We start from the raw sequence: 55152 nt of genomic DNA on the forward strand, positions 1-55152 counted from the left end.
GAGGACATGATTGCCGAGCACCGCAAGGAACTGGGCATCACGCCGCGCAAGATCAGCGACGAGGAGATCGTGCAGCGCCTGGTGTATTCGCTGGTGAACGAGGGCGCGCACATCCTCGAAGACGGCATCGCCAGCAAGGCCAGCGACATCGACATGGTCTACATCACGGGCTATGGCTTCCCGATCTTCCGGGGCGGCCCGATGCACTACGCCAGCCAGCAGGGTCTGTTCAACGTGGTGCAGGCGATGCAGCGCTTCGGGCGCAACCCGAACGACGATGCCAAGTTCTGGGAGCCGGCGGGCCTGATCCGCAAGCTGGCAGCCGAAGGCAAGGGCTTCGACCAGGCCTGAGGCCGCAACGCCGCTGAACCGACCGCCGATGATCCGCCGCCTTCTGCTGATCGTTCTCGCCGCGCTGGTGCTTCTTGCCGCGGCGCTGGGCATCAACACCTGGCGCCAGGGCTCGCGGCAGATCGCCGTGGCGCCCGCGCCGAAGGCGGACGTCGACCTCGCTTCGGCGGCGCAGCGGCTGGCCGGCGCAGTCCGCTTTCGCACCATCTCGGCGATGGACGGCTCCGGCGAGTCCAGCGCCGAGTTCGACAAGTTCCAGGCCTACCTGGCCCAGCAGTTCCCGCGCGTGCACGGTGCGCTGCGCAAGGAGGTGGTGGGCCGGCATGCGCTGCTCTTCACCTGGGAAGGGCGGGACCCCAAGGCCATGCCCGCGGCGCTGATGGCGCACCAGGATGTGGTGCCCATCGCGCCTGGCACCGAGCGGGCCTGGAGCGTGGACCCCTTCGCCGGAGAGGTGAAGGACGGCTTCATCTGGGGTCGCGGCACCATGGACGACAAGGGCAACCTGCTCGCCCAGTTGGAGGCCGTCGAGTCGCTGCTTGCTGCCGGCTTCCAGCCGCGCCAGACGATGTATTTCGTGATGGGCGACGACGAGGAAGTCAGCGGTCTGCGCGGCGCCAAGCCCATCGCCGAGCTGCTGCAGTCGCGCGGCGTCGAACTGGAGTGGGTGCTCGACGAGGGTCTGCTGGTGCTCGATGGCGTGCTGCCCGGCCTGTCGAAGCCTGCAGCGCTGGTGGGCCTGGCCGAGAAGGGCTATGGCACTTTCTTCCTCACGCTCGATACCTCGCCCGGCCACTCTTCCATGCCGCCCGCGCACAGTGCCATCGGCCGCATGAGCGCGGCGTTGGCCCGGCTCGAGGCCGCGCCAATGCCCGGCGGCATCCGCGGCGTGGCCGGCCAGATGTTCGGCACGCTGGCACCGGAGATGAGCCCGCTCAACCGCGTGATGCTCTCCAACCTGTGGCTGACCGAACCGCTGGTGCGTGGCCAGCTCGAAAAGAGCCCCAGCAGCAATGCCATGCTGCGCACCACCACGGCGCTCACCATCGTGCGCGCCGGCAACAAGGACAACGTCCTGCCCGGTCGCGCCGAGGCGGCCGTCAACTTCCGCGTGCTGCCCGGCGACACGCTGGACAGCGTGCAGGCCCACCTCAAGAAGGCGCTGGCCGACGACGACATCCAGATCAAGGCCTATCCCGGCAACGCCGAGCCGTCACCGGTGTCGCCCACCGACAGCACGGGCTATGCGCTCATCGAGCGCAGCATCCGCGAACGCTTTCCCGATGCGGTGGTGGCCCCCGGCCTGATGACCGCCGCCACCGACTCGCGCCATTTCACGGGCATCTCGAAGGCGGTCTTCCGCTTCTCGCCCATCCGTGTGAACAACGAGGACCTGCCTCGCTTCCACGGCACCAACGAACGCCTGAGCATCGCCGCCTACGGCGACATGATCGGCTTCTACCAGCAGCTGCTGCGCAACGCGTCGCAGCCCGCTTCCGTTTCCGCCTCCATTCAAAGGAAGACACCATGACCCGCGCCGTGATCGTTTCCACCGCCCGTACGCCGCTCGCCAAGAGCTGGAAGGGTGCCTTCAACATGACCCACGGCGCCACGCTGGGCGGCCATGCCGTGCAGCATGCGGTGCAGCGCGCCGGCATCGACGGCGCCGAGGTCGACGACGTCATCATGGGCTGCGCCACGCCCGAAGGCGCCACCGGCAGCAACATCGCGCGCCAGATCGCGCTGCGCGCCGGCCTGCCCATCACCACCTCGGGCATGACCATCAACCGCTTCTGTTCCTCGGGCCTGCAGACCATCGCCACCGCCGCCCAGCGCATCATCGCGGGCGAAGGCGAGGTGTACGTGGCCGGCGGCGTCGAGAGCATCTCCTGCGTGCAGAACGAGGCCAACAAGCACATGCTGGCCGACCCGTGGCTGGTCAAGAACAAGCCCGAGATCTACTGGAACATGCTGCAGACCGCCGAGCAGGTGGCCAAGCGCTACAACATCGGTCGCGAGGCCATGGACGAGTACGGCGCCCGCAGCCAGCAACGCGCCACCGCCGCGCTGGAAGCCGGCAAGTTCAAGGACGAGATCGCCCCCATCACCGTACTGGCCGGCGTGGCCGACGGCCAGCTGGGTCTGATCACCAAGGAAGTCACCGTCGAGAACGATGAAGGCATCCGCCCCGGCACCACCAAGGAAGGCATCAGCGGCATCCGCCCGGCCATTCCTGGCGGCCTGATCTCGGCCGGCAATGCCAGCCAGTTCTCCGATGGCGGCGGCGCCTGCGTGGTGGTGGACGAGGCCTATGCCGAGCGCAAGGGCCTCAAGCCCCTGGGCCGCTTCCTGGGCTTCTCGGTGGCCGGCTGCGAGCCCGACGAGATGGGCATCGGCCCCGTCTTCGCCATTCCCAAGGTGCTCAAGAAGCTGGGCCTGACCGTCGGCGACATCGACCTGTGGGAACTGAACGAAGCCTTCGCCGTGCAGGTGCTGTACTGCCGTGACAAGCTGGGCCTGCCGGACGACCGCCTGAACGTCAACGGCGGCGCCATCGCGGTCGGCCACCCCTACGGCGTGAGCGGCCAGCGTCTCACCGGCCATGCGCTGATCGAAGGCAAGCGCCGCGGCGCCAAGAAGGTGGTGGTGACCATGTGCATCGGCGGCGGCATGGGTGCCGCCGGCGTGTTCGAGGTTCTCTGATCCTCGGTTGACGCACACGCAAGGCACGGCGATGAAGGTCGATCTGCCCACACTGCAGGGCTTCTTCGCCAGCGCCCCCTTCATGGCCGACCTGGGCGTGCAGGCCACGGGCGGCGAGGCCGGTCGGGTGCGCACGGCGCTCACGCTCGCGCCGCGCCACCTGCAGCACACGGGTGTAGTGCATGCGCGGGTGATGGCCGCCATCGCCGACCACACCATGGGCGCGGCCGCGCAGACGATGGCGCCCGAGGGCTTCTGGATCGTCACGGCCGAGTTCAAGACCACGCTGCTGCGCGGTGCCCGCGGCGTGCGCCTGGAGTGCGAGGCCTGGGTGCTGCGCGCGGGGCGTCAGCTGAGCTTTGCCGAGGCTGAGGTCTACGCGGTTGCGGCGGACGGGCAGCGCACACTGGCCGTCAAGGCGGCGGGCACCATGGCGCTGATTGCCGCGCAGGGCTGAGCACACAAGGCCTCCGGGCCGCCGCTGCGCCAAACCCGCGCCCACCTCCGGCGCGGTCTTCTTCACGACGAGACAACCATGAGCTACCGCGACACCCTCGACTTCCTTCTCTACGACTGGCTCCATGCCGAGCGCCTGAATGAGCGCCAGCGCTTTGCCGACCATTCGCGCGAGACCTTCGATGCCGTGCTGGACACCTGCGAGCGCATCGCCCGGGAGAAGTACGCGCCGGCCAATCGCACGGTGGATGTGGAGGAGCCGCATTTCGACGGCGAGAAGGTGATCCTGCCGCGTGCCACACACGAGGCCCACGCCGCCTTCGTGGAGAGCGGCATGATGGCCGCCGCGCAGGACTACGACATCGGCGGCATGCAGCTGCCCTACACGGTGCAGGCGGCGGCCAACTCCTTCTTCGCCATGGCCTCGGTGAGCATCGGCTCCAACATGCTGACCAGCGGCAATGCCAACCTGCTGATGGTGCACGGCACCGAGATGCAGAAGCAGGTCTTCGCACTCAACGAGTTCTCGGGCCGCTGGGCCGGCACCATGTGCCTGTCTGAGCCACAGGCCGGTTCTTCGCTGTCGGATGTGGCGACGCGTGCGGTGCCGGACGGTGAAGATTTCGAGAACGACCCACTCGGCCCGCGCTACCGGCTCAAGGGCAACAAGATGTGGATCTCGGCCGGCGACCATGAGCTGACCGAGAACATTGTCCACATCGTGCTCGCCAAGATTCCCGACGCCGAGGGCAAGCTGATCCCGGGCGTCAAGGGCATCTCGCTGTTCATCGTCCCCAAGAAGATGGTGGACACCGAAGGGAATCTGACCGGCGTGCGCAACGACGTGGCATTGGCCGGCCTCAACCACAAGCTGGGCTGGCGCGGCACCACCAACACGCTGCTCAACTTCGGCGAGGGCAAGTACCCGGTCGACGGCAAGGCCGGCGCTGTGGGCTACCTGGTCGGCAAGCCGGGACAGGGCCTGGCCTGCATGTTCCACATGATGAACGAGGCCCGCATCGGCGTCGGCACCGCCGCCGTCATGCTGGGCATGGCGGGCTACCACGCCTCGCTGGACTATGCGAAGAACCGGCCGCAGGGCCGGCCCGTCGGCCCCGCCGGCAAGGACGCCACCCGCCCGCAGGTGCGCATCATCGAGCACGCCGACGTGCGTCGCATGCTGCTGGCGCAGAAGGCGTACTGCGAAGGGGCGCTGGCGCTGCAGCTGTACTGCGCCCGCCTGGTCGACGAGCAGAAGACCGGCACGCCCGAGGCCGCGGACGATGCGCGTCTGCTGCTGGAGGTGCTGACGCCCATCGCCAAGAGCTGGCCCAGCGAATGGTGCCTGGAGGCCAATTCGCTGGCCATCCAGATCCACGGCGGCTACGGCTACACGCGCGACTTCCCGGTGGAGCAGTATTGGCGCGACAACCGCCTGAACATGATCCACGAGGGCACGCACGGCATCCAGGCCGCCGACCTGCTGGGTCGCAAGGTGCTGATGGAAGGCGGCAAGGGCCTGCAACTGCTGGGCGCCCGCGTGCAGGAGACCATCGGCCGCGCCGCCGCACGGCCCGAGCTCGCCGGCTTTGCCGACGCACTGGGCCGGGCCTTCGGCCGTGTCACGTCGGCCATCCAGGCGGCATGGTCCACCGGCAACCCGGCCGAGGCGCTGGTCAATGCGGTGCCCTACATGCAGGCCTTCGGCCACATGGTCCTGGCGTGGATGTGGCTGGATGTCGCCGACAAGGCCATCGAGAAGGACAATGGCGCGACCTCGGTGTCGACCACCGGCCGCCTCGGCGCCGCCACCTATTTCTATCGCTACGAACTGCCCAAGATCGGCGCCTGGCTCAATGTGGTCGAGAGCCGCGAGCCGGTCTGCGCAGACCTTCCCGAAGACGCCTTCTGATGACCTCCCAAGCACCCGTCCGCCCGCCCAAGCAACGCCACTGGACCGAGAAGCTGAGCTGGATCCTGATCTATGCCGGCCTGTTCACCGTGGTGCTGGGCATCGCCACCGCGCGCCAGGACGAGCCGCTCGGCTGGTCCATCGGCGCGCCGGGTGGCGTAGCCGTGCTGGCCGGCGTGGTGCTGATCTACATCCGTTCCCGCATCAAACCCTGAAGGCCTTCATGGCCCCACATCTGGAGACCTTTCACCCATGAGCGCACGCACCGTCCAGCAACTGTTCGACCTGAAGGGCAAGGTCGCCCTGATCACCGGCGGCTCCCGCGGCCTGGGGCTGCAGATGGCCCATGCCCTGGGCGAAGCGGGCGCCAGGGTCATGCTCAGCTCGCGCAAGGCCGACGATCTGGAGCAGGCCGCGGCCGAGCTGCAGGCCGCGGGCATCGATGCGCGCTGGATCGCTGCCGACTGCAGCAAGGAAGAGGACACCCGCCGCCTGGCCGACGAGACGCTGGAGCGCATGGGCGCCGTGGACATCCTGGTCAACAACGCGGGCGCCAGCTGGGGCGCGGCGGCCGAGGAGCATCCGGTCTCGGCCTGGGACAAGGTGATGAACCTCAACGTGCGGGGCTACTTCATCCTGAGCCAGCAGATCGCCAACGGCTACATGATCCCCAAGAAGAGCGGGCGCATCATCAACATCGCCTCCATCGCCGGCCTCAACGGCAACCCGATCGGCATGAAGACACTGGCCTACAACACCTCCAAGACGGCGGTGATCGGCTTCACCCGCACGCTGGCCGCCGAATGGGGCCGCCATGGCATCACCGTCAACGCCATCTGCCCGGGCTTCTTCCGCACCAAGATGGCCTCGGGCCTCATCGACCAACTGGGCGAGGACAACATGAAGGCCGCCGCGCCGCTCAACCGCCTGGGCGATGATGAAGACCTCAAGGGCATCACGCTGCTGTACGCCAGCGACGCAGGCAAGCACATCACCGGCCAGTGGATGGCGGTGGATGGTGGCACCAGCGTCGTGCTGGGCGCGGCCTGAGTCCGCCCTTTCGTCGAACCTGTGCCGCCTCGCGCGGCTGCCTTCCAGACCATGAACATTTCCTTCGGCGTCGACATTCCCTTTGTCCACCACCTGGGCTTCACGATGCACCGCTTCGAGGGCGGCGAGTCGGAGCTGCACTACACGCCGGCCGATGAGCACCTCAACAGCTTCCAGGTGGCCCATGGCGGCGCCTGCATGACGCTGCTGGACGTGACCATGGCCACTGCTGCACGCAGCGTGCAGCCGGAGATCGGCGTGGTCACCATCGAGATGAAGACCAGCTTCATGCAGCCTGCCCGCGGCCCGCTGGTGGCCTATGGCCGCCTGATGCATCGCACGGCCACGATGGCCTTCACCGAGGCGCGCATCGTCGATGCGGCGGGCCGGTTGTGCACGCACGCCACCGGCACTTTCAAGTACGTCAAGCGCCTGCCGGTCGATGGCCGGGGCGTCCATGACCTCAAACCCCTTTCCACCGACTGACACAAAGAGCCAACCATGCCGCAGAACAAGCAGATCCATCTGGACAACCGCCCGACCGGCGAGGCCGAGCTGTCGAATTTCAAGCTCGTCGTGGGCGAGACGCCGGCCCTGGCCGACGACCAGGTGCTGGTGCGCCACCACTACCTCAGCCTGGACCCGTACATGCGCGGCCGCATGAACGACTCCAAGAGCTATGCCGCCTCGCAGCCTCTGGGCCAGACCTTCCAGGGCGGCACGGTGGGCGAGGTGGTCGAGAGCCGCCATCCCAAATTCGCCGTCGGCGACAAGGTGGTCGGCTTCGGCGGCTGGCAGGAATACGGCGTGGTCGACGCCAACCAGCCCGGCGTGCTGCGCAAGGTCGACACCACGCATGTGCCGCTGTCGCACTACCTGGGCGCGGTGGGCATGCCCGGTGTGACGGCCTGGTACGGCCTGGTCAAGATCATCGCGCCCAAGGCGGGCGAGACGCTGGTCGTCACGGCAGCGAGCGGCGCCGTCGGCAGCGCCTTCGGCGCGCTGGCCAAGGCCCGCGGCTGCCGCGTGGTCGGCATCGCTGGCGGTCCGGACAAGTGCAAGTACGTGACGGACGAGCTGGGCTTCGACGCCTGCATCGACTACCGCCAGCACCCCGACGTCAAGAGCATGAGCGCCGCGCTCAAGGAAGCCTGCCCCGACGGCATTGATGGCTATTTCGAGAACGTGGGCGGCTACATCCTCGACGCGGTGCTGCTGCGCCTGAACGCCTTCGCCCGCATCGCCCTGTGCGGCATGATCGCCGGCTACGACGGCCAGCCGCTGCCCATCCAGAACCCCACGCTGCTGTTGATCAACCGCGTGAAGCTCGAAGGCTTCATCGTCAGTGAGCACATGGAGGTCTGGCCCGAGGCGCTCAAGGAGCTGGGCACGCTGGTCGCCACCGGAAAGCTGCGCCCGCGCGAGTCCATCGCCGAAGGCATCGAAAAGGCCCCGGAGGCCTTCCTGGGCCTGCTCAAGGGCAAGAACTTCGGCAAGCAGCTGGTCAAGCTGGTCTGATGCACTGATCCCGACCCGGCCGGAGCGCCGGGCCCCGCAACCGGCACCGAGGCCAGGAGGCAGGCATGAACCCCTTTGTCACGCACGAAGTCTTCAACCAGCCCGAGCCGCTGGTCGACTACGACCTGTTCGCCACGAATCGCGCGCTGCAGGACGCCCTGCGCTTCAACGCGCCTGGGCTGGAGCTCGCGCCACTGCAGGCGCTGGGCCGCGAAGTGGGCACGGCGGCGATGCAGCGGCATGCGCGCCTGGCCAATGTGCACACGCCGGTGCTGCACACGCACGACCGCTTCGGGCGGCGCATCGACGAGGTGGAGTTCCATCCCAGCTACCACGCGCTGATGACGGCCGCCGTGGGCGCAGGCCTGCACGGCACGCCGTGGGCCGAGGCCGGCGATCCGGTTGCAGCCGGAGCGGGCCGCTCCCCGCATGTTCAGCGGGCCGCGGGCTTCATGCTCTTCACCGAGCTGGAGCCCTCGATGCTGTGCCCCATCTCCATGACCTACGCGGCCACACCCGGCCTGCGCGGCAACGCGGCCATCTACGCCGACTGGGCGGCCAAGCTTCAGAGCCGCTGGTACGACCCGCAGCTGGCCGTCTGGCGCGACAAGCCGGGCGTGACCATGGGCATGGGCATGACCGAGAAGCAGGGCGGCTCGGACGTGCGGGCCAACACCACGCAGGCGGTGCGCGACGGCGCCGATGCCTGGGGCGAGCGCTATGTGCTGACCGGCCACAAGTGGTTCTTCTCGGCGCCCATGTGCGATGCCTTCCTGGTGCTGGCGCAGGCGCCGGCCGGGCTGACCTGCTTCTTCCTGCCGCGGGTGCTGCCGGATGGCACGCGCAACGCACTGCGCATCCAGCGCCTGAAGGACAAGCTGGGCAACAAGGCCAATGCCAGTTCCGAGGTCGAGTTCCACGGCGCCACGGCCTGGCTGGTGGGCGAGGAGGGCCGCGGCGTGCCGCAGATCCTCGAGATGGGCACCATGACCCGGCTCGACTGCTCGCTGGGCACCAGTGGTCTGATGCGCCAGGCACTGGCCCAGGCCCTCAATCACACGGCGCAGCGCAGCGCCTTCGGCAAGCCGCTGATCGAGCAGCCGCTGATGAAGAACGTGCTGGCCGACATGGCGCTCGAAAGCGAGGCAGCGGTGGCCCTGTCGATCCGCCTCGCGCGCGCCTTCGACCGTGCGCAGGACCCGCGCGAGCGCCTGCTGGCCCGCGTGCTCACGCCCATCGCCAAGTTCTGGATCTGCAAGCGCGGCGCCGCGCTGGCGCAGGAGGCCATGGAATGCCTGGGCGGCAATGGCTATGTGGAGGAGGGCGGCGAGGGCGTACTGGCCCGCATCTACCGCGAGATGCCGGTCAACTCCATCTGGGAGGGCGCCAGCAACATCATGGCCATCGACCTGCTGCGCGCCTTGCGCAAGGGCGACATCGCCGCCGCGCTGGCCGAAGAGTTGAAGCCGGCCCGCGGCGCGCATCCCGCGCTCGACCGACTGATGGACGCCCTGCCCACGCGCGTGGAAGCCATGGCCACCGAGACGCAGGCCCGTCGCCTGGCGCAGGACGTGGCGCTGGCCGTGCAGGCGGCCTTGCTGGTGCAGACGGCGCCGGCGGCGGTGCACGAGGCCTTCTGCGCCTCTCGTATCGGTGGCGACTGGGGCCAGACTTTCGGCACACTGGGCGAAGGCGCCGATTTCGACGCCATCCTGGCCCGGGCCATGCCGCGCTGAGCGGACCCTTTGCCGGGCCGCATCGTCGGTCCGGCGCACCGTTCTTCGCATCCGACCCACGCAGCGGCCTGCGCCGCTGAATCCGGCGTCACGCCGCCGTCCTTTTCCGGAGTCCCCATGGCAGACATCATCCTGCACCACTACGCCGCCTCGCCCTTCTCGGAGAAGGTGCGCCTGCTGCTCGGCCACAAGAAGCTGGCCTGGAAGTCGGTCATCATTCCCTCGGTCATGCCAAAGCCCGACCTGGTGGCGCTGACCGGTGGCTACCGCCGCACGCCGGTGCTGCAGGTGGGGGCCGACGTGTATTGCGACACGGCGCTGATCGCCGATGTGCTGGAGCACCTGCAGCCCGAGCCTACGCTCTACCCGGAGCCCGAGAAGGGCCTGGCCCGCATCGTGGCCCAGTGGGCCGACAGCACGCTGTTCTGGGCCGCCATGGCCTGGAACCTGCAGCCCAAAGGCGCGGCCGAACTCTTCGCCAGCCTGCCGGCCGAGGCGGCCAAGGCCTTCGGGGAAGACCGTGGCAAGATGACCGCCGGCAACATGGCGCGCATCAAGCCGGCCGATGCCGCTGCGGCGTACAAGAACTACCTGCGGCGCCTGTCCGACATGCTGGACGACCGCAGCCACCTGCTCGGCGAGGTGCCCTGCATCGCCGACTTCGCGGCTTACCACCCGCTCTGGTACACCAGCCGCGTCAATGCCGTGAAGTCCATCCTGCAGCTCACGCCGGCCGTGGTCGACTGGATGGACCGCATCAAGGCCATCGGCCATGGCAGCTTCGAGAAGATCGCCTCGGCCGATGCGCTGGCGATCGCCAAGGCCGCCGCACCCAAGACCCTGCTGACCGACAGCACCTTCCAGGACGACCACGGCATCCCGCTGGGCAGCGCGGTGACCATCCGTGCCGAAAGCTTCGGCCTCGAAGAGACCGCCGGCACGCTGGTGGCCGCCACGCGTACGCACTTCACGCTGGCCCGCGAGGATGAGCGCGCGGGTTCGCTGCACGTGCACTTTCCGCGCACCGGCTACGTGCTGAAGGCGGCGGACGCGGGCTGACCGCAACCAGGGCGGTTGGCGGCCAGTCCGTCAACGTCGCCTGCAGGACAGCCATGGAGCACCGCGGGCGCTCCAATCGCTCGCACAGCGGCTTTCATCCGCATTCCAGAGACAACGGCAAAAGGACCGACTTCCATGATTCAGGACTTCCACGGCAAGACCGCGGTGCTGACCGGCGCCGCATCCGGCTTCGGCCTCGAGTGCGCGCGCATCGGCGCGGCGCGCGGCATGAACCTCGTGCTGGTCGACGTGCAGCAGGATGCGCTCGACAAGGCCGAGGCCGAGATGAAGGCCGCCGGCGTGCAGGTGATGGCGCGCAAGGTGGATGTCTCCAGCGCCGCCGAAATGGAGGCGCTGGCCGCCGCAGTGAAGGAGCGCTTCGGCGCGCCGCATTTCGTCTTCAACAACGCGGGCGTGGGCGCCGGCGGCCTGGTGTGGGAGAACACCGTGGCCGACTGGGAATGGGTGCTGGGCGTGGACCTGTGGGGCGTGGTGCACGGCGTGCGCCTGTTCGTGCCCATGATGCTGGAGGCCGCCGAGAAGGATCCGGCCTACCGCGGCCACATCACCAACACGGCCAGCATGGCCGGGCTGCTGACGCCGCCCAACATGGGCATCTACAACGCCGCCAAGGCCGCGGTGGTGAGCCTGACCGAGACCATGTACCAGGACCTGCGCCTGGTGACCGACCAGGTGGGCGCCAGCCTGCTGTGCCCCTACTTTGTGCCCACCGGCATCACCCACAGCGAGCGCAACCGTCCCGGTGGTTCGCTCGCGCAGGGCCAGCTGACCAAGAGCCAGCTCATCGGCCAGGCCATGACCGAGAAGGCCGTCACCAGCGGCAAGGTCACGGCGGCCGAGGTGGCACACAAGGTCTTCCAGGCCATCAGCGACAACCAGTTCTACGTCTTCAGCCACACGGGCGCCAAGGCCCTGGGCAACGTGAAGAGCCGCATGGAGAACATCGTGGCCATCCAGAACCCGGCCGATCCCTTCCTGGAGCGGCCGGAGGTGGGGGCGCAGTTGAAAGCGCAACTGCGCGGGGGGTGAGCGGGACAGCCTTCGGAGGAGGGCACGCTTGCAGGCGAGAAAGGCCGAGGTCGCCGCGCGCGCCTGGCCTCAACCCAGCGGCACGGCCGGCGGCGCCAGCTCGGTGAACTGGCCGTTCCAGTACGGGTAGTAGGGATAGGGCGGCGTCACCGCGCTGGCCGCGTCCAGGCGGGCCATCTGCGCGGCGCTCAGCTGCCAGCCGATGGCGCCGAGGTTCTGGCGCAGTTGCGTCGCGTCGCGCGCGCCGATGAGCACGCTGCTTACCGTGGGCCGCTGCAGCAGCCAGTTGATGGCGATCTGGGGCAGGTTGCGACCCGTTTCCTGCGCCACGGTGTCCATGGCCTCGACGACGCGGAACAGGCGCTCGTCCTCCACCGGCGGTGCGAAGCCGGCCGTCTGGTGAAGGCGGCTGCCTTCGGGCAGCGGCTGGCCGCGACGGATGCGGCCCGTCAGCCGGCCCCAGCCCAGCGGGCTCCAGACGATGGCGCCGAGGCCCTGGTCGATGCCCAGTGGCATCAGCTCCCATTCGTAGTCGCGGCCCACGAGCGAGTAGTAGGTCTGGTTGGCGACGAAGCGCTCCGTGCCGAGCCGATCGGCCGCGGCCAGTGCCTTCATCAGCTGCCAGCCCGCGAAGTTGGAGGCGCCGATGCTGCGCACCTTGCCGCTGCGCACCAGGTCGTCCAGCGTGCGCAGCATCAGCTCCACCGGCGTGGCGGCGTCGAAGGCATGCAGTTGCAGCAGGTCGATGTGCTCGGTGCGCAGCCGGCGCAGCGCGGCCTCCACGCCGCCGATCAGGTGGTGGCGCGACCAGCCGCGGTCGTTGGGCGCGGGCCCGGCGGGCAGCGTGAGCTTGGTCGACAGAATGGCCTCGTGCCGCCGGCCTTGCAGCGCCTCGCCCAGCACGCGTTCGGAGGCCCCGTCGGAGTAGACGTCGGCCGTGTCGAAGAGCGAGACGCCGGCCTCCAGGCAGATGGCGATCATTTCGCGAGCCTCGTCCACGTCGGTGCGGCCCCAGGCGCTGAAGAGCGGCCCTTGCCCGCCGAAGGTGCCGGCGCCAAAGCCAAGCACGGGGACGCGGAAGCCGGAGCGGCCAAGCAGTCGGTGTTCCATGGTTGTTTCTCCTGGGGTGTGAAGGTCAGGCGTTGCAGCGGCGCGGCGCGGAAGGCGTGTCGGCGGACAGGCGACGACGCTGCATCGCCCGGCTGACCAGCGCCAGCGCCAGCCCGGCCAGCGTGAGCCCGGCGGCTGCGGGACCGAGGCCCTGCAGCCCGGGCCCGTGGTCGATGACTGCGCCGCCCACCCACGCGCCCAGGGCGTTGCCCAGATTGAAGGCGGCGATGTTCAGGCTGGACGCGAGGTTCTGACCCGCGCCGGCCGCCTGCTCCAGCATGCGGGCCTGCAGCGGCGCGGCGGTGGCGAAGGCAGCCACGCCGAGGGCGGCCAGGAAGACCGCCGCCGTCACCCGATGCGGCATGGTGAGCGGGGCCAGCGCCAGCACCACGGCCAGCGCGAGCAGGGTGCCGATCACGGCCGGCATCGGCGCCCGGTCGGCCAGCCGGCCGCCCAGGATGTTGCCCACCGCCAGCCCACCGCCGAAGACCAGCAACAGCGGCGACACGGCCGCGACGGACAGGCCGGTCACCTGCGTCAGCACCGGCTGCACGTAGGTGTAGAAGGCGAACACGCCGCCGAAGCCCAGGATGGTGATGGCCAGGCTCAGCCACACCTGCGGCCGGGCCAGCACCGACAGTTCCTCGGCCAGCGTGGCGGGCACCTCGGCCTGCACCTGCCGCGGCACGAAGCGCATCAGCACCGCGAGCGCGACCACGCCGACCACGGTCACGGCCCAGAAGGCGGCGCGCCAGCCCCATTGCAGCCCGATCCAGGCGCCGGCCGGCACGCCCAGCAGCGTGGCGGCCGTGAGGCCGGTGAACATCAGCGCGATGGCCGAGGCCCGGCGCTCGGGCGGGACCAGGCCGGCGGCCACCACGGCGCCGACGCCGAAGAAGGTGCCGTGCGCCAGCGAGGTCAGCACCCGGGCGGCCATCAGCGTGGCGTAGTCGGGCGCCAGGGCGCAGGCGATGTTGCCGGCGGTGAACACGCCCATCAGCGCGATCAGCACCGTGCGCCGCGGCAGGCGCCGCGTGGCCAGCGTGAGCACCGGCGCGCCGACGGCGACGCCCAGCGCATAGCCGGAAATGAGCAGGCCGGCCGCCGTGATGGACACGCGCAGGTCGGCCGCGACCTGCTGCAGCAGGCCCATGATGACGAATTCGGTGGTGCCGATGCCAAAGGCGCCGGCGGTGAGGGCAAGAAGTGCGAGAGGCATGATGGCCGAGACTGTGATCTGATCGCGCCACGATGACTAGGACGCTCTCTGGACAAGCAGCTGTGAAGCCAATTCACAAATCGGCCCCCGCGCGGGTCGAGGTCAACCGCGCTGGCGAACTGGAGGCCTTTGTGCAGGTGGTGGACCGGGGCGGCTTCTCGGCCGCAGCCCGGCACCTGGGCCTGACGCCCTCGGCCATCAGCAAGCTGGTGGCGCGGCTGGAAGCGCGCCTCTCGGTGCAACTGGTGCACCGCTCCACCCGCAAGCTGCAGCTCACGGCCGAAGGGCAGCTCTTCTACGAGCGCGGCCTGCGTGTGCTGGCCGACCTGGACGAGGCCGAACGCTGCGTCGGGGCCGGCTCTGCACCGCGCGGACGGGTCAGCATCAACGCCAGCATTCCCTTCGGACATCGGCTGCTTCTGCCGCTGGTGCCGCGGCTCCTGGAGGCCTACCCGGAGCTGCAGGTGGACATGGTGCTGACCGACCGCGTGGTCGACCTGATGGAGGAGCGCTGCGACATCGCGATCCGCTGGGGCAAGCTGCCGCCTTCCGATCTGGTGGGCCGGCTGCTGGGCCACACGGCGCAGGCCATCGTCGGTTCACCCGACTACCTGGCGCGGCACGGAACGCCCACCACGGTGGAGGCGCTCGCGCGCCACAACCGTCTGGGCTCGACCTATCGCCGCAACGTGCCCGACTGGCCTCTGGTCGTCGATGGCCGTGCGGTCGCCATGCCGGTGGTGGGCAGCGCCCGCGCCAGCGATGGTGCGGCCCTTCGCCTGCTGGCGCTGGAAGGCGTGGGGCTGGCGCGCCTGTCCGTCTATCACGTGCTGCCCGACCTGCGCGCGGGGCGTCTGGTGCCGGTGATGGAGGCGTTCAATCCGCACGAGCTTGAGCCGCTGCATGCCGTCTATCTGGGGCGACCGGGGCGGCTGCCGGCGCGGGTGCGGGCGGTGCTGGACTTCCTGGCCGCGCATGCGGATTTCGAGGGTGCGGACCGGGTGCCGGTGGCTGCGGCCTGAACACTGTCTTCGCGCGCGATCCCGGTCACTCGACGCTGTCGCGCTGAGCGGGTCGAAGGGCTTGTGCCCCGGCTTCGAGAGGCTCAGCCCGAACGGTTCTTGAATGATCGGCCGGCATCGGCCGCGGCGCGGCGCAGCACGGGGTTTCAGGTTGCCGGCGCGAGCGGCAGATGGATGCGGGCGCACAGCCCGCGCGGCTGGACCGGCGCCAGCGTCACGCGCCCGCCCTGGCGCTCCACGATCTCCTTCACGATCGGCAGGCCCAGGCCGCAGCCGTTGCCCTGGTCGGTGGCGCGCACGAAGCGCTCGAAGACGCGGGACGAGTCTTCCGGCGCGATGCCGGGGCCATCGTCGGTGACGCTCAGCACCGCCTCGTCGCCATCGCGCTGAACATCCACCGTCACGACCGCGCCACGGCCGGCGTAGCGCAGGGCGTTGTCGATCAGGTTGCTGAGGGCCTCGCGCAGCAGCCAGGCGTGGCCGATGACGACGAGAGGTGACGCCGCGGCGGGCGCGGTGGTTGCGGCGGAGTCCATCGTTTCGTCGGCATTGGCATCGCCATCGCCATCGCCATCGCCATCGCCATCGCCATCGCCATCGCCGGCGGCGTTGGGAGCATCTGCCGCGATCTCGCCCACCGGGCTTCCTTCTTCCTCCACGGGCGCAAAGCCCAGGTCGATGCCCTCGCGCAGCGCCCGCGGCACCAGCGTGGCGGTGAGCTCCTGCGCCAGCGCCCGCAGGTCCACCGGCGAGCCCCGGGCCGCTGCAGTGTCGGGCTCGGCGCGCGCCAGGGTGAGCAGCTGGTTGACCAGGTGCGCGCTGCGATCAGCGCTCTCGTGCACGCGGCGCAGGCGCTCGCGCTGGGCCTCGTCGCCGGCCAGGGCCAGCGCCACTTCGGCCTGCGACTTGAGGCCCGCCAGCGGTGTGCGCATCTGGTGCGCCGCATCGCTGATGAAGCGCTTCTGCTGCGCCAGGTTGTGCTGCACGGCCGCCAGCAGGCCGTTCACGGCCATCACCAGCGCGCGCACCTCGCCCGGGGCGGCGTCGAGGCGGATCGGTGTGAGGTCGGTGGGCGCGCGGCCTTCCACCTCGCGGCGCAGGCGCAGCAGCGGGGCCAGGCCGGCGCGGATGCCCAGCCAGATCACCGTGGTCATCAGCAGGATCAGGCCGGCCAGGGGCAGCAGCGTGTCCCACAGGATGCCGCGCGCCAGTTCCTCGCGGCTGGTACGGCTGCGCGCCACCTGCACCAGCAGCACGGCGTCGGGATCGTCGCGGCCACCCTGGCGCAGGAAGAGGGCGGCCACGCGCAGCGGCTGGCGGGCGCCGACCTCGTCGTTGGCGGGCGGCAGCAGCGCGTCGTAGAAGTAGGGCTGGCCGATGGGTGGCCTGGCCATGACGGCGGCCGGCGGCAGCGGCAGCTGGTGGTTGCCCAGGATGAAGGCGCCCGGCGGCGTGCTGACCATGTAGTGCAGACGGTCGTCGGGGTCGGCCTCCAGCACGTCTTGCGCGGCGCGCGGAAAGTCGATCAGCAGGCCGTTGTCCAGCGGGCGCAGCTGGCGGGCCAGGGCGCGCGAGGCCTGCAGCAGGCTCGCGTCCACAGCCGCATTGGTGTAGCGCTCGGCCAGCTGGTAGGCCGCGAGGCCGCCGGCCAGCCACAGCACGAGCTGCGGTAGCAGCAACCACAGCAGCAGCTGGCGGCGCAGGGTGGGCGCGAAGCGGCCGGGCGCGGGGGAGGGCGACTCAGCCACGCGCACCCGCAGTCGGCCCCGGTGCCGGGCTTTCGAGCAGGTAGCCCAGCCCGCGCACCGTGCGGATCACCAGGCCCGGCTTCTCCAGCTTGCGGCGCAGCTTGTGCACGTAGACCTCCACGGCATTGCCCACGGCGGTGCTGTCGCCCTCGTCGCCCATCCAGGCGCGCACGATCTCGTCCTTGGTCACGACTTCGCCGGCGCGCTCGGCCAGCAGTTCCAGCATGGCCCACTCGCGACCGCTCAGCTCGATGGCCTCGCCGCCCACCGTGGCGCGGCGGTTGTCGCGGTCCAGCAGCATTCCGCCGACCTGCAGGCCGCTGCCGCGCGCGCGGGTGCGGCGCAGCAGGGCATGCAGCCGCGCCTCCAGCTCGGGAAAGTCGAAGGGCTTGGTCACGTAGTCGTCGGCGCCGGCCTGCAGGCCGCTCACGCGGTCCTCCAGGCTGTCGCGCGCGGTGAGCACGACGATGGGCAGCAGGGGCTGCTCGGCGCGCACCTTTCGCAGCAGGCTCAGGCCGTCCAGCAACGGCAGGCCCAGGTCTAGGATGGCGAGATCGAAGGCATGGCGGCCCAGCAGGTACTCGGCCACGGCGCCATTGGGCGCGTGCTCCACCGCGAAGCCGGCGCCCTTCAGCTGGGCGGCCAGTCCGTCGGCCAGCAGGGCGTCGTCTTCGGCAAGCAGGATGTGCATGGCGACTAGATTAACGAAGCAGGGCCGCTTCGGCCTCGGGTTTAACCTTAGATTAATAAATTAAAGAGACTTTAATAATCCGGCCGCGGCGACGACGCCGACCACTCAACGGCCCCGCGGGGCGATTTCCAAGGAGACCTGGCCATGCGCAACCTTCCGACTGCTTCCCTCACCCGCACCGCCATTGCGGCAGCATCGCTGGCCTTGGCGGGTTTGGCCCATGCCGGCGAGGTCGAGGTGCTGCACTACTGGACCAGCGGCGGCGAGGCCAAGGCCGCCGCCGCCCTGAAGGCCACGCTGCAGGCCAAGGGCGACACCTGGAAAGATTTCGCCGTCGCCGGCGGCGGTGGCGATTCGGCCATGACGGTGCTGAAGTCGCGCGTGGTATCGGGCAATGCGCCCTCGGCCGCGCAGATCAAGGGCCCGGCCATCCAGGAATGGGCGCGCGAGGGCGTGCTGACCAGCATCGACAGCGTGGCCAAGGCCAACAAGTGGGACGCCGCGCTGCCGCCCACCGTGGCCGCCATCATGAAATACAAGGGCAACTACGTCGCCGCGCCGGTCAACGTGCACCGCGTGAACTGGCTCTGGATCAACCCCGAGGCGCTCAAGAAGGCGAAGGCCAAGGCGCCCACCACCTGGGACGAGTTCTTCGCCACCGCCGACGCGCTGCAGAAGGCCGGTATCACGCCCGTGGCTCACGGCGGCCAGCCGTGGCAGGACTTCACCACCTTCGAGACGGTGGTGCTGGGCGTGGGCGGCGCCGACTTCTACCGCAAGGCCCTGGTGCAACTGGACCAGGAAGCCCTCAAGAGCCCGACCATGATCAAGGCCGCCGAAACCTTCAAGCGCATCAAGCCGTACACCGACAAGGCCGCCTCGGGCCGCGACTGGAACCTGGCCACCGCCATGGTCATCAAGGGCGAGGCTGGCATGCAGTTCATGGGCGACTGGGCCAAGGGCGAGTTCGTGGCCGCGGGCAAGAGGCCGGGCACCGACTTCCTGTGCATGGCCGCGCCGGGCACGGCGCAGGCCTTCACCTTCAACATCGATTCCTTCGCCATGTTCAAGGTCAAGGGCGACGACCGCATCAAGGCCCAGAACGACCTGGCCGAGGCCATCATGTCGCCGGCCTTCCAGGAGACCTTCAGCCTGGCCAAGGGCTCGATCCCGGTGCGGCTGGACGTGCCCATGGACAAGTTCGACGACTGCGCCAAGCTCTCGGCCAAGGACTTCGCGGCCACCGCCAAGTCGGGCGCCCTGGTGCCCAGCGCGGCCCACAGCATGGCCGTGCCCTCGGCCGTCGAAGGCGCGCTCAAGGACGCCGTGAGCCAGTACTGGAACAGCGACAAGATGAGCGCGCAGGACGCCGTCGCCAAGATCGCCGCCGCGGCCAAGGCGCGCTGATCGGTACCACGCTGTCCACCTGAACGAGCACCGCCCCGGCCGCCACGCGCGCCGGGGCCCGACGCCGCATCGCCCGACGAGGGAGCTCCATGTCCGCGCCTTCCCGCCTGCCCACGCCCTGGCTGCCCAAGCTGGTCATCGCGCCCAGCTTCATCCTGGCCTTCCTGTTCATCTACGGGCTGATCGCCTGGAACGGCTACCTGTCGGTGTCGGAGTCGCGGCTGCTGCCCAACTACGACTTCGCCGGGCTCGACCACTACCTCACGCTGTGGGACAACGAACGCTTCCGCGTCGCGATGACGAACATGCTGATCTTCGGCGTGCTCTTCATCGGCGGCAGCACGCTGCTGGGCCTGTTGCTGGCCATCCTGCTCGACCAGAAGATCCGCGCCGAGGGCGTGCTGCGCACGGTGTATCTGTACCCCATGGCCATCTCGGCCATCGTCACCGGCACGGCCTGGAAGTGGATGCTCAACCCCGGCATGGGGCTGGAGCACCTGATGCAGTCCTGGGGTTTCGCGGGCTTCAGCTTCGACTGGCTGGTGGACCCCGACCGCGCCATCTACTGCGTGGTGATCGCGGGCGTGTGGCAGAGCGCGGGCTTCGTCATGGCGCTGTTCCTGGCGGCGCTGCGCGGCATCGACGACGCCATCATCAAGGCCGCGCAGGTGGACGGCGCCAGCCTGCCGCGCATCTACTGGCGCATCATCATCCCCAGCCTGCGGCCGGTGTTCTTCAGCACCGTGCTGGTGGTGAGCCACCTGGCCATCAAGAGCTTCGACCTGGTGATGGCGCTCACTGCGGGCGGTCCCGGCTTCGCCACCGACCTGCCGGCGACCTTCATGTACGCCATGGCCTTCACCCGGGGCCAGATCGGCCTGGGCGCGGCCAGCGCCACCGTCATGCTGGCCACCGTGGCGGCGGTGGTGGTGCCGTACCTCTACTCCGAACTGCGGACCAAGAAGGGCTGACGCCATGCGCATTGTTCACCGCACCATCCTCTGGGCGCTGCTGCTGCTCTTCGCGGCCTACTTCCTGGCGCCGCTGTACGTCATGCTGGTCACCTCCTTCAAGGACATGGACCAGGTGCGCGCCACCAGCATGGTGGCGCTGCCCACACAGCCCACCTTCGAGGCGTGGACCAAGGCCTGGAGCTCTGCCTGCACAGGCACCGACTGCCGCGGCCTGCAGCCCTTCTTCATGAATTCGGTGCTGATGGTGGTGCCGGCCGTGGCGCTCTCCACACTGCTGGGCGCGCTCAACGGCTACGTGCTGGCGCAGTGGCGCTTCCGTGGCAGCGAGACGATGTTCGCGCTGATGCTCTTCGGCGTCTTCATGCCCATGCAGGTGGTGCTGTTGCCCATGAGCCAGGTGCTGGGCTGGCTGGGCATCGCCAGCTCCATCTGGGGCTTGATCCTCATGCACCTGCTGGCCGGGCTGCCGACCACCACGCTGTTCTTCCGCAACTACTACGTGGGCCTGCCGCCGGAGCTGGTCAAGGCGGCCATGCTCGACGGCGCCAGCTTCTGGCAGATCTTCCGGCGCATCGTGCTGCCGCTGTCGGTGCCGATCCTGGTGGTGACGGTGATCTGGCAGTTCACCGCCATCTGGAACGACTTCCTCTACGGCGTGGTGTTCTCCGGCGCCGACAGCAAGCCCATCACGGTGGGTCTGAACAACCTGGCCAACACCACCAGCTCGGTCAAGGAATACAACGTGGACATGGCCGCGGCGCTGATCGCCGCGCTGCCGACCCTCTTCGTCTACGTGGTGGCGGGCAAGTACTTTGTGCGCGGGCTGACGGCCGGCGCGGTGAAGGGATGAACACCATGGGCGCACTCGGCATCCGCCAGCTCCACAAGACTTATGCGGGCAACACCCACATCCTCAAGGGCATCGACCTGGAGATCGAGGCCGGCGAGTTCCTGATCCTGGTCGGCCCTTCGGGCTGCGGCAAATCCACGCTGCTGTCGATCATCGCGGGGCTGGACGCGCCGACCTCCGGCTCGGTCCACATCGGCGCGCGCGACGTGACGAACCTGCCCAGCAAGGATCGCGACATCGCCATGGTGTTCCAGAGCTATGCGCTCTACCCGAACATGACGGTGGCGCAGAACATCGCCTTCGGGCTGGAGCTGCGCAAGGTGCCGAAGGCCGAGCGTGAGGCCACGGTGCAGCGCGTGGCGCAGATGCTTCAACTGGAGGCGCTGCTGGGCCGCAAGCCCGGCCAGCTCTCGGGCGGCCAGCGCCAGCGGGTGGCCATGGGCCGCGCTCTGGCGCGCGACCCGGCGCTCTTCCTCTTCGACGAGCCGCTGTCCAACCTGGACGCCAAGCTGCGCGTGGAGATGCGCGCCGAGATCAAGCGCCTGCACCAGCGCACGAAGACCACCACCGTCTACGTCACCCACGACCAGGTCGAGGCCATGACGCTGGGCGACCGCATCGCGGTGATGAAGGACGGCATCGTGCAGCAGTTCGGCACGCCCGAGCAGATCTACGGCAGCCCGGCCAATCGTTTCGTGGCGGAGTTCATCGGCTCGCCGGCCATGAACTTCATCGACGCCGCGACGGGCGCTGAGGGCGGCGTGGAGGCGGGCGGGCTGGTGATGCCCTGCGACCCGTCGCGCCATCCGGCGCTGCCGTCGCAGGCTGCCGCCACGAAGCTGCTGTATGGCCTGCGGCCCGAGAACATCGTCTTCGCCGATGCGGGCCTGGAGGGCGTGCTCGAGCTGATCGAGCCGACCGGCCCCGAGACCTATGCCGAGGTGGCCACGCCGCTGGGCCTGCTGACGGTGCGCGTGCCCGGCACGCTGCGCGCCCGCGTGGGCGAGGCGGTGCACCTGCAGTGGGGCGCGGAGAGCGTGCACCTGTTCGACGCCGAGGGCGCGCGGCGGCTCTGAGGCGGCGGCTGCGGCGGGCAGGGAAGGGCGCCGCCGCCAGCCGTGTCCGTCATCTGGCTGGACAGGCTTGCCGCTGGCGCCTGGCCCCGGTCTGGCCCAATGCCCGTGACAGCCCGGGGCCGCAGCCGGGTCGACCGGCAGCCTCCGGCCCAAGCCGGGAGAATGCGCCGCCTATGTCCTCGTCTCCCCGGTTTCTCCGCATTGCCGTCGTTCTCGGCCTGCTCTCGGCCATCGGCCCCTTCGCCATCGACATGTACCTGCCGGCGTTACCGGCCATCGGTCATCAGCTGGGCACCGATTTCGGCACCGCGCAGCTGAGCCTGACGGTGTTCTTCATCTCCATCGGCATCGGCCAGCTGCTCTACGGCCCGGTGTCGGACATGGTGGGTCGACGGCCGCCCATGTTCTTCGGCATGGCGCTGTTCGCGCTCGCCAGCGTGGGCTGCGCGCTGGCCACCGACATCCACACGCTGATCGTGCTGCGTTTCGTGCAGGGCCTGGGCGCTGCGGCGGGCATGGCCATTCCGCGCGCCGTGGTGCGCGACCTGCACACCGGGCCCGATGCGGCGCGGCTGATGTCGCTGCTGATGCTGGTGTTCAGCGTCTCGCCCATCCTGGCGCCGCTGGCCGGCAGCGGCGTCATCGCCGCCGCGGGCTGGCGTGCCGTGTTCTGGGCCATCGCCGTGGCGGCGGTCGCCGGGCTGGCGCTGCTGGCCTTCAGCCTGGAAGAAACGCGGCCGCCCTCGGCCCGTGTGGAAAGCAGCCTGGGCAGCGCGCTGCGTGCCTACGGCCGGCTGCTGTTGGACGCGCACTTCCTCGGCCTGGTCTTCATCGGCGGCTTCGCGATGATGGGCTTCTTCATCTACCTGTCGACGTCCTCTTTCGTGATGATCGGCCACTATGGCCTCACGCCCACGCAGTACAGCATCGCCTTCGGCGTGAACGCGGCGGCCTTCTTCGGCGCGGCGCAGCTCAACGGCCGGCTCTCGGCCCGCTTCGGCCTGGTGCCCCTGGTGCGCGTGGGCGTGCTGGGCGCCAGCGTCGCCATCAGCCTCATGCTGGCGCACTACCTGACGGGCGGCGATTCGCTGGCGGTGCTGATCGGCCTGTACTTCGTGGCCAGCGCCTTCATGGGCCTGGTGATCCCGACCACGGCGGTGCTGGCGCTGGAGAACCACGGCGCCATCGCCGGCACGGCGGCGGCCCTGATGGGCACCTTGCAGATGCTGGGCGGTGCGGTCGGCATGGCGGTGGTCAGCCTGTTCAACGACGGCCGGCCGCTGCCCATGGTGCTGGGCATGGCGGCGGGGCTGTACCTGTCGCTGACGCTGACGTTGGTGACGCTGGGCGTGCGTGGCCGGCGGCTGCCGTCGCCGGCTTGATCGCCTGATCCGGGCCCCGGCATGACCGGCCTCATCGTCTTCGACACCGCCATCGGCCATTGCGGCCTGGCCTGGGGCGATGCCGGTCTGCGCAGCGTGCTGCTGCCCGAGGCCGACGGCAGCGCTTCCGGCCTGCGGGCCCATCTGCTTCGCCGCTGCCCGGACGCGTCCGACGCCCTGCCGCCGCCCGACTGGGTGGTACAGGCCGTGCAAGGCATCCGCGCCCTGCTGGCGGGAGAGTCGCGCGACCTGTGCGAGTTGCCGCTGGATGAGCGCGGCGTGCCGGACTTCCATCGCCGGGTCTATGCGTTGGCCCGGCAGATCCCGCCCGGCCAGACCCGCACCTATGGCGAGCTGGCCGAGGCGCTGGGCGGCAAGGGCAGGGCGCGGGCGGTGGGCCAGGCCCTGGGCCACAACCCCTTCGCGCCGGTGGTGCCCTGCCATCGGGTGCTGGGCGCGGACGGCCGGCCGGGCGGCTTCTCGGCGCCGGGCGGGGCGCTGCTCAAGCTGCGCATGCTGGCCATCGAGGGCGCCCGGCCCTGGGGCAGCGAGCCGCTCTTCGACGAGCGCTGAGGATCCTGCACGGCCAGGCGCGCACCACCCCGGCGCGCACTCGGCCATCGTCGCGCCTGCGCGCACCGGTGCGGCGCGCGGCGCAGAATCGCCGGATGCCGACGCCCTCCCTCTGCCCGCCGCCCGCCTTCGTTTTCACGCATCCCGATCTGGCGGCACGGAGCGCCGCATGACCCCGGCCGCGACCGAGGGCCCGGCCTACGACGGCCTGCCGCAGCCGCAGCGCGGCCGCGCGATGGCCGTGATCATCGTGGCCATGATCGTGTCGGTGCTCGACGGCACCATCCTCAATCTGGCGCTGCCTGGCATCGCCCGGTCGCTCAACGCCAGCCCGGCCCATGCGGTGTGGGTGGTCAATGCCTACCAGATCGCCACGCTGGTGTTGCTGCTGCCGCTGGCGCGGCTGGGCGAGCAGATCGGCTTCCGTCGCGTCTACATGGCCGGCATGGCGCTGTTCACGGTGGCCTCGCTGGGCGCACTGATGTCCAGCAGCCTGGGCTGGCTGATCGCGGCGCGCGCCGTCCAGGGCGTAGGTGCGGCCGGGCTGATGAGCGTGAATGCGGCGCTGGTGCGCCTGACCTATCCGCGCAGCCAGCTCGGCAAGGGCATGGCGATCAATTCGATGGTGGTGGCCGCCTCGTCAGTGGCCGGCCCGTCGGTGGCGGCCGCGGTGCTGGCGGTGGCCGACTGGCCCTGGCTCTTCGCCATCAACATCCCGCTGGGCGTGGCGGTGCTGTGGCTGGGCTGGCGGGCGTTGCCGGCCAACGTCGGCCCGGCGCTGGGCGACCGCATGCGGGTGCTCGACGTGCTGCTCAACATCGGCATGTTCTCGCTCTTCTTCCTGGGTGTGGATCGCCTGGGCGTGCAGGACGGCCAGACGGGCGGGCGCCTCGACGGCTGGCTGTGGCTGGGTGGCGGCCTGCTGCTGGGCGCGGTCTACATCCGGCGCCAGTGGTCGATGCGGGTGCCGCTGTTCCCGGTGGACCTGCTGCGCATTCCGGTGTTCGCGCTTTCGATGGGCACCTCGGTCAGCGCCTTCGCGGCGCAGATGCTGGCCTACATCGCGCTGCCTTTCCTGCTGCTCGACGCCTTCGGCCGCACGCATGTGCAGGCCGGCCTGCTGCTGACGGCATGGCCCCTGGCCATCGTGGCCACCGCGCCCATCGCGGGCCGGCTGATCGGCCGCGTGCCGGACGGGCTGCTGGGTGGCATCGGCCTGGGCCTGTTGGCCGTCGGCCTGTCGCTGCTGGCCTTGCTGCCCGATGCGCCCACCAACGGTGACATCGCCTGGCGCATGGCCCTGTGCGGCGTGGGTTTCGGGCTGTTCCAGTCGCCCAACAACCACACCATCGTGACCGCGCCGCCGCCGCACCGCAGTGGTGCCGCCAGCGGCATGCTGGGCACGGCGCGTCTGACGGGGCAGACCGTGGGCGCGGTGGTGCTCGCCACCATCTTCAGCGTGTGGGACCCGCACCTGCGCACGGGTCCCGAGGTGGCGCTGGGCGTGGCGGCCGCCTTTGCGGCGGTGTCGGGCGTGTGCAGTTCGCTGCGGCTGAAGATGGCCAGCGGGCACGCCGCGGCCTGACAAGGGAGCCGGCGTTCCGCTTCGCCGGGACACATGAGCGGGTGGCCGGAAGACCTGGCCATCCGCGACTGCGTTCTCAGACCATCCGCTGGATCTTCTTGTGCCGCCAGATGGCGCGGTAGTACGCCGTCTGCATCAGCAGCATGGCGCAGAAGCCCATCGGGTACGCCATCCAGATGCCCTTGAGACCGAAGCGGTGGCTCATCCACCAGGCGGCGGGCACCTCCACCAGCAGCACGGCGCCGATGGTGATGGCGGTGGGCACCAGCACCGAGCCGCTGGCGCGCATCACGCCGGCCAGGGCCGAGCCCATGCCGAAGACCACCAGGCTCCACAGCATGATGTGCAGCAGCTGCTGCGCCACCTCGATCACCGCCGGGTCGGTGATGAACAGGCCCATCAAGGGCCGCGAGGCCAGGTAGGCCAGCAGCACCAGCCCGCCGGTCAGCGCCAGGTTCATGCCCAGCGCCGTGGCCGTGATGCGGCCCAACTGGTCGGCCTTGCCGGCGCCGATGGCCTGCGCCCCCAGCACCGAGGCCGTGATGGCGATGGAGATGGCCGGGAACTGCACATAGGCGATGACCTGATTGACCGCGCCATAGGCCGCCGTCGCCGCCGAGCCGAAGCCGTTGACCAGCGACAGCAGCACCACCGCCGCCAGCGAGACCACGATCATCTGCACGCCCGTGGGCACGCCCACCTTGAGCACCGCGCGCAGCAACTGCCAGTCGATGCGCAGGTGCCGCAGCAGGGCCCGGTTGGGCGCCAGCGGGCTGCCGCGCCGGCGCAGGTGCAGGCCCATCCACAGGCTGGCGAGCACGAAGCCCACCACCGTGGCCCAGGCCGCGCTCGCCACGCCCAGCTGCGGCAGGCCCAGCCAGCCGCGGATCAGGGCGGGGGTGAGCAGCAGGCCGGTGGCGGTGGAAATGGCCAGCGTGTAGAGCGGCGTCATGGTGTCGCCCACACCGCGCAGCATGGCCGTGGAGAGCAGGTAGACGAACAGCCCCGGCATCGCGATCAGGATGATGCGGGCATAGGCGGTGGCGTCGGGCAGGATGTCCGGCGGCGTGCCCAGCGCATGCAGCAGCGGCCGCGTGAACAGCCCGCCGAACACCGCCACCAGCAGGCCGAACACCAGCACCACCGACAGCGCCGTGCCCGCCACGGCACGCGCCCGCTCGGGCTCGGCGGCGCCCCAGGCCTGACCGATCAGCACCGAGGCGCCGGCCCCCAGGCCGATGGTGAAGGCGATGAAGAAGAACATCACCGGGAAGAAGCCCGAGACCGCGGCCAGCGCATGCACGCCCAGCATCTGCCCGAGGTAGATGTTGTTGACGGTGCCCGAGAGCGACTGCAGCACGTTGGACAGCAGCATGGGCAGCAGGAAGAAGAGGAAGGTCTTCCAGAGCGGACGGTTGGCTGGAGCGCCCTTCGGGGCGGCTGTGCGGGCGAGCACCTGACCACCTTCGGATTCGCCTGCGGTGGAAGCGCCCTTTGGAGCGGCCGGGCGGGCGCTCATGCCGCCTGCTCCGGCGTGGTGGTGGCCCAGCTGTTCGCCGACAGGTGCCGGGCGTAGCGGGCCACGTCCTCCGGCCAGTCGCGGGTCTGCTCGGCGAAGCGCGCGGAGTCACCTGCGAAGAGGGCGCGCGCGGCTTCCTCGAAGCCGGGCAGGGCGCTCGCGACGGTGCTCAGGAAACGGTAGGTCGATTCGCGCGAGGCGCGCACCGCGTCGCGGTCCGCGTAGACGCGGCGGGCGTCGTCCACCAGGCGGCGCAGCGCCACCGAGGCGCCGCCCGGCTGGCGACTGAGCCATTCCCAGTGCCGCGGCAACAGCGTGACTTCGCGTGCCACCACGCCGAGCCGCGGCCGGCCGACGCCACGGGCGTGGCGGGTGCCGCCGGCGGTGTCGGCCTCCGCGGGGCAGGGCGTGCCGTAGCCGGGAGCCGCCTCCAACTCCACCCGCTCGCCGCTGTGGTCGTCGAACACGATGGCAGGCGGGTTGTCCTGCCGGCGGCGCAATTCGGCGAGCACCGATTCGCGCGGACCGTGGGCGATCTGCTGGTAGCCGAGAAAAGCCGTCAGCTGCGGCGCACTGGGAGCATCCATGATGCGCCGAATATTACCCGGCTGAAATCGAGTCTGCAATACGCCCGGGTAAAAATAAACCGGGAAACTGTCCTACAGCGGTAGTGGTCGGCGGATGCCGCGGGCTGGTGCGCCTGCCGCCCCGCTGACTTCACGGCGTGTTGGCAGAATGCCCGCCGATGAATGTGGTGCCCGACGTGACGGTATGCGAAGGATGCGACGCGGTGTTCCGCGCGCCGCGGCTTCGTCCCCGGGAGATCGCGCACTGCCCCCGCTGCGGGACCGAGCTGGCGCGCCACCCTGGTCAGCAGCGCGAGCGCCTGCTGCCGCTGACGCTGGCCAGCCTGATCCTCTTTGCCATCGCCAATCTCTTTCCCATCGTCGAGATCGAACTCCAGGGCCGTACGAGCCAGACCACGCTGGCCGGTGCGGTGGTGGTGCTGGCCGGCGAAGGCATGTCGCCCGTCGCCTTGCTGGTGCTGGCGACGACGCTGATCTTTCCGCTGGCGCAGCTGTGCATCCTGTTCTATCTGCAGGTTGCGCCGCGGGTATGGAAGGCCGGGCAGGCCGATGGCGATGCGGCGGCTGGGCCGTCTCAGCGCCCCCCAGGCTTTGCCGTGCTGGTGAGGGCGCTGCAGTCGCTGCGGCCGTGGGGCATGGTCGAGGTCTTCCTGCTCGGCGTGCTGGTGGCTATCGTCAAGCTCTTCGGCATGGCGACGGTGGTGCTCGGTCCCGCGCTGTGGGCCTTCGTCGGCCTGACGGTGCTGCTGACCACGCTGCTGTCCTTCGATCCGCGCAGCTTCTGGGGCATGGCCTTCGAGCGCGAAGCCGCCGCCGGAGGCACGCCTTGACGGGCCGCGCCCGCGCCACGCGCGAACGCCTCGCGCGGCTGGCGGGCCAGGCGACGCCGCACCTGCCGGTGGAAGAGGGCGGCGGTGCCATCGTCACCGCCCACGACGCCTGCCTGCTCGACTGCCACCGCTGCGGCACCGTGTGGGAAGGCGCCCAGCCCGGCGAGCACTGCGGCCGCTGCGGCACGCGCCTGCGCGCCCGCAAGCCGGACAGCCTGCGGCGCACCTGGGCCTACCTGCTCGCCGCCGTGGTGCTGTACCTGCCGGCCAATCTGCTGCCCGTGATGATCACCAAGAGCCTGCTCGGCACGCAGCAGGACACCATCCTCAGCGGGATCATCTTCTTCTGGATCTCGGGCTCCTACGGGCTCGCGGCGCTGATCTTCACGGCGAGCTTCCTGGTGCCGCTGTTCAAGCTGGCGGCGCTGGCCGTGCTGGTGATCACCACGCAGCGCGGCAGCCGCTGGCGCCAGCGCGAGCGCGCGCGGCTCTACCAGGTGCTGGAGTTCATCGGCCGCTGGTCGATGCTCGACGTGTTCGTGGTCTCGCTGCTGGCGGGGCTGGTGCGCATCCAGGGCTTTGCCGTGGTGCAGGCTGGCGTGGGGATTGCTGCCTTCGGCGCCGTGGTGGTCCTGACCATGCTCGCCTCGCTGAGCTTCGATCCACGCCTGATCTGGGACGCCGGCATGCCCGACGACGAAGAGGCCGCCGATCAGGTCGGCCGAAGTGCGCCCGCGAGGGCATAGGAGAGTGAATGAGTGAACCCGGGCCTCGCGAAGGCCAGACCCCCGCCGATGCCGGCGCGTCCGCCGCGCCGCCTGCGTTGGCGCGCCCCCGCGTGGTACGCCGCCGCGACTGGGTGCCCTCGCTGATCTGGCTGATCCCCGTCGTCGCGGCGATGGTGGGCATCACGCTGGTGGCCAAGGTGCTCTGGAACCGCGGGCCCGAGATCGTCCTCACCTTCAAGACCGCGGAGGGCCTGGAGGCCGGCAAGACGGCCGTGAAGTACAAGGACGTGCAGATCGGCACCGTGCACAACATCCGTCTGGCGCGCGACCGTTCGCATGTGCGCGTGACGGTCGAGCTGGACAAGAACGCCGCCGAGGGCTTCACCGCCAAGGACGCGCGCTACTGGGTGGTGCGGCCGCGCTTCGACACCTCGGGCGTCTCGGGCCTGAACACGCTGCTATCAGGGGCGTACATCGGCGCCGACGCAGGCGCCGAGGAAGAGACCGCCAGCGAGTTCGCCGGGCTGGAGGCGCCCCCCATCGTCACCCGCGACGCCAGCGGCCGGCAGTTCCAGCTGCATTCGCGGGATGCAGGCTCGCTGGACATCGGCTCGCCGGTGTATTTCCGCCGCGTGCGGGTGGGGCAGGTGGCCTCGGTCGAACTCGACGGCGACGGCCGCGGCGTGGCGCTGCGGGTGTTCATCGATTCGCCCTATGACCGCTTCATCGGCGCCAACACCCGCTTCTGGCATGCCAGCGGCCTGCAGGTTCAGGCGGGCGCCAGCGGATTCGAGGTGCGCACCCAGTCGCTGGCGTCCATCGTGCTGGGCGGTATCGCCTTCGCCGCGCCGGATGACGTGATGGGCCCGCCGGCCGACGAGAACTCCGTGTTCGCGCTGGCCGACGACGAGACCACGGCCATGAAGCCACCGGATGGGCCGCCGCAGACGCTGCTGATGTACTTCAACCAGTCGCTGCGCGGATTGGCGCCCGGCGCGCCGGTGGACTTCCGCGGCGTGATCATCGGGGAGGTGAAATCCATCGGCGTGCAGTTCGATCGCAACGAGCGCGAGTTCCTGATGCCGGTGGTGGTCACGGTCTACCCCGACCGCCTGCGGCGCTCCGACACGCGCGACGGCAAGCAGGCGCCCTTGCCGGTGGAGCCCCGCTTCACGCAGCAGGAGCGCACGCGCTTCCTCATCGGCCGCGGCCTGCGTGCGCAGCTGCGTACCGGCAACCTGCTGACGGGCCAGCTCTATGTGGCGCTGGACTTCTTCCCCAAGGAGAAGCCGGTCAAGGTCGACACCAACCAGGACCCGATCCAGATCCCCACGGTGGCTGGCAGCTTCGACGAGCTGCAGGAGCAGCTGCAGGAGATCGCCACCAAGGTCAACAAGATCCCCTTCCAGGAGATCGCCGGCGACCTGCGCAAGACCCTGGCCACGCTCGACAAGACGCTGGGCAGCGCCGAGGCGACGGTCACGCGCATCAACAACGACGTGACGCCCGAGATCGCCGCCGCCGTCAAGGACGCGCGCAAGACCATCGACGCCGCGACCCGCACGCTGTCGGAGGACGCGCCCGTGCAGCAGGACTTGCGCGCGACGCTGCAGGAGCTGACGCGCGCGGCCGGCTCGGTGCGCGTGCTGACGGACTACCTGGAGCGCCATCCCGAATCGCTGCTGCGCGGCAAACCCGAGGACAAGAAGCGATGAGCCGCTTTGCATCACGACGCATCGGCGCGACCGCCGCCCTGGTCCTGGCACTGGGCGCCCTGGCCGGCTGCGCTTCCGAGCCCGACCGCTACTACACGCTGGCAGAGCCGGCCACGCCGCAGCCGCTGGTGGCGCCACCGCCCGCCGGCCTGGCCATCGAGATGGCGCCGCTGGCCGTGCCGGAGCGGCTCGCGCGGCCGCAGATGGTGGTGCGCGGCCCGGCCGGTGCCGAGGTGCAGGTGCTGGAGCAGAGCCGCTGGGCGGCCTCCTTCGAGCAGGAGCTGCGCGACGCGCTCGCTGCCGGCGTGTCGGCGCGCCTCGGCGCCACCGATGCGACCCGTGGACCGGGCGTGGCCGGCGTCTTGCCCTGGCGGATCGCGGTGCAGGTCCAGCGCTTCGATGCCACGCAGGGCGGCCAGGTCGAGGCGGCCCTGGGCTGGACGGTACGCCGGGCCGACAGCAGCCAGCGCAGCACCTGCAGCTGGCGCGGCAGCGAAGCGGCGCCCGGCGGCATCGACGGCGTGGCGCAGGCGGGCCAACGGATCGTGTCGAAGGTGTCCGACGCCATCGCCCGGCACATCGCGGCGTTGCAGGCCGGCCAGCCGGCTGCGTGTCCGGCGGCGCCGGGCTGATCACCCGAACTCCCAGGCGGCCATGCGATCGGGCGGCCAGGGGGTGAGACCGTCAGATGGTCAGGCTGTCTCGCACAGCACGGCGTCCACCAGTGCCTGCACCGACAGCGGCGCGCTGCCCTCGGCCTTGTTGTTGATGGTCACGTAGGCTGCATGGCCTCCGCCCGTGGTGCCGGCGATGACGCGGGCCAGCAAGCCGCGGCTGTGCGGGTCGGGGTCGACCAGGCGGTTGAAGGGCTCGTACAGGCCCTTGGCCTCCTCGTAGCCGTAGGCGCCGTGCAGGCGGTTGAGGTTCCACCGACAGACGAGCGGGCCGGGCCAAAGGGCGCGCAGGAGCGGCAGCTGATCCTCGATGGTAGGCAGCTTTGGATGCAGGCCCAGGCAGTACGTCGCGCCGTGGGCCTTGAGGACGCGTGCGAACTCGGGCGTGAGGAATTCGGGGTTTCGCACTTCCACGGCCACCACGGCATCCGGCGCGGTGGGCCGAAGCGGGGGCAGTGCGGCCAGCATGGCATCGAGCCGTGCCAGCACCTCGGGCATGTGCGCCAGCATCGTGCCCGGCAGCGGGCTGAGCTGGAAGACCAGCGCGCCCAGCTTGGTCCCCAGGCCCTGCAGGGCCGGTTCCACGAAGTCCTGCACCGCCAACTGGGGGTTGAGGAAGGCCGGGTTGGGGCGCTGGCCGCGGCCGTCCTCGGCGCGCACCAGGGCATCGGCGACGGTCGACGGCGCCTTGATCACGAAGCGGAAGTCCTCCGGCACTTGCGCCGCATAGGCGGCGAACTGCGAGGCGGTGAGCGCGCGGTAGAAGTTGCGATCCAGGCTCACGGTGCGCAGCAGCGGATGCTGCGCATAGGCCGCGAGGCCGTGGCGCGACAGGACCGAGCCTTCGTAGTCGCCGTTCCACACCAGGCCGGCCCAACCGGGGAAGTGCCAGGACGAACTGCCCAGGCGAAGCAAGGACGGCAGGCGCGCGGCCTTGTCGCGAAGGCCGTCATCGACTGCCGCGGCTTCCACCTTGGGCATGCTGGCCTTGGCACGGCGCCTGGTCGGTGCGGCATCGTCCGCCTCCGGCGGCGCGGCGGAGGGCTCCGCCCCGGCCGGTGCCGGGCGCGGCGTTGCGGGAAGCGGGAGGTCGTCGCCGAAAAGTGAGTCCTGCATGCGAAGAGAGAGGGCGGGTGCGAGGCTCGGGCATGGCAGGCTGGACAATCGCCCGCTTCGCCTTTCGAGGTCCGCCATGTACCTGCCCGCCCATTTTGACGCCGAGGATCCCGCGCTTGCCGAGCAGTTGATGCGCGAGCATCCCTTCGCCACCCTCGTGACCAACGATGACGAGGGCTTTCCCTTCGTCACCCACCTGCCGCTGGTGCTGACATCGAATGACACGGGCGAGTGGACGCTGCTGGGCCACGTGGCGCGCGCCAATCCGCAGTGGAAGCAACTGCAGGCGCGGCCTGAGGCGCTGGTCGTCTTCCTGGGACCGCATGGCTACGTCTCGCCCACGGTCTACCCGGACCGCCAGCGGGTGCCGACCTGGAACTACGTCGCCGTCCATTGCCGTGTGCGCGCCACCCTGCTGCCGGAGGCCGACACGAAGGACGCCCTGCTCAAGCAGCTCATCGGCCAGCACGAGCCGCCCTATGCACAGCAGTGGCGCGATCTGGGCGAGGACTACCAGCGCCGCATGCTGGCCGGCATCGTCGCCTTCGAGCTGAAGGTCGTCGGCTGGCAATGCAAGCTCAAGCTCAACCAGCATCGGCCCGAAGCCCATGCAGCAATGCGGCGGCTGCATGCCGCGCAGGGCGGCGAGGCCGCGGGGCTGGAGGCCTGGATGGACCGGGCCGGCGTCGGACGCTGATGCCGATGGTCGAGCCGTTGTCCCAGACCTCCGGCGGGCTGTCCGCGGACGGTGCACCGCAGGATGAGGACGCCCGGTGGATGGTACTGGCGCTGGACGAGGCCCGTGCCGCCGCCGCCGCGGGCGAGGTGCCGGTGGGTGCCGTCCTGGTGCGCGACGGCCGCATGGTGGCCACCGGGCGCAATGCGCCGGTCGCCACCCACGACCCCAGCGCCCATGCCGAGATGGCGGCGTTGCGGGCGGGCGGGCAGGCGCTGGGCAACTACCGGCTCGACGGCTGCACCCTCTACGTGACGCTGGAGCCCTGCGCCATGTGCGCCGGCGCCATGCTGCATGCGCGGCTGGACCGCGTGGTCTTCGGCGCCGCCGATGCGCGCACCGGCGCGGCGGGATCGGTGCTCGACCTCTTCGGCGTCGGCCAGCTCAACCACCACACCGCGGTGCAGGGCGGCGTGATGGGCGAGGAATGCGGGGCGCTGCTGCAGGACTTCTTCCGCGGGCGGCGTGCCCAGGCCCGGGCGCAGGCGCAGCCGGTGCGCGACGACGCGCTGCGCACCCCCGAGGCGCGCTTTGTCGGCTTCGACGGGCCGCATGCCTTCTTCAGCAAACCGCCGGCGCTGGGTGGCCTGCGGCTGGCCTATGCCGACCGGGGCGACGTTGCAGGCGATGGCAGGCAGGACCGGCGCCCCGTGGTGCTGTGCCTGCACGGCGCGGCCCAATGGGGGTACCTGTTCCGCCATCTGCCGGACCTGCTGCCGGGCCATCGCCTGTTGGTCCCCGACCTGATCGGTTTCGGCCGCAGCGACAAGCCCAAGAAGGAGGCCCTGCACACGCGCGAATGGCATGCGGAAGTGCTGCGGCAGTGGCTGGCGGCGCTCGGCATCGGCGAGGTCGGACTGATCCTGCATCCCGACATGAGCGGGCTGGCCGACCTGCTGGCCGGGCAGGGCGTGATCGCTGGCCCGCGCCTCGTCATTCCGCCCGCGGCGCTGGTGGTGCGGGGTGCGGCCGCCGAGGATGCGGCGCGGGCCTGGGCGGCGCCTTTCCCCGACAAGGGCCACGAGGCCGCCCTGCGCGCGTGGTCCGCGCGCCGCCGCCCGGTGCAGGACCTGTCCGCCGACGCGGCCCGCGCGCTGGCCGCCCGGTGGCAGGCCCTCGAAGGGCCGATGGGATACTCCCGCGGGTGAACAAGAAGCACATCTACATCTACTCCCCCTCCAGCGCCGTGCGCGAGAAGCCGGCCTTCCGCCGCGGCGTGGCCTGGCTGCGGGCCCAGGGCCATGAGGTGGAGATCGACGAGGCCGCGCTGTCCGCGCACCAGCGATTCGCCGGCGACGACGCCACCCGCATCGCCGCCATCGCACGGGCTGCAGCCAGCGGCGCGGACGTGGCATTGGCCTCGCGCGGCGGCTACGGCCTGACCCGGATCCTCGACGGCATTCCCTACAAGGCCGTGGCCAAGGCCATCGATCGCGGCACGGCCTTCGTCGGCATGAGCGACTTCACGGCCTTCCAGCTTGCCGTGCTGGCCCGTACGGGCGCCGCCACCTGGTCCGGCCCGACCCTGTGCGGCGATTTCGGGGCGGAGGCGGGCATCGACGAGATCACCGCCGCCTGCTTCGACGACCTGGTCGAGGGCTACGGCGAGGGCACCGGCTGGCGCCTGCCGGCACGCGACGAGCTGCCGAGCTTCAAGCCCATCCGCGGCGCCACGCTGTGGGGCGGCAACCTGGCCGTCCTGTGCAGCCTGCTGGGCACGCCGTACTTTCCGCAGGTGGACAAGGGGGTGCTGTTCCTCGAGGACGTGGGCGAGCATCCCTACCGCATCGAGCGCATGCTGGAGCAACTGCGCCTAGCCGGCGTGCTGGCCCGGCAGAAGGCGGTCGTGCTGGGCCAGTTCACCGGCTATCGGGCCGCGCCGCACGACCGCGGCTTCAAGCTGCAGACGGTGGTGGAGCGGCTGCGCAGCCAGATCAAGGCGCCCGTGCTCACGGGCTTGCCCTTCGGGCATGTGCCGACCAAGGTGCTGCTGCCGGTGGGCGGCACCGTCGACCTGGCGGTGGAGGGCAAGGAAGCCTTTGTCGTCTGGGGTCACGATGTGGGTGGCAGCCGCCATGCCGCACCGCATGACCATCACGGCCACGCGCACTGAAGAACCCCGTCGGCGCGCGACCGGCCGTCGATCTCCGGCCGAGGCCGCTCAGGGCATCCGCAGCCCGGCGCGCAAGCGGGGCCTGAAGGCCTCGGAGCGGCCGAAGAGGGCGTTGATCGGCTGCATCTCCTGCCGTGCGCGCACTTCGCCGCAGGCGGCCATCAGCGCCGCCAGGAGATCCTGCCGCAGATACCAGAGCGCTTCGAGCTCGCTCGCGTAGGTAACCCGGTCCGCCAGGCGGCGCCACTGCGCCAAAAGGCCATGCCGTTCGAGGGCGGCAAGCATGGCGGCACGCACCTGCTGGAGGGTGCGCTCGGTGCCTGTCTGCGTGGCCATCTGGGCCGGGGCCCGAAGCCAGCGGGAGATCGCGTTCAAGGACTTCATGGAGTGATGCGAGGTCGCCTGACGAACACCTTACGCAGCGGCGCAGTTCACTGCAATGTAGATAAAAGTTTCCACAAATTTGCCTTTCCATCTGGCTCTGGACAAGGCGCGGGCATTCCACGCGAATCCAGGGGAAACTTCGCGCCGCCCAAGCGGGGATCAAGGTGTCATTGTGGACAAAGCAACATCCAAAGCAGTTGACTTAAGTCAATCCCGGCCCCGCACTCGCGCGATTTCGTACGTCTGGAGATAATTGCTGGAAACAATTCGTTGAACTTTGACGATGGCAACCACGGTCGTTTTCGCGGACCTGACCGGCAGCACGCGGGTTTTCGAGGCGATGGGCAACGCCCGGGCCACCGACACCGTCACCCGGCTGGTGCAGTGGGTGGGGGACGTGTGCGAAGCCCATGGCGGCCGGGTGATCAAGAAGTTGGGCGACGGCATCTTCGCGCTCTTTCCGGCGGGCGCGCCGGCCATCGCCGCCATGCTCGAAGTGCAGCGCAGCCACCACAAGCGCCTGCTCAAATGGCCCGAGGCCTTGCGCATGGACCTGCAGATCGGTATCGCCAGCGGCGAGGTGGTCGAGGTCGATGGCGACTTCTATGGCGACGCGGTCAACGTGGCCTCGCGGCTGAGCGATCTGGCTGGTCCCGGCCAAATCTGGGCAACCGAATCGGTGGTGGACCAGCGCATCGGCCCCGAGGTGCGGCATCGCAGCCTGGGCCCGATCAGCATCCGCGGCCGGCAGGAGACGCCGACCGTCCACCGCATCGACTGGCAGGACGAGGTGGTGGACCTGCTCACGCTGCCGGCGGCGCTGTCGACGCTGGCGCGCCCCGGCATCGACACGGCCTTCGGGCAGATCGAGCTGTCGTGGCTGGACGTGCATGCCGCCTTCGGCGCGCGCGACCTGCCCATCCACCTGGGCCGGGTGAACGAGGCCGATTTCGTGGTCAACGATCCGCGGGTCTCGCGCCTGCATGCGCGCATCGAGGCCCGCAACGGCAGCTGCATCCTGACCGACGTGAGCAGCTACGGCACCTGGGTGCGCTTCCGCGATGCCGACGGCAGCAGCAGCGAGGTCGCGCTGCGCCGGGACGAGTGCATGCTGCATGGCAGCGGCGAGATCAGCCTGGGTGCGCCGCTGTCGGACTTCACCGCGCCGACCATCAGCTTTCACACGGCCGGCGGCCGGGTGCAGCTGGCGATGAAGGCAGAAGCCTCGCAGTGAGCCGCCGCGGGCGGCGTTGCGGCGCTCAACGGTCCACCGGCAGGACCAGCGTCTCCTTGACCTCTTCCATTACCACGTAGCTGTGCGACTCGGCCGGCACGGGCAGCTTCTTGAGGATGTCGCCCAGCAGGTGCCGGTATTCGCCCATGCCGCGCAGCCGGGCCTTGACGAGGTAGTCGAAGCCGCCCGAGACGAGGTGGCATTCCAGCACCTCGGGCATGTGCAGCAGCTCGTTGCGGACCTTGTCGAAGACATCGGCCGACTTGGACGAGAGCTTGATCTCCACGAACACCAGCAGCATCTTGCCCAGCGCCTCGGGCGCCACACGGGCGTGGTAGCCGCTGATGACGCCCGTGCGCTCCAGCCGCTTGACCCGCTCCGAGCAGGGCGAGGTCGACAGGCCCACGCGCTGCGCGAGGTCGGTGATGGCGATGCGGCCCTCACGCTGGAGGATGTCCAGGATCTTGCGGTCGATGCGGTCCAGGGTGGCGAAGTCGGGCATGTCGTCGGGCCGGCGGGCCGATCCACAGGGTTGGTCAGCGGATTTTGCTGCAGATCACCAGAAGAACCATCAAATCTTCGGGCGCGGCCTGAATAAAGTCCTGCAATCGACTCTTGGAGTCTTCTTTCTCAGCGGGATTGGCCATGAAAGTCATTGTTCTCGGCGGCGGTGTGATCGGCACGACCACGGCCTACTACCTGGCCCGTGCGGGCGCCCAGGTGACGGTGCTGGAGCGCCAGCCCGGCGCCGCACTGGAGACCAGCTTCGGCAATGCCGGTCAAGTGTCCCCGGGCTATTCCACGCCCTGGGCCGCGCCCGGCATTCCGTTCAAGGCGCTCAAGTGGATGTTCCAGAAGCATGCGCCGCTGGCCATCCGCGCCGACGGCAGCCTGTTTCAGCTGCGCTGGATGGCCCAGATGCTGCGCAACTGCTCGGCCGAGCGCTACGCCGTCAACAAGGAACGCATGATGCGCGTGGCCGAATACAGCCGCGACTGCCTGCGCAGCCTGCGTGCCGACACCGGCATCGACTACGAGCAGCGCACCGGCGGCACGCTGCAGCTCTTCCGCAAGCAGCAGCAGCTCGACGCCGTGCAGCGCGACATCGCCGTGCTGCAGGAATGCGGCGTTCCGTACGAACTGCTGGACCGCGAAGGCCTGGCCCGTGTGGAACCCGCACTGGCGCGCACCGGCGGCGGCCTGGTCGGCGGCCTGCGCCTGCCCAATGACGAGACCGGCGATTGCCATCTCTTCACCACCCGCCTGGCCGAACTGGCCAAGGGCCTGGGCGTGGAGTTCCGCTACGGCAGCAACGTGCAGGCGCTGGGCACCGACGGCGGCCGCATCAGCGGTGTGCAGGTCGACGGCCAATGGCTGGAAGCCGACCGCTATGTGCTGGCCTTCGGCAGCTACTCCCGCGCGCTCATGGAGCCGCTCGGCCTGGACCTGCCGGTCTACCCGGTCAAGGGCTACTCGCTGACCGTGCCGCTGGTGGACGAATCGCTGGCACCCCAGTCCACCGTGCTGGACGAGACCTACAAGATCGCTGTGACCCGCTTCGCCGACCGCATCCGCGTCGGCGGCATGGCGGAGCTGTCGGGCTTCGACATGAGCCTGAAGCCGGCGCGCCGCGCCACCCTGGAGAAGGTGGTGGGCGAGCTCTTCCCGGGCGGCGACCTGCCGGCCGCGAGCTTCTGGACCGGTCTGCGCCCGATGACGCCGGACAGCACGCCCATCATTGGCGCCACGCGCTGGGGCAATCTGTTCCTCAACACCGGCCACGGCACGCTGGGCTGGACCATGGCCTGCGGTTCCGGCAAGCTCACCGCGGACTTGGTGACCGGCCAGCGGCCGGAGATCAGCACGGACGGCCTGGCGGTGGACCGTTATGCCGGCGGCCGTCAGGTGCTCCAACGGCCGCACTCGGCTGGGGTTCAGCCCGCCTGAGCGCAGCACGCATGAGCGGGGCCGCGCGAAGCCCCAGATGCAGAACGCCGGCCCCGGGGCCGGCGTTCTGCCGTCATGGCGGCGGGCGACGCGGCTGCTCGCGCTGCCTGCCGCGGACGATCACTGCGGGCAGGGGGCGGCGCCTGCCAGCAGGGTCCGGATTCCGGCCACCTGCTGGCTGTCGTCCTGGCCGACGGCGTTGTTGGTGAAGGCACAGCCATAGCTGGTGTTGGCGACCGTGCCGGCCGTCAGCACGTCGTCGCCAGTGGGCTTCACGCCGTCGCGCTCCCACTTGATCATGGCGTCGAAGGCGGCGACCTGTTCCGCGACCGTGAAGTCGCAGTGCGTGATGCCGCGGATGGCCCGCTGCACCAGCCAGTTGCCATTGCCTTTGGCCACCACGCGCTGGCGGTAGATCTGCTCCATGCTGAAGGGCACGAACAGGTCGCCCAGCGTGTGCAGCGTCACCACCGGAATCTTGATGTCGCCGTTGTTGCGTGGGATCCAGCGCAGGCCGTCGCGGCGCAGGCGATTGGCGTCAGTGTCGGCCGTGAGCTTCTGCACCGATGCGTTCAGCGCGGCCGAGGCCGTCGTGTTGCCGTCGATGGTGTACGTGAAGCGGTTGGTGTCCGTCACGTTCTTGTTCAGGATGCCCGCGACCGTCCCGTCGCTGCCAAACAGGCCCAGAGGCGCCTGGAAGGAGCCGCCCTGGGTGAAACCGATGTCGAACAGTGGCCGCTGGCCGCCGGTCAGGTTCTTGATGACCGAGGCGTATTGCAGTCCCAGCGGTGAGGTGGGCGTGAGCGTGGTCGCCGTGACGCTGGAGAACAGCTGGCCGAGCACCAGGTTCTGGATGTCGCTCCAGTTGGTCAGCGGGTACTTGGGTACACCGGCCAGGGCCTGGGCCGTGAGTTGCGCCGCCGAGAAGTAGTCGAACAGCTCGGTGTCGCCCAGCACGCCGCACATGGGCACGGCGCCGGCGTAGCTCACCTTGTTGCGGGCCGTGGCCAGGGTCTCGGCCTCGATGGCCGACGCCGTGATGTGCCCACCCATCGAATGCCCGGTGATGTAGATGCGCGAGGGCGCCGCCAGCGTGCGACCACGGGCCTTGGCGATGTCGTTGAAGGCCAGCGCCAGTGCGTTGGTGTCTTCCACGCCGGCGCGCACGTCGTAGTAATTCTTGGTGTAGCTGGACGCGGCCCAGGCATAGCCGTTCTGGATCAGGTAGCGGCGGATCGACGGGTTGCTGACCGCCAGCGTGTTGCCCGTGCCGGCATAGCCGTGGGCATACATCACCAGCTTGCCGTTCCAGTTGGTCGGCACTTCGACGCGGTAGGCCGCGCCACCCATCACCCCCGCCCAGCGGCTGGTGGTGGTGACGTCGACGGTGTCGCCCGGCGCGGCGGCCAGTGCGGTGAAGGTGGTCGCCGTGGGTTCGGCAGGGACGAAGCTGTTGCGGCTGTCCTGAGGACGCGTCTCTTCGGGCACGGGCGCGGGGGCCGGCGTGGGCGCAGGGGCCGGTGCGGGGCTGGGCGCGGGAATGGGTGTGAAGGCGACGTTCGATCCGCCGCCACCGCCGCACGCGCTCAGGGCAAGGACGGCCGCGGCCGCGATCAGCCGCAGCGGCTGGCTCTGGAATGCATCCATGGGGTGTCTCCGTGTTGTCTTGACTGTGCCGCCCTCGAAGCGGCGCGCCAGCCTATCGCGGCGACTGAACGGGTTCCTAGGGATTTGCCCGCGCGCCTGTCAAGTTGGGGACCGGTCCTACAGGCGCTGCCGTTCCGGAAAGATGGGCCTTGCCTCCGCCCGCCCGTGCGCGCTTTGTCGCCCGGCTCGGGAGCCGCACCTCAATCGCGGCGCTTGGTGACCTTCACGACGACCTCCATGCCGGCATAGGCCTCGGGTTCGCCGAACCAGCTGCCTGCGATGGGCGGTGCCTGGGCCGGGTCGCGTGCCACGCCCACGCGGATCAGTCGCCCGCTGCCCATGATGTTGTTGGTGGGGTCGAAGGCCACCCACCCGGCGCCGGGCAGGTAGGCCTGCAGCCAGGCATGCGTGCTGCCTGCCCCGACGATGCGCTCGGCGGGGCCGTCCTGGTCCTCCTGCGCGTCGCTGCCTCCGTCGAGCATCGGGTCGTAGAGGTAGCCCGAGACGAAGCGGGTCGCGATGCCGAGCCGCCGCGCGGCCTCCATCATGAGCAGGGCGTAGTCGCGGCAGCTGCCGCCGCCGATGGCCAGCGTCTCCAGCGGCGTCTGGGTGCCTTCCTCCTCGCGGGCCTGGTAGCTCAGGCTCTGGTTGATGTGGGCATTCATGCGTGTGAGCGTCTCGCGCGTGCTGTTGGGCGCATCGGTGTGCAGGAACTGGTGCGCCCAGCGGATCAGCGTGCCGTCCGGGTCGTCGTGGTGCGGACGCAGGTAGTGCTCCAGGTCCAGCCGTTCCTGCAGCGAATAAGCGAAGGGCAGGAACTCCGCGCCAGGGTCCAGCTGCAGTTCGTCCTCCGGTGCCGGCACATGCTCGATGGTGAAGGCGCAGGCGATCGTCAGCTCGGCCGCCGGCTCCTTGGGCTGGACCAGCGCGACCGAGTTGGAGTGCGGGTCCTGGATCAGCCGCACATGCGCCTCGGGGCTGACCTGCAGGTCGGTGGCCAGCACGCGCAGGTCGTGGCTGTCGCGGGGGCGGAACATCACGCGGTGCAGGCCGAAGTTCACCGCCTCGTGGTAGCGATAGGTGGTGGTGTGCAGGATGTCGTAGCGGGTGGCCATGGGGCGATGGTAGGCAGGCGCGATGAAACCAGGGCGATGGGCAGGCCGACACAAGGGGCGCATCGGCTGGCGCCGTTCAGCGCCAGAGACGACGTGTGTCGAGCGCGCGGGCCTGGGCCGACGGCACAGGCAGGGGCTCGCCGTGCCAGCGCGCAGCCAGAAGCTCGGCGCAGAGGGCGGCGAAGCTCAGCCCGCGCGAGCCCAGCGCCGTGCAGGCCCAGGGGCCGGACGGTGCGGCAGGGTCGATCGGACCGACCAGCGGCCGGCGGTCGGCAGAGGCGCAGCGCACGCCGGCCCAGTCGTGCAGGCCGGCCTGCGGCTCCTGGGCAAAAGCGGCCAGCGCCGGATGCAGCCGGGCCAGGCGCGCGAGGTTGTGCGCGCGGTCCGCCGGCCGGATGGCGGTGTCGGTGTCGCCCGGCTCGTAGGTGGAGCCGGTCATCCACTGCAGCGGGCGGGCAGCGTCCGCGGACGCGCTCACGCCGGCGATCAGGTGTCCATCCCCGTTGACCGGGATGCGACGGCCGACGGCGGCCATGGCCGGCGGCATCTCGCCCCAGACGATCTGGCCGCGCACAGGCTGCAGCGGCAGGGCCGGTGCCAACCGTCGTGTGGCCGGGCCGGCGGCGATGACCACGCGGTCCGCGTCTGCCAGCACTTTGCCGCCAGCATCCCGGAGTCGCCAGCCGCCGGCCGGCGCGGCTTCGATGTGTTCCACGGGCGCGCCAGCGCTGAACGCGATGGCGGGATGGTCCAGCCAGGCGGCCACGAGCCGGTGCGGCTTCACCCAGCCGGCGCGTGCATGGAACAGTGCCGGCGTGCCGGGCGGTAGCCCGGCGGCGACGAGCGCAGCGGCGGTGACGGGGGTGGTCTCGTTCCAGCCGCCGGCCTCCGCCCATTCGGGCGGCAGACGCAGCGACGCGGCATCCCGCCGTTCGACCGCGCCGGTGGCGGCCCAGTCGACGCCCTCGACCAGGTCGAGCGCGCACAGCTGCGACCAGGTGGCGCGGATGCCGGCGCGGGTCAGGCGCGAGAGCAGCGCATCGTCCGGGGAGACATGCGGCGCCATCAGGCCGAAGGGCAGGGCCGACGCGCCTGCCGCAGGACGGTCCGCGGCATCGAGCACGGTCACCTGCCAGCCGCGCCGGGCCAGGGCATGGGCCACGGCCGCGCCAGCGAGGCCTGCGCCGATCACGGCGCATCGCCCGGGCGACGCCACCCGCTCGGCATCCTCGGCCTGCGGCCGACGCCGCACCGGCCATGCCGGGGCGTAGCGCCCGCGCAGGCAGTCGCGCTTGGGCGGCAGGCCTGGCGCCTTCTCCAGCACGAAACCGAGGGGGACCAGTGCATCGCGCACGGCGCGCGCCACGGTCCAGGTGGCCACGGCCGTGCCGGGCCGGCAGAAGCGGGCCAGGGTTTTGAACACCTCGGGCGACCACATCTCGGCATTCACGCTGGGACTGAAACCGTCGAGGAACAGGCTGTCCGCCTCGAAGGGCTGGTGCGCCCGCAGCATGGCTCGGGCGTCGCCGATGCACAGCGTCAGCAGCACGCGTCCACCTTCGAAGGCCAGGCGGTGGAAGCCTGGCAGCAGGCCATGCCACTGGTCGCCCAGCTGTTCGCCCAGCTCCTGCAGTTCCGGATAAAGAGCCGCGGCGCGGCGGATGTCTGCGGCCGAGACCGGATAGGCCTCGACCGAGACGAAATGCAGGATCTGGGGTCGCTGCGGGTCCTGGCGCCACGCGAGCCAGGTCACCAGGAAGTTCAGGCCCAGGCCGAAGCCCGTCTCCAGCACGCGCCACTGCCTGGCCTGGGCCCAGGCGCCGGGCAGGCCACATCCGCCCAGAAACACATGCCGTGCCTGGGCCAATGCGCCGGTGATGGAGTGGTAGACGTCCTGGAAGCGGGGGCTGAAGGGCTGGCCTTCATCGTTCCAGGTGAGGATGTCGCTCATGTCGCGAGCCGCGCCGCGCATGAGGGCGCGGCCGGAACGGGGCGGGAAAGGACTACCGGCTCAGGCCGCCGGCGGCGGCACGTAGCCCTGGGCGGCGTCGGCGCCCTCGCCAAAGAAATGCTTTTCCATCTGCCGGGCCAGGTACTGGCGGGCGCGGGCATCGGCCAGGTTCAGGCGGTTCTCGTTGACCAGCATGGTCTGGTGCTTGAGCCAGGCGGCCCAGGCCTCCTTGCTGACGTTTTCCCAGATGCGCTTGCCGAGTTCGCCGGGATAGGGCGGGAAGTCGAGGCCCTCGGCTTCCTTGCCGAGCTTGATGCATTGAACCATGCGTGCCATGGGGGGCTTTCTTGTGTAGAGAACTGAGGGAGGGGGGCGGTGCGAGGGACGACGACCGGCTTAGCTGATTTCGCTATTTAGAACTGAGAACTCCGTCGTTCCCCTTTCCTTATGCGGTATCCAGAATTCAATTCATCGACCTTATGCACAACAAGGCATGAACATGAATCTCCGCCGTGACTTTATCAAGCTTTCCCTGGTTGCCAGTGCTGCGGCGGCCTTGTCCCTGCCGGCCTGGGCACAGACCGTGACGCTGCTCAACGTCTCGTACGACCCCACGCGCGAGCTGTACGTGGACTACAACAAGGCCTTCGCCAAGTACTGGAAGGGCAAGACCGGCCAGGATGTGGTGATCAAGCAGTCGCACGGGGGATCGGGCAAGCAGGCCCGCTCGATCATCGACGGCATCGACGCCGACGTGGCCACGTTGGCCCTGGGCGGCGACATCGACGCGCTGGTCGAGCATGGCGGCCTGGTCAAGGCCGACTGGCAGAAGCGGCTGCCGCACAACTCGGCGCCCTACAACTCGACCATCGTCTTCCTGGTGAAGAAGGGCAACCCCAAGGGCCTCAAGGACTGGGACGACCTGGTCAAGCCCGGCGTGCAGGTGATCACGCCCAATCCCAAGACCTCGGGCGGCGCCCGCTGGAACTACCTCGCGGCCTGGGAGTACGCCAAGCGCAAGTACGGCAGCGACGCCAAGGCGAAGGAATACATCGGCAATCTCTTCAAGAACGTGCCGGTGCTCGACACGGGCGCGCGCGGCGCCACGATCACCTTCGTGCAGCGCGGCGTGGGCGACGTGCTGCTGGCCTGGGAGAACGAGGCCTTCCTGGCCGTGAAGGAGTTCGGCCCGGACAAGTTCGACATCGTCGTGCCGTCCATCTCGATCCTGGCCGAGCCCTCGGTGGCCGTGGTCGACAAGGTGGTCGACAAGAAGGGCACCCGCGCGGTGGCCGAGGAATACCTCAAGTTCCTCTACTCGGACGAAGGCCAGGACATCGCGGGCCGCAACTACTACCGCCCCACGGGCGATAAGGCCAAGGCCAAGTACGCCGCGCAATTCCCCAAGCTGGCGCTGTTCACCATCGACGAGGCCTTCGGCGGCTGGGCCAAGGCGGACAAGGCGCACTTTGCCGACGGCGGCTCCTTCGACCAGATCTACACGAACAAGCAGAAGTGAGGCGCCAAGGGGCAGGGCACGCCGCGCGCCCTGCCACGGACTGCGTCGCCGCGGTGCAGGGTGGGCGGATTCACCCACCGCGCGAGGGACAAGGCGGGCCCACGGCCAGTCGCGCAGAATAGGCGCCCCGCCTTTCCGGGCGGGGCCCTGTGTCACTGCCGCGCCCACGCCTATGTCCGCCTTCCCCATCGATGAAATCGTCTCGTCCCTGCGCCAGGTGCGCAACGAATGGCGCAGCGCGCAGCAGCGCGTGGCCGGCGGCGAGCGGCAACTGCCCTCGCGTGCCGCCGTCGACGAGGTGGTCGAAAGCCTGATCGGCGCGCTCTTTCCCATGCGGCTGGGGCCCGCCCACCTGCGGGAGGAGGGCGAAGACTTCTACGTCGCCCACACCATCGACCAGGCCCTGCGCCAGTTGCAGGAGCAGGCGGTGCAGGAACTGCGGCACGTGCGCCGTCTCGACGCCGTGACCCCGGCCGAGCTTCGGGCCGACGCCGAGCAGCGGATCCGCGAATTCGCCCTGCAGTTGCCCGCCATCCGTGCGTTGCTCGACACCGACGTCATGGCCGCCTACCAGGGCGACCCCGCGGCGCAGAGCGTGGACGAGGTGCTGCTGTGCTACCCGGGCGTGACGGCCATGATCCACCACCGCATCGCGCATCCGCTCTACCGGCTGGGGCTGTCGCTGCTGGCGCGCATGGTGGCCGAGCGCGCCCATGCGCAGACGGGCATCGACATCCATCCGGGCGCGACCATCGGCGCCGGATTCTTCATGGACCACGGCACCGGCATCGTGATCGGCGAGACGGCGGTGATCGGCCAGCATGTGCGCCTGTACCAGCAGGTCACGCTCGGCGCCAAGCGCTTTCCCATCGACGAGAACGGCCATCCGCAGAAGGGCCTGCCGCGCCACCCGGTGGTGGAGGACGACGTGGTGATCTACGCCGGGGCCACCATCCTGGGCCGCGTGACCATCGGCAAGGGCGCCACCATTGGCGGCAATGTATGGGTGACCGACGACGTGCTGCCGGGCGCCTCGGTCACGCAGGCCAGCCTGCAGAAGAACCGCGGATCGCGCCCCGGCGATTGCTGAACGCCGGGCATCGCGGGCCCGGCGGGGTGTAACCGCCGGTGCGTGCGCCTGCGACTGACAGACGCGCGGACGAGGGGCCGCCAGCATCGAGGCTTTTCGCATCCACCCCGCAAGAGGAGCGTCTTCGATGAGCCAATACCGCATCGCCGTCCTGGTCGGCAGCATTCGCCAGGATTCCCTCAACCGCAAGCTGGCCCTGGCGCTGGCCGCGCTGGCGCCGGAGGACTTCACCTTCGAGCACCTGCGCATCGACAACCTGCCGCTCTACAACCAGGACCTCGACGGCAAGCAGCCGGCCGAGGTGCAGCAGCTCAAGACCGAGATTGCCCGCGCCCAGGGCCTGCTGATCGTCACGCCCGAGTACAACCGTTCGATTCCCGGCGTGCTGAAGAACGCGCTGGACCACGGCTCGCGGCCCTACGGCCAGAACGCCTGGGGCGGCAAGCCGGCGGGGGTTATCGGCATCTCGCCGGGCGCCATCGGCACCGCGCTGGCGCAACAGCACCTGCGCAACGTGCTGGCCTACCTCGACGTGCCCACGCTGGGCCAGCCCGAGGCCTTCATCCAGAACAAGGACGACCTGTTCGACGAGAAGGGCCACATCGGCATCGAGGCCACGCGCCAGTTCCTGCAGGGCTGGATGGACAAGTACGTCGCCTGGGTCAAGCGACACGCCAGCGTCTGAGGGTTCACACCTTGTCAGAGCAGCTCGATCCCCGGCAGCCGCTTGAAGCAGCTGTCGCGCGTGATCCGCACGAAGTCCGACAGCCAGGCCTGGGCCGATAGCCCTGGCCGGCAGGCCATGTGCAGCTCGCCGCGCAGGCTGGCGGGTCCGATGGGCCGGGCGCTCACATAGCCGCGTTGCAGGTAGCTCTGCACCGCCCACCACGGCAGCGCGGCAATGCCCCGGCCGCTGGCCACCAGCTGCAGCATGGCGACGGTCAACTCGGTCGTCCGACGCTGCCGGGGCTGCAGGCCGGCGGGCTGCATCACCTGGCGCAGAACATCCAGCATCTCGTCCGGCACCGGATAGGTGATCAGTGTCTGATCGGCGAAATCCTCGGCCGTGAGGTACGGCTTTTCGGCCAGCCCGTGCCCGTTGGCCATCAGCGCGACGATTTCGAAGCGGAACAGCGCGTGATGGTCGACCGGCTCCGTGGCGTCCTGTTCCGAGACGATGGCCACCTCGGCCTTGTCCTGCAGCAGCAATGCGACGGGGTCGGGATGAAAGCCGGACACGATGTCCAGCTCGATTTCCGGCCAGGCTTGGCGGAAGGTGTCCATGGCCGGCATCAGCCAGTCGAAGCAAGTGTGGCATTCGACGACGATGCGCAACTGCCCGCCGCCACTGCTCACCAGACGTGCAACGTCCCGGTCGGCGGTTTCCATTTGCGGCAGCACGCTGTCGGCCAGTTGCAGAAGCCGCAGGCCGCTGGCAGTGAACTGAGGCGGCAGCGATTTGCGTTCGAAGAGCGCGCAGCCGTAGTGCGCCTCCAGCGCCTTGATCTGGTGAGACAGGGCGGACTGTGTGAGGTTGAGCAGTTGCGCCGCCCGGACCAGGCTGCCTGTGTCGCGCAGGGCGGACAGGGTACGCAGGTGGCGGATTTCCAGGATCGGCTGGGTCATGAAATTTATTCAAGCAATACCGCAAAAAGTTTCGTTTGAATCATAGTTGGCGCGCCGGGATGATGCCGGCATGACTCGCACACACATCCTGGGATTCCCGCGCATCGGCGCCCACAGAGAACTGAAGTTCGCCCTCGAGGCCCACTGGCGCGGTGAGATCGACGCCGACGCGCTGGAGGCCGTCGGCGCCGGACTGCGCGAACGCCACTGGGCCCTCCAGCGCCAGGCTGGCCTGGACTTCGTCACCGTCGGCGACTTCGCCTTCTACGATCAGGTGCTCAACCACATGCAGTTGCTCGGCTGCGAACCGCAGCGCTTCGGCCTGTCCGCCGACGAGCCGGAGCTGGTCCGGGCCTTCGCCATGGCGCGCGGCGTGGGCGCGGGCGAAGCGGCCGGCATGCATGCGCTGGAGATGACCAAGTGGTTCGACACCAACTACCACTACCTCGTCCCCGAGTTCGGGCCGGCGACCGTGTTCGGCGGCATCGCCAGCGAGCGCTTGTTCGACGAGGTGGCCCAGGCGCAGGGGCTGGGCCATCCGGTCAAGGTGGTGCTGCTGGGGCCGCTGAGCTTCCTGTGGCTGGGCAAGGAGAAGGCCCCGGGCTTCGAGCGGCTGTCCCTGCTCGACGGGCTGCTGCCTGTCTACGAACAGGTGCTGGCGCGGCTGAAGGCGCAAGGTGTGGAGTGGGTGCAGATCGACGAGCCCATCCTGGGCCTGGACCTGCCCGAGCCGTGGCGCCAGAGCTTCGAGCGCAGCTACTGGCAGATGGCGCGCAACGCGCCGCGGCTGCTGCTGGCGACCTATTTCTCGCCGCTGCAGGAGAACCTGCGCCTGGCCTGCCAGCTGCCGGTGGCCGGGCTGCATGTGGACGCCGTGCGGGCGCCCGAGGAGCTCACCGGCGTGGCCGACTGGCTGCCCGCGCACAAGGTGCTGTCGGTCGGCATCGTGGACGGCCGCAACATCTGGCGCACCGACCTGGACGCGGCGCTCGGCCGGCTGAAGCCCGTGGCCGCCAAGCACCGCGGCGAACTGTGGCTGGCGCCCTCGTGCTCGTTGCTGCATGTGCCCTTCGGGCTGCAGGCGGAGCAGGGGCTGGATGCCGAACTGCGCAGCTGGCTGGCCTTCGCCTGCGAGAAGCTGGAAGAGCTGCAACTGCTGCGCCGGGCACTGGCCGGCGATGCGGACATCGAGCCCGCCCTGGCCGAAGCGCGTGCCGCCATCGCCAGCCGTCGCCACAGTCCGCGGGTCCGGCGGGCCGACGTCGCCCTGCGCCTCGCGCGCCGGGTGGACGGCGACGACCGCCGCGCCTCGCCCTTCGCGCAGCGGCAGGCGACGCAGCGGCGTCGCTTTGCGCTGCCGCCACTGCCGACCACAACCATCGGCTCCTTTCCGCAGACCGGTGCCATCCGGGCGCAGCGGGCGGCGCATCGGCGCGGCGCGCTGTCGGCCGAAGCCTATGCCCAGGCCATGCGCGATGAAATCGCCCGCGTGGTGAGGGCCCAGGAATCGTTGGACCTGGACGTGCTGGTGCACGGCGAGCCCGAGCGCAACGATATGGTCGAGTACTTCGGCGAACAGCTCGACGGCTATGCGTTCACGGCCAACGGCTGGGTGCAGTCCTATGGCTCGCGCTGTGTCAAGCCGCCGCTCATCTATGGCGACGTGGCCCGGCCGGCAGCCATGACCGTCGAATGGACCGCCCATGCCCAGAGCCTCACGCGGCGGCCGATGAAGGGCATGCTCACCGGGCCGGTCACGATGCTGCAGTGGGCCTTCGTGCGCGACGACCAGCCGCGCAGCCTCACCTGCGAGCAGATCGCCTGGGCACTGCGCGACGAGGTGTGCGACCTGGAGCGCGCCGGCATCGGGATGATCCAGATCGACGAGCCCGCCTTTCGCGAAGGCCTGCCCCTGCGGCGCGCCGGCTGGAAGGCCTATCTGGACTGGGCCGGCCGCGCTTTTCGCCTGTGCGCCTCGGGCGTGCGCGACGAGACGCAGATCCACACCCACATGTGCTACTCGGAGTTCAACGACATCCTGGCGGAGATTGCCGCACTGGACGCCGACGTCATCACCATCGAGACCAGCCGCTCCGACATGGAACTGCTGCGCGGCTTCGGCGGGGAGGGGGCGATGCGTTATCCCAACGAGATCGGCCCGGGCGTGTACGACATCCACTCGCCGCGCGTGCCGCCGATCGAGGAGATGCTGCGCCTGCTGCGCAAGGCCGCCGACGTGGTGCCGCCGGGCCATCTGTGGATCAACCCCGACTGCGGCCTCAAGACCCGGGGCTGGCCGGAGACCGAGGCCGCCCTGGCCAACATGGTCGCCGCAGCGAAGCGGATGCGCGCGGAGCTGGGTCTGTGTACGCAGGTCGCGGCACCCGGCGGCACTGAACTGGCTGAAGCCTGAGGCGGGCTGGCGCTGTTCGCCCCATGAAAAGAGGGTCCCGCAGGACCCTCTTGTTGCTGGTTGGCGCCGCGCCATGCGCGCGGCGTCGGCCTCAGGCGGCGACCGCAGCCCCGGCCGCGACCGGGATCGAGGCGCGGGCGGCCTCCAGTGCTGCGGCGCGTGCCGCTTCGCCCATGGCCAGGCCTTCGGCGCGTACGAAGCGCACGTCGGTGATGCCGAAGAAGCCGAACACCACCTTCAGGTAGCTTTCCTGATGCTCGGCCGCCTGGCCGGCTTCGGAGGTGGAGTACTGGCCGCCGCGGGTGGAAACGACGATCGCCGTCTTGCCGGTGGCCAGGCCCTGCGGGCCCTTCTCGGTGTACTTGAAGGTGCGGCCGGGCTGGGCCAGACGGTCGATCCAGGCCTTGAGCTGGCTGGGAATCGAGAAGTTGTACAGCGGTGCGCCCACGACGATCACGTCGGCAGCCAGGAACTGGCTGACCAGCGCTTCGGAGACGGCGTTTTCCTGCTTCTGCGCCTCGGTGGTGGCCTCGGCGCCCACCTTCACGCCCAGGGCGTCGGCACCGAAGTGGGCCGGGGCGTTGGCCGCCAAGTCCAGATAGTCCACCTCGGTGCCGGGATGGGCGGCCACCCAGTCGCGGACCACTTCGGCCGTGAGCAGGCGGGAGACGGAATTGGCGCCGAGGACGCTGGAATCGATGTGCAGCAGTTTCATGTTCTTCACTCCTGAGAGAGACGGGCCCGACGGATTCGAGCGATGGAAGAAGTCTAAAACTGGGACAACAGGGCGATAAGCCGCCAAAATCGGGACCATTCGTTCTTTGGATGGAACAATGAGCCCAGTACAGGACCTCAACGACCTGGTTTTCTTTGCCGAAGTGGTGGAGCGCGGCGGCTTCAGCGCCGCCAGCCGTGCGCTGGACGTGCCCAAGTCACGCCTGTCGCGTCGCATTGCACAGTTGGAGGCCTCGCTGGGCGTCCAACTGCTCCAGCGCAGCACGCGCCGGCTGTCGCTCACGCCCGCGGGCGAGGTCTATCTGCGCCACTGCGTCGCCGTGCGCGAGGCCGCCGAGGCGGGCGCTGCCGAAGTGGCGCAGGTGCGCAAGGAGCCGCGCGGCCTGGTGCGACTGAGCTGCCCGGTGACGCTGGCGCAGAGCAACGTGGGCCCCGCGCTGCCGGAATTCTTCAGTCGCCATCCCGGCGTGCAACTGGAGATGCGGGTGGTGAACCGGCCGGTGGACCCGGTGGAAGAGGGTGTGGACGTCGCGCTGCGCGTGCGCAACGAGGTCGAGAACAGCGCCACGCTCGCATCCCGTGTGTTCGGCCGCAGCCAGTTGCTCCTGGTCGGCACGCCAGCCTTGCTGGCGCGGCACGGGCCGCTGACGCATCCCGAATCGCTGGAGCAGGTGGAATGCGTCGCGATGTCGGCCGCGGATGCCCGCGCCGGCACGCTGCTGCAGGGCCCGGGCGGCGCCACCCATCTGCTGATGCAGACGCCGCGCTACCTGGCGAACGACCTGCTGACGCTCAGCTTCGCGGTGGAGCAGGGCGTGGGCATCGGCTTCCTGCCCGACTACCTCTGCCGCGAGGCCCTGCAGGCGGGCCGGCTGCAGTCGGTGTTGCCCGACTGGCAGCCGCCACCCGGTCTCGTGCATGCCATGTTCACGCCGCGCCGCGCGCTGGTCCCCGCGGTCCGGGCGGTGCTGGACTTCCTTGGCGAGGTGCTGGCCGAGCCGCCCGAGCGCAGTCCGCTGGCATGACGCCCGCTGCGCAGGGCCGGCCCGGATCTTCCAGCGCCGGAATGGTGCTTATGGTCGAGATCGCATAACCAAACAAGGAGATATTCGTTTGTGATCGAAGCGCTTGTCCTCAGAATCCAGACTCCCTTGCTTCCACCTGACAAAGGATCACGCCATGGCCACGCTGCGACTCGGTGACACCGCCCCCGACTTCACCCAGGATTCCTCCGAGGGCGCGCTCCATTTCTACGACTGGGCGGGCGATTCGTGGGTGGTGCTGTTCTCGCACCCTGCCGACTTCACCCCGGTGTGCACCACCGAGCTGGGCAAGACCGCGGCGCTGGGCGGCGAATTCGCCAAGCGCGGCGTCAAGCCCATCGCGATCAGCGTCGATCCGGCCGACAAGCACAAGGAATGGATCGGCGACATCAACGAGACGCAGAACACCACCGTGAACTTCCCGATCCTGGCCGACGCCGATCGCAAGGTGGCCGAGCTGTACGACCTGATCCACCCGAACGCCTCGGCCACCGCCACGGTGCGCAGCGTGTTCATCATCGACCCCAAGAAGGTGGTGCGCGCCACCATCACCTACCCGGCGAGCACGGGTCGCAACTTCGACGAGATCCTGCGCGTGATCGATTCGCTGCAGCTCACCGACAGCCACAAGGTGGCGACGCCCGCCAACTGGAAGGACGGCGACGACGTGGTGATCGTGCCCAGCATCCAGGACCCGGAAGAGCTGAAGGCCCGCTTCCCCAAGGGCTGGAACGCGGTGCGGCCCTACCTGCGCGTGACGCCGCAGCCCAACAAGTGAGCCGCCCGCGGCCATGACGCAGCGCATCATCATCGTGCCCGGCTGGCGCGACTCCGGTCCCGGCCACTGGCAGAGCCTGTGGGCCGAGCGCCTGCAGGACGCCGAGCGCGTGGTGCAGGACGACTGGGTCTCGCCCCGGCGCGAGGCCTGGGTCGGCACGCTGGAGCGGCTGATCCTGTCGCGGCCCGAGCCGGTGGTGATCGCGGCGCACAGCCTGGGCTGCATCGCGACCAGCCACCTGGGCGCCGAGGCCGCGGCCCGTGTCGAGGGCGCGCTGCTGGTGGCGCCGGCCGATCCGGAACGCCGCGCCGCGCTGGTCGACTTCGCCCCCGTTCCTTACGCGCCCCTGCCCTACCGCAGCATCGTCGTGGCCAGCACCACCGACCCCTTCTGCCCGGTGCGCCTGGCTGGCGCCTATGCCCGGGCCTGGGGCAGCGAATTCGTCCGCATCCAGAATGCGGGCCACATCAACGTGGATTCGGGCCATGGCGACTGGCCGCTCGGGCTGGCGCTGCTTGAATCCCTGACCGATGCCCCCAGCCGTCTGACGGCCGGGGACCGGTCTTCCGTGCAACACTCCGCGACCTTATGAATTCCAAGATCAAGACCTTCGCCGCGGCCCTGACGGTGGCCGCTTCGGCCTTCGCCGGCAATGCCTTCGCCCAGAACCAGCTGCTGAACGCGTCGTATGACGTGGCCCGCGAGTTCTACAAGGACTACAACGCCGCCTTCGTCGCCCATTACAAGAAGACCACCGGCAAGGACGTCAAGATCGACCAGTCGCACGGCGGCTCCAGCGCCCAGGCCCGCTCGGTGGCCGACGGCCTCGATGCGGACGTGGTGACGATGAACACCAGCACCGACATCGACTTCCTCGCCGACAAGGGGGTGGTGGCCAAGGACTGGACCAAGAAATTCCCCGACAACGCCTCGCCCACCACCTCGACCATGCTGTTCCTGGTGCGCAACGGCAACCCCAAGGGCATCAAGGATTGGGACGACCTGATCAAGCCCGGCGTGCAGGTCGTGGTCGTCAACCCCAAGACGGGCGGCAATGGCCGCTATGCCTATCTGGCCGCCTGGGGCTACGTGAAAAAGAAGGGCGGCACCGACGCCCAGGCCGCCGAATTCGTCGGCAAGCTGTTCAAGAACGTGCCGGTGCTGGCCCGCGGCGGCCGCGATGCCACCACGGCCTTCCTGCAACGCAGCATCGGCGACGTGCTGATCACCTTCGAGTCCGAGGTGGTCTCCATCGACCGCGACTTCGGCACCGGCAAGGTCGATGCCGTCTACCCGAGCATCAGCATCCTGGCCGAGAACCCGGTGGCGGTGGTCGAGCGCACGGTCGCCAAGAAGGGCACCGGCGAACTGGCCAAGGCCTACCTGAACTACCTGTACTCGGACGAGGCGCAGGAGATCGCCGCCAAGCATGCGCTGCGCCCGCGCTCGCCGGCCGTGCTGAAGAAGCATGCCGACACCTTCAAGCCGCTGCAGCTGTTCACGGTGCAGGAGCTCTTCGGCAGCCTGGGTGAAGCGCAGAAGGTGCACTTCAACGACGGTGGCCAGTTCGACAAGCTCTACACCCCCGGCGCGCGCTGACTCCATGGCTGGTGTGACCTCACCGGCGCTGCCGACCCCGGCAGCGCCGGTTTCACGTTCAAGGGCCGGCGGTGCCAAGCGGGTGCTGCCGGGCTTTCACCTGACGCTCGGGTACACGATCTTCTATCTGTGCCTGATCGTGCTGATTCCGCTCAGCACGCTGGTCTTCAAGACCTTCACCATGAGCTGGGATCAGTTCTGGGTGGCCGTCACCGCACCGCGCGTGCTGGCTTCGTACCGGCTCACCTTCGGCGCCTCCTTCCTGGCCGCGCTGGTCAACCTGTTCGCCGGCCTGCTGGTGGCCTGGGTGCTGGTGCGCTACAAGTTCCCGGGCAAGAAGCTCGTCGACGCGCTGGTGGACCTGCCCTTTGCGCTGCCCACCGCCGTGGCCGGCATCTCGCTCACGGCGCTGCTGGCCGGCAACGGCTGGATCGGCCAGTACCTCGAGCCGCTGGGCATCAAGCTCGCGTTCACGCCGGCTGGCGTGGTGATTGCGCTGATCTTCATCGGGCTGCCTTTCGTGGTGCGCACGGTGCAGCCGGTGCTGGAAGACACCGAGAAGGAGCTGGAGGAAGCCGCCA

53 protein-coding genes (1 of these 53 only partly in view) are annotated in these 55152 nt (G+C 69.7%); 38 read left to right on the plus strand and 15 right to left on the minus strand.

Going from position 1 to position 55152, the window contains the following annotated elements:
- The 12 genes from DFR41_RS21920 to DFR41_RS21975 form a co-directional block, all read left to right on the plus strand.
- Window positions 1–351: 3-hydroxyacyl-CoA dehydrogenase family protein (locus tag DFR41_RS21920; RefSeq protein WP_244917834.1), on the plus strand; the 351-nt coding region annotated here is incomplete at its 5' end.
- A gap of 28 nt (window positions 352–379) precedes the next feature.
- Window positions 380–1882, plus strand: a complete 1503-nt coding sequence (locus tag DFR41_RS21925; protein WP_017759267.1) for a M20 family peptidase — start codon at window positions 380–382, stop codon at window positions 1880–1882.
- The gene (locus DFR41_RS21930) at window positions 1879–3054 is read left to right on the plus strand and encodes an acetyl-CoA C-acyltransferase (RefSeq protein ID WP_017759266.1); all 1176 of its coding nucleotides are present in this window, start codon (window positions 1879–1881) and stop codon (window positions 3052–3054) included. The genes DFR41_RS21925 and DFR41_RS21930 overlap by 4 nt, the downstream gene beginning before the upstream one ends.
- Window positions 3055–3085: 31 nt before the next feature.
- Window positions 3086–3511 (plus strand): PaaI family thioesterase, encoded by a 426-nt coding sequence (locus DFR41_RS21935; RefSeq protein ID WP_114804284.1) that lies wholly within the window; start codon window positions 3086–3088, stop codon window positions 3509–3511.
- Between the two features lie 78 nt (window positions 3512–3589).
- A complete protein-coding gene (locus DFR41_RS21940; protein ID WP_114804285.1) occupies window positions 3590–5422 on the plus strand; it encodes an acyl-CoA dehydrogenase in 1833 nt (610 codons plus the stop codon).
- Window positions 5422–5637: a hypothetical protein gene (locus DFR41_RS21945; RefSeq protein WP_017759263.1), complete on the plus strand. Its 216-nt coding sequence runs from the start codon at window positions 5422–5424 to the stop codon at window positions 5635–5637. Before DFR41_RS21940 ends, DFR41_RS21945 begins: the two co-directional genes overlap by 1 nt.
- A gap of 37 nt (window positions 5638–5674) precedes the next feature.
- Entirely contained in the window at window positions 5675–6472 is a 798-nt protein-coding gene (locus tag DFR41_RS21950; RefSeq protein WP_114804286.1) for an SDR family oxidoreductase, read from the plus strand.
- Between the two features lie 51 nt (window positions 6473–6523).
- Window positions 6524–6958, plus strand: a complete 435-nt coding sequence (locus tag DFR41_RS21955) for a PaaI family thioesterase (protein ID WP_017759261.1) — start codon at window positions 6524–6526, stop codon at window positions 6956–6958.
- A gap of 15 nt (window positions 6959–6973) precedes the next feature.
- On the plus strand, window positions 6974–7990 hold the full coding sequence (locus tag DFR41_RS21960) for an NADP-dependent oxidoreductase (protein WP_114804287.1): 1017 nt from the start codon (window positions 6974–6976) through the stop codon (window positions 7988–7990).
- A gap of 65 nt (window positions 7991–8055) precedes the next feature.
- Window positions 8056–9726, plus strand: coding sequence for an isovaleryl-CoA dehydrogenase (locus tag DFR41_RS21965; protein WP_114804288.1), 1671 nt, complete (start codon window positions 8056–8058; stop codon window positions 9724–9726).
- A 117-nt stretch (window positions 9727–9843) separates the two neighbouring features.
- Window positions 9844–10785 carry a glutathione S-transferase family protein gene (locus DFR41_RS21970; protein ID WP_114804289.1) on the plus strand — a complete coding sequence of 314 codons (942 nt, stop codon included), beginning with the start codon at window positions 9844–9846 and terminating at the stop codon, window positions 10783–10785.
- Window positions 10786–10920: 135 nt separating this feature from the next.
- Window positions 10921–11835 carry an SDR family oxidoreductase gene (locus DFR41_RS21975; RefSeq protein ID WP_114804290.1) on the plus strand — a complete coding sequence of 305 codons (915 nt, stop codon included), beginning with the start codon at window positions 10921–10923 and terminating at the stop codon, window positions 11833–11835.
- A gap of 69 nt (window positions 11836–11904) precedes the next feature.
- Here the strand turns inward: DFR41_RS21975 and DFR41_RS21980 are convergent, their stop codons facing one another.
- Both DFR41_RS21980 and DFR41_RS21985 read right to left on the minus strand, forming a co-directional pair.
- Window positions 11905–12945 (minus strand): aldo/keto reductase, encoded by a 1041-nt coding sequence (locus DFR41_RS21980; protein ID WP_114804291.1) that lies wholly within the window; start codon window positions 12943–12945, stop codon window positions 11905–11907.
- A 25-nt stretch (window positions 12946–12970) separates the two neighbouring features.
- Window positions 12971–14164 carry an MFS transporter gene (locus DFR41_RS21985; protein WP_114804292.1) on the minus strand — a complete coding sequence of 398 codons (1194 nt, stop codon included), beginning with the start codon at window positions 14162–14164 and terminating at the stop codon, window positions 12971–12973.
- Between the two features lie 32 nt (window positions 14165–14196).
- On the opposite strand from DFR41_RS21985, the gene DFR41_RS21990 reads away from it, so the two are divergent.
- The gene (locus DFR41_RS21990; protein ID WP_114804293.1) at window positions 14197–15186 is read left to right on the plus strand and encodes a LysR family transcriptional regulator; all 990 of its coding nucleotides are present in this window, start codon (window positions 14197–14199) and stop codon (window positions 15184–15186) included.
- Between the two features lie 146 nt (window positions 15187–15332).
- Here the strand turns inward: DFR41_RS21990 and DFR41_RS22000 are convergent, their stop codons facing one another.
- Both DFR41_RS22000 and DFR41_RS22005 read right to left on the minus strand, forming a co-directional pair.
- Window positions 15333–16934, minus strand: a complete 1602-nt coding sequence (locus tag DFR41_RS22000; RefSeq protein ID WP_244917836.1) for a sensor histidine kinase — start codon at window positions 16932–16934, stop codon at window positions 15333–15335.
- Window positions 16927–17625 carry a response regulator transcription factor gene (locus DFR41_RS22005; protein WP_114804294.1) on the minus strand — a complete coding sequence of 233 codons (699 nt, stop codon included), beginning with the start codon at window positions 17623–17625 and terminating at the stop codon, window positions 16927–16929. Before DFR41_RS22005 ends, DFR41_RS22000 begins: the two co-directional genes overlap by 8 nt.
- A gap of 144 nt (window positions 17626–17769) precedes the next feature.
- Here DFR41_RS22005 and DFR41_RS22010 point away from each other — a divergent pair, with 144 nt between their 5' ends.
- The 7 genes from DFR41_RS22010 (at window position 17770) to DFR41_RS22040 (ending at window position 25472) form a co-directional block, all read left to right on the plus strand.
- Entirely contained in the window at window positions 17770–19032 is a 1263-nt protein-coding gene (locus tag DFR41_RS22010; RefSeq protein WP_114804295.1) for an ABC transporter substrate-binding protein, read from the plus strand.
- 89 nt (window positions 19033–19121) lie between these two features.
- Window positions 19122–20003, plus strand: a complete 882-nt coding sequence (locus tag DFR41_RS22015; RefSeq protein WP_114804296.1) for a carbohydrate ABC transporter permease — start codon at window positions 19122–19124, stop codon at window positions 20001–20003.
- 4 nt (window positions 20004–20007) lie between these two features.
- Entirely contained in the window at window positions 20008–20856 is an 849-nt protein-coding gene (locus tag DFR41_RS22020) for a carbohydrate ABC transporter permease (RefSeq protein ID WP_114804297.1), read from the plus strand.
- Between the two features lie 5 nt (window positions 20857–20861).
- Entirely contained in the window at window positions 20862–21932 is a 1071-nt protein-coding gene (locus tag DFR41_RS22025) for an ABC transporter ATP-binding protein (protein ID WP_114804378.1), read from the plus strand.
- A gap of 173 nt (window positions 21933–22105) precedes the next feature.
- A complete protein-coding gene (locus DFR41_RS22030; RefSeq protein WP_017758210.1) occupies window positions 22106–23314 on the plus strand; it encodes a multidrug effflux MFS transporter in 1209 nt (402 codons plus the stop codon).
- Window positions 23315–23335: 21 nt separating this feature from the next.
- Window positions 23336–23887 carry a methylated-DNA--[protein]-cysteine S-methyltransferase gene (locus DFR41_RS22035; protein ID WP_114804298.1) on the plus strand — a complete coding sequence of 184 codons (552 nt, stop codon included), beginning with the start codon at window positions 23336–23338 and terminating at the stop codon, window positions 23885–23887.
- A gap of 169 nt (window positions 23888–24056) precedes the next feature.
- On the plus strand, window positions 24057–25472 hold the full coding sequence (locus DFR41_RS22040; RefSeq protein WP_114804299.1) for an MFS transporter: 1416 nt from the start codon (window positions 24057–24059) through the stop codon (window positions 25470–25472).
- 76 nt (window positions 25473–25548) lie between these two features.
- On the opposite strand, the gene DFR41_RS22045 is transcribed toward DFR41_RS22040, so the two are convergent.
- Together DFR41_RS22045 and DFR41_RS22050 are read right to left on the minus strand one after the other, a co-directional pair.
- Window positions 25549–26847, minus strand: coding sequence for an MATE family efflux transporter (locus tag DFR41_RS22045; protein ID WP_244917840.1), 1299 nt, complete (start codon window positions 26845–26847; stop codon window positions 25549–25551).
- Window positions 26848–26987: 140 nt separating this feature from the next.
- A complete protein-coding gene (locus DFR41_RS22050; RefSeq protein WP_114804301.1) occupies window positions 26988–27578 on the minus strand; it encodes a DUF2239 family protein in 591 nt (196 codons plus the stop codon).
- Between the two features lie 158 nt (window positions 27579–27736).
- Here DFR41_RS22050 and DFR41_RS28100 point away from each other — a divergent pair, with 158 nt between their 5' ends.
- The 4 genes from DFR41_RS28100 (at window position 27737) to DFR41_RS22070 (ending at window position 31483) form a co-directional block, all read left to right on the plus strand.
- Window positions 27737–28408 (plus strand): paraquat-inducible protein A, encoded by a 672-nt coding sequence (locus tag DFR41_RS28100; protein WP_017760405.1) that lies wholly within the window; start codon window positions 27737–27739, stop codon window positions 28406–28408.
- A 62-nt stretch (window positions 28409–28470) separates the two neighbouring features.
- On the plus strand, window positions 28471–29154 hold the full coding sequence (locus DFR41_RS28105; RefSeq protein WP_425326721.1) for a paraquat-inducible protein A: 684 nt from the start codon (window positions 28471–28473) through the stop codon (window positions 29152–29154).
- 8 nt (window positions 29155–29162) lie between these two features.
- Window positions 29163–30851, plus strand: coding sequence for a PqiB family protein (locus DFR41_RS22065; RefSeq protein WP_114804304.1), 1689 nt, complete (start codon window positions 29163–29165; stop codon window positions 30849–30851).
- A complete protein-coding gene (locus DFR41_RS22070; RefSeq protein WP_114804305.1) occupies window positions 30848–31483 on the plus strand; it encodes a PqiC family protein in 636 nt (211 codons plus the stop codon). The genes DFR41_RS22065 and DFR41_RS22070 overlap by 4 nt, the downstream gene beginning before the upstream one ends.
- Before the next feature lie 60 nt (window positions 31484–31543).
- Here the strand turns inward: DFR41_RS22070 and DFR41_RS22075 are convergent, their stop codons facing one another.
- Window positions 31544–32641: a DUF72 domain-containing protein gene (locus DFR41_RS22075; RefSeq protein ID WP_114804306.1), complete on the minus strand. Its 1098-nt coding sequence runs from the start codon at window positions 32639–32641 to the stop codon at window positions 31544–31546.
- 76 nt (window positions 32642–32717) lie between these two features.
- On the opposite strand from DFR41_RS22075, the gene DFR41_RS22080 reads away from it, so the two are divergent.
- Genes DFR41_RS22080 through DFR41_RS22090 form a run of 3 tightly spaced genes read left to right on the plus strand, consistent with a single transcriptional unit; the run spans window position 32718 to window position 35490 of the window.
- Complete coding sequence (locus DFR41_RS22080) at window positions 32718–33338, plus strand: FMN-binding negative transcriptional regulator (protein ID WP_114804307.1); 621 nt, start codon at window positions 32718–32720, stop codon at window positions 33336–33338.
- A 17-nt stretch (window positions 33339–33355) separates the two neighbouring features.
- Window positions 33356–34525, plus strand: coding sequence for a tRNA adenosine(34) deaminase TadA (gene tadA, locus DFR41_RS22085; RefSeq protein WP_280525169.1), 1170 nt, complete (start codon window positions 33356–33358; stop codon window positions 34523–34525).
- Window positions 34522–35490 carry an LD-carboxypeptidase gene (locus DFR41_RS22090; protein WP_244917837.1) on the plus strand — a complete coding sequence of 323 codons (969 nt, stop codon included), beginning with the start codon at window positions 34522–34524 and terminating at the stop codon, window positions 35488–35490. The genes tadA and DFR41_RS22090 overlap by 4 nt, the downstream gene beginning before the upstream one ends.
- Window positions 35491–35538: 48 nt before the next feature.
- Here the strand turns inward: DFR41_RS22090 and DFR41_RS22095 are convergent, their stop codons facing one another.
- Window positions 35539–35874, minus strand: coding sequence for a hypothetical protein (locus DFR41_RS22095; protein ID WP_081682479.1), 336 nt, complete (start codon window positions 35872–35874; stop codon window positions 35539–35541).
- A 283-nt stretch (window positions 35875–36157) separates the two neighbouring features.
- On the opposite strand from DFR41_RS22095, the gene DFR41_RS22100 reads away from it, so the two are divergent.
- Window positions 36158–37108 (plus strand): adenylate/guanylate cyclase domain-containing protein, encoded by a 951-nt coding sequence (locus tag DFR41_RS22100; RefSeq protein ID WP_017759677.1) that lies wholly within the window; start codon window positions 36158–36160, stop codon window positions 37106–37108.
- Window positions 37109–37133: 25 nt separating this feature from the next.
- Here DFR41_RS22100 and DFR41_RS22105 read toward each other — a convergent pair whose 3' ends face one another.
- Complete coding sequence (locus tag DFR41_RS22105; protein ID WP_114804309.1) at window positions 37134–37610, minus strand: winged helix-turn-helix transcriptional regulator; 477 nt, start codon at window positions 37608–37610, stop codon at window positions 37134–37136.
- 143 nt (window positions 37611–37753) lie between these two features.
- Between DFR41_RS22105 and DFR41_RS22110 the strand changes: the two genes are divergently transcribed.
- Window positions 37754–39055 carry a D-amino acid dehydrogenase gene (locus DFR41_RS22110; protein ID WP_114804310.1) on the plus strand — a complete coding sequence of 434 codons (1302 nt, stop codon included), beginning with the start codon at window positions 37754–37756 and terminating at the stop codon, window positions 39053–39055.
- Window positions 39056–39175: 120 nt separating this feature from the next.
- Here the strand turns inward: DFR41_RS22110 and DFR41_RS22115 are convergent, their stop codons facing one another.
- The 4 genes from DFR41_RS22115 to DFR41_RS22130 all read right to left on the minus strand — a co-directional run bounded on the left by DFR41_RS22115 (window position 39176) and on the right by DFR41_RS22130 (window position 44104).
- Window positions 39176–40702, minus strand: coding sequence for an alpha/beta hydrolase family protein (locus DFR41_RS22115; RefSeq protein ID WP_017757337.1), 1527 nt, complete (start codon window positions 40700–40702; stop codon window positions 39176–39178).
- Between the two features lie 200 nt (window positions 40703–40902).
- The gene (locus tag DFR41_RS22120; protein ID WP_017757338.1) at window positions 40903–41817 is read right to left on the minus strand and encodes a transglutaminase family protein; all 915 of its coding nucleotides are present in this window, start codon (window positions 41815–41817) and stop codon (window positions 40903–40905) included.
- 76 nt (window positions 41818–41893) lie between these two features.
- Window positions 41894–43768 carry a bifunctional tRNA (5-methylaminomethyl-2-thiouridine)(34)-methyltransferase MnmC2/FAD-dependent 5-carboxymethylaminomethyl-2-thiouridine(34) oxidoreductase MnmC1 gene (mnmC, locus tag DFR41_RS22125; RefSeq protein WP_114804311.1) on the minus strand — a complete coding sequence of 625 codons (1875 nt, stop codon included), beginning with the start codon at window positions 43766–43768 and terminating at the stop codon, window positions 41894–41896.
- Between the two features lie 60 nt (window positions 43769–43828).
- Window positions 43829–44104: an oxidative damage protection protein gene (locus tag DFR41_RS22130; RefSeq protein ID WP_017758688.1), complete on the minus strand. Its 276-nt coding sequence runs from the start codon at window positions 44102–44104 to the stop codon at window positions 43829–43831.
- Window positions 44105–44267: 163 nt separating this feature from the next.
- On the opposite strand from DFR41_RS22130, the gene DFR41_RS22135 reads away from it, so the two are divergent.
- The 3 genes from DFR41_RS22135 (at window position 44268) to DFR41_RS22145 (ending at window position 47062) form a co-directional block, all read left to right on the plus strand.
- Complete coding sequence (locus tag DFR41_RS22135; protein WP_114804380.1) at window positions 44268–45287, plus strand: sulfate ABC transporter substrate-binding protein; 1020 nt, start codon at window positions 44268–44270, stop codon at window positions 45285–45287.
- 172 nt (window positions 45288–45459) lie between these two features.
- Window positions 45460–46377, plus strand: coding sequence for a serine O-acetyltransferase EpsC (gene epsC / locus DFR41_RS22140; RefSeq protein ID WP_114804312.1), 918 nt, complete (start codon window positions 45460–45462; stop codon window positions 46375–46377).
- A 127-nt stretch (window positions 46378–46504) separates the two neighbouring features.
- Window positions 46505–47062, plus strand: a complete 558-nt coding sequence (locus DFR41_RS22145) for an NADPH-dependent FMN reductase (protein ID WP_114804313.1) — start codon at window positions 46505–46507, stop codon at window positions 47060–47062.
- A 14-nt stretch (window positions 47063–47076) separates the two neighbouring features.
- Here DFR41_RS22145 and DFR41_RS22150 read toward each other — a convergent pair whose 3' ends face one another.
- On the minus strand, window positions 47077–48003 hold the full coding sequence (locus DFR41_RS22150; protein ID WP_114804314.1) for a LysR family transcriptional regulator: 927 nt from the start codon (window positions 48001–48003) through the stop codon (window positions 47077–47079).
- A gap of 70 nt (window positions 48004–48073) precedes the next feature.
- Between DFR41_RS22150 and metE the strand changes: the two genes are divergently transcribed.
- Window positions 48074–50416 carry a 5-methyltetrahydropteroyltriglutamate--homocysteine S-methyltransferase gene (gene metE, locus DFR41_RS22155; RefSeq protein ID WP_114804315.1) on the plus strand — a complete coding sequence of 781 codons (2343 nt, stop codon included), beginning with the start codon at window positions 48074–48076 and terminating at the stop codon, window positions 50414–50416.
- 91 nt (window positions 50417–50507) lie between these two features.
- On the opposite strand, the gene DFR41_RS22160 is transcribed toward metE, so the two are convergent.
- Window positions 50508–51131: an FMN-dependent NADH-azoreductase gene (locus DFR41_RS22160; protein WP_114804316.1), complete on the minus strand. Its 624-nt coding sequence runs from the start codon at window positions 51129–51131 to the stop codon at window positions 50508–50510.
- A gap of 118 nt (window positions 51132–51249) precedes the next feature.
- Here DFR41_RS22160 and DFR41_RS22165 point away from each other — a divergent pair, with 118 nt between their 5' ends.
- The 5 genes from DFR41_RS22165 to cysT form a co-directional block, all read left to right on the plus strand.
- On the plus strand, window positions 51250–52176 hold the full coding sequence (locus tag DFR41_RS22165) for a LysR family transcriptional regulator (RefSeq protein ID WP_017761949.1): 927 nt from the start codon (window positions 51250–51252) through the stop codon (window positions 52174–52176).
- Between the two features lie 154 nt (window positions 52177–52330).
- On the plus strand, window positions 52331–52972 hold the full coding sequence (locus DFR41_RS22170; RefSeq protein ID WP_017761948.1) for a peroxiredoxin: 642 nt from the start codon (window positions 52331–52333) through the stop codon (window positions 52970–52972).
- A gap of 13 nt (window positions 52973–52985) precedes the next feature.
- A complete protein-coding gene (locus DFR41_RS22175) occupies window positions 52986–53564 on the plus strand; it encodes an RBBP9/YdeN family alpha/beta hydrolase (RefSeq protein ID WP_017761947.1) in 579 nt (192 codons plus the stop codon).
- Window positions 53561–54571 carry a sulfate ABC transporter substrate-binding protein gene (locus tag DFR41_RS22180; RefSeq protein WP_017761946.1) on the plus strand — a complete coding sequence of 337 codons (1011 nt, stop codon included), beginning with the start codon at window positions 53561–53563 and terminating at the stop codon, window positions 54569–54571. The genes DFR41_RS22175 and DFR41_RS22180 overlap by 4 nt, the downstream gene beginning before the upstream one ends.
- Before the next feature lie 4 nt (window positions 54572–54575).
- Window positions 54576–55152: the 5' portion of a sulfate ABC transporter permease subunit CysT gene (gene cysT / locus DFR41_RS22185; RefSeq protein WP_076509989.1), read on the plus strand. The gene runs 311 nt beyond the window's last position; the window shows 577 of its 888 coding nt (coding positions 1–577); the start codon lies at window positions 54576–54578; the stop codon falls past the right edge of the window.

Origin of the sequence: Pseudacidovorax intermedius (assembly GCF_003350475.1) — a bacterium.
Taxonomy (GTDB): domain Bacteria; phylum Pseudomonadota; class Gammaproteobacteria; order Burkholderiales; family Burkholderiaceae_C; genus Xenophilus; species Xenophilus intermedius.

Bases quoted from the DNA above. Each gene is read 5' to 3' on its own strand.
- DFR41_RS21925 (WP_017759267.1), top strand. From the start codon at position 380: ATGATCCGCCGCCTTCTGCTGATCGTTCTCGCCGCGCTGGTGCTTCTT.
- DFR41_RS21930 (WP_017759266.1), top strand. From the start codon at position 1,879: ATGACCCGCGCCGTGATCGTTTCCACCGCCCGTACGCCGCTCGCCAAG.
- DFR41_RS21935 (WP_114804284.1), top strand. From the start codon at position 3,086: ATGAAGGTCGATCTGCCCACACTGCAGGGCTTCTTCGCCAGCGCCCCC.
- DFR41_RS21940 (WP_114804285.1), top strand. From the start codon at position 3,590: ATGAGCTACCGCGACACCCTCGACTTCCTTCTCTACGACTGGCTCCAT.
- DFR41_RS21945 (WP_017759263.1), top strand. From the start codon at position 5,422: ATGACCTCCCAAGCACCCGTCCGCCCGCCCAAGCAACGCCACTGGACC.
- DFR41_RS21950 (WP_114804286.1), top strand. From the start codon at position 5,675: ATGAGCGCACGCACCGTCCAGCAACTGTTCGACCTGAAGGGCAAGGTC.
- DFR41_RS21955 (WP_017759261.1), top strand. From the start codon at position 6,524: ATGAACATTTCCTTCGGCGTCGACATTCCCTTTGTCCACCACCTGGGC.
- DFR41_RS21960 (WP_114804287.1), top strand. From the start codon at position 6,974: ATGCCGCAGAACAAGCAGATCCATCTGGACAACCGCCCGACCGGCGAG.
- DFR41_RS21965 (WP_114804288.1), top strand. From the start codon at position 8,056: ATGAACCCCTTTGTCACGCACGAAGTCTTCAACCAGCCCGAGCCGCTG.
- DFR41_RS21970 (WP_114804289.1), top strand. From the start codon at position 9,844: ATGGCAGACATCATCCTGCACCACTACGCCGCCTCGCCCTTCTCGGAG.
- DFR41_RS21975 (WP_114804290.1), top strand. From the start codon at position 10,921: ATGATTCAGGACTTCCACGGCAAGACCGCGGTGCTGACCGGCGCCGCA.
- DFR41_RS21980 (WP_114804291.1), bottom strand. From the start codon at position 12,945: ATGGAACACCGACTGCTTGGCCGCTCCGGCTTCCGCGTCCCCGTGCTT.
- DFR41_RS21985 (WP_114804292.1), bottom strand. From the start codon at position 14,164: ATGCCTCTCGCACTTCTTGCCCTCACCGCCGGCGCCTTTGGCATCGGC.
- DFR41_RS21990 (WP_114804293.1), top strand. From the start codon at position 14,197: ATGACTAGGACGCTCTCTGGACAAGCAGCTGTGAAGCCAATTCACAAA.
- DFR41_RS22005 (WP_114804294.1), bottom strand. From the start codon at position 17,625: ATGCACATCCTGCTTGCCGAAGACGACGCCCTGCTGGCCGACGGACTG.
- DFR41_RS22010 (WP_114804295.1), top strand. From the start codon at position 17,770: ATGCGCAACCTTCCGACTGCTTCCCTCACCCGCACCGCCATTGCGGCA.
- DFR41_RS22015 (WP_114804296.1), top strand. From the start codon at position 19,122: ATGTCCGCGCCTTCCCGCCTGCCCACGCCCTGGCTGCCCAAGCTGGTC.
- DFR41_RS22020 (WP_114804297.1), top strand. From the start codon at position 20,008: ATGCGCATTGTTCACCGCACCATCCTCTGGGCGCTGCTGCTGCTCTTC.
- DFR41_RS22025 (WP_114804378.1), top strand. From the start codon at position 20,862: ATGGGCGCACTCGGCATCCGCCAGCTCCACAAGACTTATGCGGGCAAC.
- DFR41_RS22030 (WP_017758210.1), top strand. From the start codon at position 22,106: ATGTCCTCGTCTCCCCGGTTTCTCCGCATTGCCGTCGTTCTCGGCCTG.
- DFR41_RS22035 (WP_114804298.1), top strand. From the start codon at position 23,336: ATGACCGGCCTCATCGTCTTCGACACCGCCATCGGCCATTGCGGCCTG.
- DFR41_RS22040 (WP_114804299.1), top strand. From the start codon at position 24,057: ATGACCCCGGCCGCGACCGAGGGCCCGGCCTACGACGGCCTGCCGCAG.
- DFR41_RS22045 (WP_244917840.1), bottom strand. From the start codon at position 26,847: ATGCTGCTGTCCAACGTGCTGCAGTCGCTCTCGGGCACCGTCAACAAC.
- DFR41_RS22050 (WP_114804301.1), bottom strand. From the start codon at position 27,578: ATGGATGCTCCCAGTGCGCCGCAGCTGACGGCTTTTCTCGGCTACCAG.
- DFR41_RS28100 (WP_017760405.1), top strand. From the start codon at position 27,737: ATGAATGTGGTGCCCGACGTGACGGTATGCGAAGGATGCGACGCGGTG.
- DFR41_RS22065 (WP_114804304.1), top strand. From the start codon at position 29,163: ATGAGTGAACCCGGGCCTCGCGAAGGCCAGACCCCCGCCGATGCCGGC.
- DFR41_RS22070 (WP_114804305.1), top strand. From the start codon at position 30,848: ATGAGCCGCTTTGCATCACGACGCATCGGCGCGACCGCCGCCCTGGTC.
- DFR41_RS22075 (WP_114804306.1), bottom strand. From the start codon at position 32,641: ATGCAGGACTCACTTTTCGGCGACGACCTCCCGCTTCCCGCAACGCCG.
- DFR41_RS22080 (WP_114804307.1), top strand. From the start codon at position 32,718: ATGTACCTGCCCGCCCATTTTGACGCCGAGGATCCCGCGCTTGCCGAG.
- DFR41_RS22095 (WP_081682479.1), bottom strand. From the start codon at position 35,874: ATGAAGTCCTTGAACGCGATCTCCCGCTGGCTTCGGGCCCCGGCCCAG.
- DFR41_RS22100 (WP_017759677.1), top strand. From the start codon at position 36,158: ATGGCAACCACGGTCGTTTTCGCGGACCTGACCGGCAGCACGCGGGTT.
- DFR41_RS22105 (WP_114804309.1), bottom strand. From the start codon at position 37,610: ATGCCCGACTTCGCCACCCTGGACCGCATCGACCGCAAGATCCTGGAC.
- DFR41_RS22110 (WP_114804310.1), top strand. From the start codon at position 37,754: ATGAAAGTCATTGTTCTCGGCGGCGGTGTGATCGGCACGACCACGGCC.
- DFR41_RS22115 (WP_017757337.1), bottom strand. From the start codon at position 40,702: ATGGATGCATTCCAGAGCCAGCCGCTGCGGCTGATCGCGGCCGCGGCC.
- DFR41_RS22120 (WP_017757338.1), bottom strand. From the start codon at position 41,817: ATGGCCACCCGCTACGACATCCTGCACACCACCACCTATCGCTACCAC.
- mnmC (WP_114804311.1), bottom strand. From the start codon at position 43,768: ATGAGCGACATCCTCACCTGGAACGATGAAGGCCAGCCCTTCAGCCCC.
- DFR41_RS22130 (WP_017758688.1), bottom strand. From the start codon at position 44,104: ATGGCACGCATGGTTCAATGCATCAAGCTCGGCAAGGAAGCCGAGGGC.
- DFR41_RS22135 (WP_114804380.1), top strand. From the start codon at position 44,268: ATGAATCTCCGCCGTGACTTTATCAAGCTTTCCCTGGTTGCCAGTGCT.
- epsC (WP_114804312.1), top strand. From the start codon at position 45,460: ATGTCCGCCTTCCCCATCGATGAAATCGTCTCGTCCCTGCGCCAGGTG.
- DFR41_RS22145 (WP_114804313.1), top strand. From the start codon at position 46,505: ATGAGCCAATACCGCATCGCCGTCCTGGTCGGCAGCATTCGCCAGGAT.
- DFR41_RS22150 (WP_114804314.1), bottom strand. From the start codon at position 48,003: ATGACCCAGCCGATCCTGGAAATCCGCCACCTGCGTACCCTGTCCGCC.
- metE (WP_114804315.1), top strand. From the start codon at position 48,074: ATGACTCGCACACACATCCTGGGATTCCCGCGCATCGGCGCCCACAGA.
- DFR41_RS22160 (WP_114804316.1), bottom strand. From the start codon at position 51,131: ATGAAACTGCTGCACATCGATTCCAGCGTCCTCGGCGCCAATTCCGTC.
- DFR41_RS22165 (WP_017761949.1), top strand. From the start codon at position 51,250: ATGAGCCCAGTACAGGACCTCAACGACCTGGTTTTCTTTGCCGAAGTG.
- DFR41_RS22170 (WP_017761948.1), top strand. From the start codon at position 52,331: ATGGCCACGCTGCGACTCGGTGACACCGCCCCCGACTTCACCCAGGAT.
- DFR41_RS22175 (WP_017761947.1), top strand. From the start codon at position 52,986: ATGACGCAGCGCATCATCATCGTGCCCGGCTGGCGCGACTCCGGTCCC.
- DFR41_RS22180 (WP_017761946.1), top strand. From the start codon at position 53,561: ATGAATTCCAAGATCAAGACCTTCGCCGCGGCCCTGACGGTGGCCGCT.